Annotated in this window: 83 protein-coding genes, 7 tRNA genes and 2 pseudogenes (2 of these 92 cut by a window edge); 44 read left to right on the top strand and 48 right to left on the bottom strand. The window is 25.1% G+C overall.

Annotation, left to right across the window (positions count from 1 at the left end; translation table 4 throughout):
• From AACK86_RS00710 to AACK86_RS00655, 12 genes are all read right to left on the bottom strand, one after another.
• A protein-coding gene (locus tag AACK86_RS00710) for a formate/nitrite transporter family protein (protein ID WP_338982066.1) crosses the window boundary here: on the bottom strand, positions 1-573 show its 5' portion. 366 nt of this gene lie to the left of the window's left edge; 573 of the gene's 939 nt are visible here — the first part of the coding sequence; the start codon lies at positions 571-573; the stop codon falls past the left edge of the window.
• A gap of 135 nt (positions 574-708) precedes the next feature.
• A tRNA-Leu gene (locus AACK86_RS00705) sits at positions 709-797 on the bottom strand.
• A gap of 5 nt (positions 798-802) precedes the next feature.
• Positions 803-878 (bottom strand) — tRNA-Lys (locus AACK86_RS00700).
• A gap of 11 nt (positions 879-889) precedes the next feature.
• Positions 890-964 (bottom strand) — tRNA-Gln (locus tag AACK86_RS00695).
• Between the two features lie 6 nt (positions 965-970).
• Positions 971-1,054, bottom strand: a tRNA-Tyr gene (locus tag AACK86_RS00690).
• Positions 1,055-1,064: 10 nt separating this feature from the next.
• Positions 1,065-1,140: transfer RNA gene (locus AACK86_RS00685), tRNA-Thr, on the bottom strand.
• Positions 1,141-1,143: 3 nt separating this feature from the next.
• Positions 1,144-1,219: transfer RNA gene (locus AACK86_RS00680), tRNA-Val, on the bottom strand.
• A 132-nt stretch (positions 1,220-1,351) separates the two neighbouring features.
• On the bottom strand, positions 1,352-2,632 hold the full coding sequence (locus AACK86_RS00675) for a glucose-6-phosphate isomerase (protein WP_338982065.1): 1,281 nt from the start codon (positions 2,630-2,632) through the stop codon (positions 1,352-1,354).
• 3 nt (positions 2,633-2,635) lie between these two features.
• The gene (locus AACK86_RS00670; protein WP_338982064.1) at positions 2,636-3,040 is read right to left on the bottom strand and encodes a S1 RNA-binding domain-containing protein; all 405 of its coding nucleotides are present in this window, start codon (positions 3,038-3,040) and stop codon (positions 2,636-2,638) included.
• A gap of 135 nt (positions 3,041-3,175) precedes the next feature.
• Complete coding sequence (locus AACK86_RS00665; RefSeq protein ID WP_338982063.1) at positions 3,176-3,739, bottom strand: 5-formyltetrahydrofolate cyclo-ligase; 564 nt, start codon at positions 3,737-3,739, stop codon at positions 3,176-3,178.
• A 22-nt stretch (positions 3,740-3,761) separates the two neighbouring features.
• Entirely contained in the window at positions 3,762-4,175 is a 414-nt protein-coding gene (locus AACK86_RS00660; RefSeq protein ID WP_338982648.1) for an iron-sulfur cluster assembly scaffold protein, read from the bottom strand.
• Positions 4,162-5,382, bottom strand: coding sequence for an aminotransferase class V-fold PLP-dependent enzyme (locus AACK86_RS00655; RefSeq protein ID WP_338982062.1), 1,221 nt, complete (start codon positions 5,380-5,382; stop codon positions 4,162-4,164). Before AACK86_RS00655 ends, AACK86_RS00660 begins: the two co-directional genes overlap by 14 nt.
• A gap of 272 nt (positions 5,383-5,654) precedes the next feature.
• Here AACK86_RS00655 and AACK86_RS00650 point away from each other — a divergent pair, with 272 nt between their 5' ends.
• From AACK86_RS00650 to AACK86_RS00640, 3 genes are read left to right on the top strand one after another with little or no spacing between them, the layout of a single operon-like run.
• A complete protein-coding gene (locus AACK86_RS00650) occupies positions 5,655-7,652 on the top strand; it encodes a hypothetical protein (RefSeq protein WP_338982061.1) in 1,998 nt (665 codons plus the stop codon).
• Position 7,653: 1 nt separating this feature from the next.
• Positions 7,654-9,138, top strand: a complete 1,485-nt coding sequence (locus AACK86_RS00645) for a hypothetical protein (RefSeq protein WP_338982060.1) — start codon at positions 7,654-7,656, stop codon at positions 9,136-9,138.
• Positions 9,139-9,195: 57 nt separating this feature from the next.
• On the top strand, positions 9,196-9,612 hold the full coding sequence (locus tag AACK86_RS00640; RefSeq protein ID WP_338982058.1) for an HIT family protein: 417 nt from the start codon (positions 9,196-9,198) through the stop codon (positions 9,610-9,612).
• 50 nt (positions 9,613-9,662) lie between these two features.
• On the opposite strand, the gene AACK86_RS00635 is transcribed toward AACK86_RS00640, so the two are convergent.
• The gene (locus AACK86_RS00635; RefSeq protein ID WP_338982057.1) at positions 9,663-10,610 is read right to left on the bottom strand and encodes a 3'-5' exoribonuclease YhaM family protein; all 948 of its coding nucleotides are present in this window, start codon (positions 10,608-10,610) and stop codon (positions 9,663-9,665) included.
• Positions 10,603-12,297: a phospho-sugar mutase gene (locus AACK86_RS00630; RefSeq protein WP_338982056.1), complete on the bottom strand. Its 1,695-nt coding sequence runs from the start codon at positions 12,295-12,297 to the stop codon at positions 10,603-10,605. Before AACK86_RS00630 ends, AACK86_RS00635 begins: the two co-directional genes overlap by 8 nt.
• A gap of 146 nt (positions 12,298-12,443) precedes the next feature.
• On the opposite strand from AACK86_RS00630, the pseudogene AACK86_RS00625 reads away from it, so the two are divergent.
• Positions 12,444-13,281: pseudogene (locus AACK86_RS00625) on the top strand (IS5 family transposase).
• A 255-nt stretch (positions 13,282-13,536) separates the two neighbouring features.
• Here AACK86_RS00625 and AACK86_RS00620 read toward each other — a convergent pair.
• The 5 genes from AACK86_RS00620 to AACK86_RS00600 all read right to left on the bottom strand — a co-directional run bounded on the left by AACK86_RS00620 (position 13,537) and on the right by AACK86_RS00600 (position 16,555).
• Positions 13,537-13,701 carry a hypothetical protein gene (locus AACK86_RS00620; protein WP_338968912.1) on the bottom strand — a complete coding sequence of 55 codons (165 nt, stop codon included), beginning with the start codon at positions 13,699-13,701 and terminating at the stop codon, positions 13,537-13,539.
• Positions 13,695-14,639 carry an alkaline phosphatase gene (locus AACK86_RS00615; RefSeq protein ID WP_338982055.1) on the bottom strand — a complete coding sequence of 315 codons (945 nt, stop codon included), beginning with the start codon at positions 14,637-14,639 and terminating at the stop codon, positions 13,695-13,697. Before AACK86_RS00615 ends, AACK86_RS00620 begins: the two co-directional genes overlap by 7 nt.
• Entirely contained in the window at positions 14,629-14,997 is a 369-nt protein-coding gene (locus AACK86_RS00610) for a hypothetical protein (RefSeq protein WP_338982054.1), read from the bottom strand. The genes AACK86_RS00615 and AACK86_RS00610 overlap by 11 nt, the downstream gene beginning before the upstream one ends.
• The gene (locus AACK86_RS00605) at positions 14,978-15,466 is read right to left on the bottom strand and encodes a hypothetical protein (RefSeq protein ID WP_338982053.1); all 489 of its coding nucleotides are present in this window, start codon (positions 15,464-15,466) and stop codon (positions 14,978-14,980) included. The genes AACK86_RS00610 and AACK86_RS00605 overlap by 20 nt, the downstream gene beginning before the upstream one ends.
• A 150-nt stretch (positions 15,467-15,616) precedes the next feature.
• Positions 15,617-16,555 carry a hypothetical protein gene (locus AACK86_RS00600; protein ID WP_338981502.1) on the bottom strand — a complete coding sequence of 313 codons (939 nt, stop codon included), beginning with the start codon at positions 16,553-16,555 and terminating at the stop codon, positions 15,617-15,619.
• Positions 16,556-16,977: 422 nt separating this feature from the next.
• Here AACK86_RS00600 and AACK86_RS06690 point away from each other — a divergent pair, with 422 nt between their 5' ends.
• The 7 genes from AACK86_RS06690 (at position 16,978) to rlmB (ending at position 22,192) form a co-directional block, all read left to right on the top strand.
• Positions 16,978-17,430 carry a transposase family protein gene (locus AACK86_RS06690; protein ID WP_338982632.1) on the top strand — a complete coding sequence of 151 codons (453 nt, stop codon included), beginning with the start codon at positions 16,978-16,980 and terminating at the stop codon, positions 17,428-17,430.
• Positions 17,415-17,807 carry a transposase family protein gene (locus tag AACK86_RS06685; RefSeq protein WP_422398306.1) on the top strand — a complete coding sequence of 131 codons (393 nt, stop codon included), beginning with the start codon at positions 17,415-17,417 and terminating at the stop codon, positions 17,805-17,807. The genes AACK86_RS06690 and AACK86_RS06685 overlap by 16 nt, the downstream gene beginning before the upstream one ends.
• A gap of 94 nt (positions 17,808-17,901) precedes the next feature.
• Positions 17,902-18,282, top strand: a complete 381-nt coding sequence (locus tag AACK86_RS00590) for a transposase family protein (RefSeq protein WP_422398310.1) — start codon at positions 17,902-17,904, stop codon at positions 18,280-18,282.
• 94 nt (positions 18,283-18,376) lie between these two features.
• Positions 18,377-18,757: a transposase family protein gene (locus tag AACK86_RS00585; RefSeq protein ID WP_422398310.1), complete on the top strand. Its 381-nt coding sequence runs from the start codon at positions 18,377-18,379 to the stop codon at positions 18,755-18,757.
• 295 nt (positions 18,758-19,052) lie between these two features.
• Positions 19,053-19,882 (top strand): IS5 family transposase gene (locus AACK86_RS00580; protein WP_338982052.1). Its coding sequence is split into 2 segments (ribosomal slippage): positions 19,053-19,449 and positions 19,449-19,882, totalling 831 coding nucleotides; the frame shifts between segments, so codons are not numbered across the junction.
• A gap of 291 nt (positions 19,883-20,173) precedes the next feature.
• The gene (cysS, locus tag AACK86_RS00575; protein ID WP_338982051.1) at positions 20,174-21,430 is read left to right on the top strand and encodes a cysteine--tRNA ligase; all 1,257 of its coding nucleotides are present in this window, start codon (positions 20,174-20,176) and stop codon (positions 21,428-21,430) included.
• Between the two features lie 42 nt (positions 21,431-21,472).
• Complete coding sequence (gene rlmB, locus AACK86_RS00570) at positions 21,473-22,192, top strand: 23S rRNA (guanosine(2251)-2'-O)-methyltransferase RlmB (RefSeq protein ID WP_338982050.1); 720 nt, start codon at positions 21,473-21,475, stop codon at positions 22,190-22,192.
• A gap of 197 nt (positions 22,193-22,389) precedes the next feature.
• Here the strand turns inward: rlmB and AACK86_RS06680 are convergent, their stop codons facing one another.
• Both AACK86_RS06680 and AACK86_RS06675 read right to left on the bottom strand, forming a co-directional pair.
• Entirely contained in the window at positions 22,390-22,782 is a 393-nt protein-coding gene (locus tag AACK86_RS06680; protein ID WP_422398306.1) for a transposase family protein, read from the bottom strand.
• Entirely contained in the window at positions 22,767-23,219 is a 453-nt protein-coding gene (locus AACK86_RS06675) for a transposase family protein (RefSeq protein ID WP_338982632.1), read from the bottom strand. Before AACK86_RS06675 ends, AACK86_RS06680 begins: the two co-directional genes overlap by 16 nt.
• A gap of 236 nt (positions 23,220-23,455) precedes the next feature.
• Between AACK86_RS06675 and AACK86_RS00560 the strand changes: the two genes are divergently transcribed.
• The 6 genes from AACK86_RS00560 (at position 23,456) to AACK86_RS00545 (ending at position 26,254) form a co-directional block, all read left to right on the top strand.
• Complete coding sequence (locus tag AACK86_RS00560) at positions 23,456-23,773, top strand: hypothetical protein (protein ID WP_338982049.1); 318 nt, start codon at positions 23,456-23,458, stop codon at positions 23,771-23,773.
• A gap of 19 nt (positions 23,774-23,792) precedes the next feature.
• Entirely contained in the window at positions 23,793-24,029 is a 237-nt protein-coding gene (locus tag AACK86_RS06670) for a helix-turn-helix domain-containing protein (RefSeq protein ID WP_422398249.1), read from the top strand.
• A 200-nt stretch (positions 24,030-24,229) separates the two neighbouring features.
• Positions 24,230-24,622, top strand: coding sequence for a transposase family protein (locus AACK86_RS06665; RefSeq protein WP_422398306.1), 393 nt, complete (start codon positions 24,230-24,232; stop codon positions 24,620-24,622).
• A 240-nt stretch (positions 24,623-24,862) separates the two neighbouring features.
• Positions 24,863-25,234, top strand: coding sequence for a helix-turn-helix domain-containing protein (locus AACK86_RS06660; RefSeq protein ID WP_422398253.1), 372 nt, complete (start codon positions 24,863-24,865; stop codon positions 25,232-25,234).
• Positions 25,219-25,611 carry a transposase family protein gene (locus AACK86_RS06655; protein WP_338982644.1) on the top strand — a complete coding sequence of 131 codons (393 nt, stop codon included), beginning with the start codon at positions 25,219-25,221 and terminating at the stop codon, positions 25,609-25,611. Before AACK86_RS06660 ends, AACK86_RS06655 begins: the two co-directional genes overlap by 16 nt.
• 154 nt (positions 25,612-25,765) lie before the next feature.
• Complete coding sequence (locus AACK86_RS00545) at positions 25,766-26,254, top strand: transposase family protein (protein ID WP_422398222.1); 489 nt, start codon at positions 25,766-25,768, stop codon at positions 26,252-26,254.
• A gap of 153 nt (positions 26,255-26,407) precedes the next feature.
• Here AACK86_RS00545 and AACK86_RS00540 read toward each other — a convergent pair whose 3' ends face one another.
• The 12 genes from AACK86_RS00540 to AACK86_RS00490 form a co-directional block, all read right to left on the bottom strand.
• A complete protein-coding gene (locus tag AACK86_RS00540; RefSeq protein WP_338982048.1) occupies positions 26,408-27,661 on the bottom strand; it encodes a hypothetical protein in 1,254 nt (417 codons plus the stop codon).
• A 353-nt stretch (positions 27,662-28,014) separates the two neighbouring features.
• Complete coding sequence (locus AACK86_RS00535; RefSeq protein ID WP_338982047.1) at positions 28,015-28,326, bottom strand: hypothetical protein; 312 nt, start codon at positions 28,324-28,326, stop codon at positions 28,015-28,017.
• Positions 28,327-28,348: 22 nt separating this feature from the next.
• A complete protein-coding gene (locus tag AACK86_RS00530; RefSeq protein WP_338982046.1) occupies positions 28,349-28,597 on the bottom strand; it encodes a hypothetical protein in 249 nt (82 codons plus the stop codon).
• A gap of 2 nt (positions 28,598-28,599) precedes the next feature.
• Positions 28,600-28,743: a hypothetical protein gene (locus AACK86_RS00525; protein WP_338982044.1), complete on the bottom strand. Its 144-nt coding sequence runs from the start codon at positions 28,741-28,743 to the stop codon at positions 28,600-28,602.
• Positions 28,744-28,955: 212 nt separating this feature from the next.
• Positions 28,956-29,348, bottom strand: a complete 393-nt coding sequence (locus tag AACK86_RS06650; protein ID WP_338982644.1) for a transposase family protein — start codon at positions 29,346-29,348, stop codon at positions 28,956-28,958.
• A 53-nt stretch (positions 29,349-29,401) separates the two neighbouring features.
• On the bottom strand, positions 29,402-29,785 hold the full coding sequence (locus AACK86_RS06645; protein WP_422398252.1) for a helix-turn-helix domain-containing protein: 384 nt from the start codon (positions 29,783-29,785) through the stop codon (positions 29,402-29,404).
• A gap of 467 nt (positions 29,786-30,252) precedes the next feature.
• Positions 30,253-30,942: a hypothetical protein gene (locus tag AACK86_RS00515; protein WP_338982042.1), complete on the bottom strand. Its 690-nt coding sequence runs from the start codon at positions 30,940-30,942 to the stop codon at positions 30,253-30,255.
• A 23-nt stretch (positions 30,943-30,965) separates the two neighbouring features.
• The gene (locus AACK86_RS00510; RefSeq protein ID WP_338982041.1) at positions 30,966-31,202 is read right to left on the bottom strand and encodes a hypothetical protein; all 237 of its coding nucleotides are present in this window, start codon (positions 31,200-31,202) and stop codon (positions 30,966-30,968) included.
• A 41-nt stretch (positions 31,203-31,243) separates the two neighbouring features.
• Positions 31,244-31,474, bottom strand: coding sequence for a hypothetical protein (locus AACK86_RS00505; protein ID WP_338968739.1), 231 nt, complete (start codon positions 31,472-31,474; stop codon positions 31,244-31,246).
• Between the two features lie 3 nt (positions 31,475-31,477).
• Positions 31,478-31,639, bottom strand: coding sequence for a hypothetical protein (locus AACK86_RS00500; protein ID WP_338982040.1), 162 nt, complete (start codon positions 31,637-31,639; stop codon positions 31,478-31,480).
• Positions 31,639-31,860 carry a hypothetical protein gene (locus AACK86_RS00495; protein ID WP_338968741.1) on the bottom strand — a complete coding sequence of 74 codons (222 nt, stop codon included), beginning with the start codon at positions 31,858-31,860 and terminating at the stop codon, positions 31,639-31,641. Before AACK86_RS00495 ends, AACK86_RS00500 begins: the two co-directional genes overlap by 1 nt.
• Positions 31,861-31,862: 2 nt before the next feature.
• Complete coding sequence (locus tag AACK86_RS00490) at positions 31,863-32,189, bottom strand: hypothetical protein (RefSeq protein ID WP_338982039.1); 327 nt, start codon at positions 32,187-32,189, stop codon at positions 31,863-31,865.
• A gap of 579 nt (positions 32,190-32,768) precedes the next feature.
• On the opposite strand from AACK86_RS00490, the gene rpmG reads away from it, so the two are divergent.
• Genes rpmG through nusG form a run of 3 tightly spaced genes read left to right on the top strand, consistent with a single transcriptional unit; the run spans position 32,769 to position 33,924 of the window.
• The gene (gene rpmG / locus AACK86_RS00485) at positions 32,769-32,918 is read left to right on the top strand and encodes a 50S ribosomal protein L33 (RefSeq protein ID WP_215826970.1); all 150 of its coding nucleotides are present in this window, start codon (positions 32,769-32,771) and stop codon (positions 32,916-32,918) included.
• 24 nt (positions 32,919-32,942) lie between these two features.
• Entirely contained in the window at positions 32,943-33,308 is a 366-nt protein-coding gene (locus tag AACK86_RS00480; RefSeq protein WP_338982038.1) for a hypothetical protein, read from the top strand.
• A gap of 16 nt (positions 33,309-33,324) precedes the next feature.
• A complete protein-coding gene (nusG, locus tag AACK86_RS00475) occupies positions 33,325-33,924 on the top strand; it encodes a transcription termination/antitermination protein NusG (RefSeq protein WP_338982037.1) in 600 nt (199 codons plus the stop codon).
• A 313-nt stretch (positions 33,925-34,237) separates the two neighbouring features.
• On the opposite strand, the gene AACK86_RS06640 is transcribed toward nusG, so the two are convergent.
• The gene (locus AACK86_RS06640; protein WP_338982695.1) at positions 34,238-34,630 is read right to left on the bottom strand and encodes a transposase family protein; all 393 of its coding nucleotides are present in this window, start codon (positions 34,628-34,630) and stop codon (positions 34,238-34,240) included.
• Complete coding sequence (locus tag AACK86_RS06635; protein WP_338982632.1) at positions 34,615-35,067, bottom strand: transposase family protein; 453 nt, start codon at positions 35,065-35,067, stop codon at positions 34,615-34,617. Before AACK86_RS06635 ends, AACK86_RS06640 begins: the two co-directional genes overlap by 16 nt.
• A gap of 338 nt (positions 35,068-35,405) precedes the next feature.
• On the opposite strand from AACK86_RS06635, the gene AACK86_RS06630 reads away from it, so the two are divergent.
• The 8 genes and pseudogenes from AACK86_RS06630 to AACK86_RS00435 all read left to right on the top strand — a co-directional run bounded on the left by AACK86_RS06630 (position 35,406) and on the right by AACK86_RS00435 (position 42,076).
• Positions 35,406-35,858, top strand: coding sequence for a transposase family protein (locus tag AACK86_RS06630; protein ID WP_338982632.1), 453 nt, complete (start codon positions 35,406-35,408; stop codon positions 35,856-35,858).
• On the top strand, positions 35,843-36,235 hold the full coding sequence (locus AACK86_RS06625; RefSeq protein WP_422398309.1) for a transposase family protein: 393 nt from the start codon (positions 35,843-35,845) through the stop codon (positions 36,233-36,235). The genes AACK86_RS06630 and AACK86_RS06625 overlap by 16 nt, the downstream gene beginning before the upstream one ends.
• A 666-nt stretch (positions 36,236-36,901) precedes the next feature.
• Positions 36,902-37,336 carry a 50S ribosomal protein L11 gene (gene rplK / locus AACK86_RS00460; protein ID WP_338982034.1) on the top strand — a complete coding sequence of 145 codons (435 nt, stop codon included), beginning with the start codon at positions 36,902-36,904 and terminating at the stop codon, positions 37,334-37,336.
• Between the two features lie 2 nt (positions 37,337-37,338).
• Positions 37,339-38,040, top strand: coding sequence for a 50S ribosomal protein L1 (gene rplA, locus AACK86_RS00455; RefSeq protein ID WP_338982033.1), 702 nt, complete (start codon positions 37,339-37,341; stop codon positions 38,038-38,040).
• 76 nt (positions 38,041-38,116) lie between these two features.
• Positions 38,117-38,953, top strand: a pseudogene (locus AACK86_RS00450) (IS5 family transposase).
• 333 nt (positions 38,954-39,286) lie between these two features.
• Positions 39,287-40,675 (top strand): flavin monoamine oxidase family protein, encoded by a 1,389-nt coding sequence (locus AACK86_RS00445; protein ID WP_338982032.1) that lies wholly within the window; start codon positions 39,287-39,289, stop codon positions 40,673-40,675.
• Positions 40,676-41,165: 490 nt separating this feature from the next.
• A complete protein-coding gene (locus AACK86_RS00440; RefSeq protein WP_338982031.1) occupies positions 41,166-41,678 on the top strand; it encodes a hypothetical protein in 513 nt (170 codons plus the stop codon).
• The gene (locus AACK86_RS00435) at positions 41,678-42,076 is read left to right on the top strand and encodes a hypothetical protein (RefSeq protein ID WP_338982030.1); all 399 of its coding nucleotides are present in this window, start codon (positions 41,678-41,680) and stop codon (positions 42,074-42,076) included. Before AACK86_RS00440 ends, AACK86_RS00435 begins: the two co-directional genes overlap by 1 nt.
• Positions 42,077-42,242: 166 nt before the next feature.
• Here the strand turns inward: AACK86_RS00435 and AACK86_RS06620 are convergent, their stop codons facing one another.
• The 13 genes from AACK86_RS06620 to AACK86_RS00375 all read right to left on the bottom strand — a co-directional run bounded on the left by AACK86_RS06620 (position 42,243) and on the right by AACK86_RS00375 (position 49,531).
• Entirely contained in the window at positions 42,243-42,635 is a 393-nt protein-coding gene (locus AACK86_RS06620; protein WP_422398308.1) for a transposase, read from the bottom strand.
• Complete coding sequence (locus AACK86_RS06615; RefSeq protein WP_422398251.1) at positions 42,620-43,072, bottom strand: transposase family protein; 453 nt, start codon at positions 43,070-43,072, stop codon at positions 42,620-42,622. Before AACK86_RS06615 ends, AACK86_RS06620 begins: the two co-directional genes overlap by 16 nt.
• 19 nt (positions 43,073-43,091) lie before the next feature.
• On the bottom strand, positions 43,092-43,286 hold the full coding sequence (locus AACK86_RS00425; protein ID WP_338982028.1) for a hypothetical protein: 195 nt from the start codon (positions 43,284-43,286) through the stop codon (positions 43,092-43,094).
• 69 nt (positions 43,287-43,355) lie between these two features.
• Entirely contained in the window at positions 43,356-43,760 is a 405-nt protein-coding gene (locus AACK86_RS00420; RefSeq protein ID WP_338982027.1) for a hypothetical protein, read from the bottom strand.
• Between the two features lie 60 nt (positions 43,761-43,820).
• Entirely contained in the window at positions 43,821-45,680 is a 1,860-nt protein-coding gene (locus AACK86_RS00415) for a hypothetical protein (RefSeq protein WP_338982026.1), read from the bottom strand.
• Between the two features lie 24 nt (positions 45,681-45,704).
• Positions 45,705-45,950, bottom strand: a complete 246-nt coding sequence (locus AACK86_RS00410; protein WP_338982025.1) for a hypothetical protein — start codon at positions 45,948-45,950, stop codon at positions 45,705-45,707.
• Between the two features lie 9 nt (positions 45,951-45,959).
• Positions 45,960-46,286 carry a hypothetical protein gene (locus tag AACK86_RS00405; RefSeq protein ID WP_338982024.1) on the bottom strand — a complete coding sequence of 109 codons (327 nt, stop codon included), beginning with the start codon at positions 46,284-46,286 and terminating at the stop codon, positions 45,960-45,962.
• A gap of 13 nt (positions 46,287-46,299) precedes the next feature.
• Entirely contained in the window at positions 46,300-47,289 is a 990-nt protein-coding gene (locus AACK86_RS00400; RefSeq protein WP_338982023.1) for a hypothetical protein, read from the bottom strand.
• Positions 47,290-47,320: 31 nt separating this feature from the next.
• A complete protein-coding gene (locus tag AACK86_RS00395) occupies positions 47,321-47,563 on the bottom strand; it encodes a hypothetical protein (protein ID WP_338982022.1) in 243 nt (80 codons plus the stop codon).
• 15 nt (positions 47,564-47,578) lie between these two features.
• Entirely contained in the window at positions 47,579-47,809 is a 231-nt protein-coding gene (locus tag AACK86_RS00390) for a hypothetical protein (protein ID WP_338982021.1), read from the bottom strand.
• Between the two features lie 164 nt (positions 47,810-47,973).
• The gene (locus AACK86_RS00385; protein WP_338982020.1) at positions 47,974-48,186 is read right to left on the bottom strand and encodes a hypothetical protein; all 213 of its coding nucleotides are present in this window, start codon (positions 48,184-48,186) and stop codon (positions 47,974-47,976) included.
• A 70-nt stretch (positions 48,187-48,256) separates the two neighbouring features.
• Positions 48,257-49,099, bottom strand: a complete 843-nt coding sequence (locus AACK86_RS00380) for a rolling circle replication-associated protein (protein ID WP_338982019.1) — start codon at positions 49,097-49,099, stop codon at positions 48,257-48,259.
• A 132-nt stretch (positions 49,100-49,231) separates the two neighbouring features.
• Entirely contained in the window at positions 49,232-49,531 is a 300-nt protein-coding gene (locus AACK86_RS00375; protein WP_338982018.1) for a hypothetical protein, read from the bottom strand.
• Between the two features lie 384 nt (positions 49,532-49,915).
• On the opposite strand from AACK86_RS00375, the gene AACK86_RS00370 reads away from it, so the two are divergent.
• From AACK86_RS00370 to AACK86_RS00300, 16 genes are all read left to right on the top strand, one after another.
• A tRNA-Leu gene (locus AACK86_RS00370) sits at positions 49,916-50,000 on the top strand.
• A gap of 96 nt (positions 50,001-50,096) precedes the next feature.
• Positions 50,097-50,909, top strand: a complete 813-nt coding sequence (locus AACK86_RS00365; protein ID WP_338982017.1) for a Cof-type HAD-IIB family hydrolase — start codon at positions 50,097-50,099, stop codon at positions 50,907-50,909.
• A 55-nt stretch (positions 50,910-50,964) separates the two neighbouring features.
• The gene (gene trxA, locus AACK86_RS00360; protein ID WP_338982016.1) at positions 50,965-51,264 is read left to right on the top strand and encodes a thioredoxin; all 300 of its coding nucleotides are present in this window, start codon (positions 50,965-50,967) and stop codon (positions 51,262-51,264) included.
• A gap of 80 nt (positions 51,265-51,344) precedes the next feature.
• On the top strand, positions 51,345-51,647 hold the full coding sequence (locus AACK86_RS00355; RefSeq protein WP_215825698.1) for an HU family DNA-binding protein: 303 nt from the start codon (positions 51,345-51,347) through the stop codon (positions 51,645-51,647).
• 290 nt (positions 51,648-51,937) lie between these two features.
• Positions 51,938-52,102: a hypothetical protein gene (locus AACK86_RS00350; RefSeq protein ID WP_338982015.1), complete on the top strand. Its 165-nt coding sequence runs from the start codon at positions 51,938-51,940 to the stop codon at positions 52,100-52,102.
• A 273-nt stretch (positions 52,103-52,375) separates the two neighbouring features.
• The gene (locus AACK86_RS06610; protein ID WP_422398250.1) at positions 52,376-52,834 is read left to right on the top strand and encodes a helix-turn-helix domain-containing protein; all 459 of its coding nucleotides are present in this window, start codon (positions 52,376-52,378) and stop codon (positions 52,832-52,834) included.
• A complete protein-coding gene (locus AACK86_RS06605) occupies positions 52,819-53,211 on the top strand; it encodes a transposase family protein (RefSeq protein WP_422398306.1) in 393 nt (130 codons plus the stop codon). Before AACK86_RS06610 ends, AACK86_RS06605 begins: the two co-directional genes overlap by 16 nt.
• A gap of 251 nt (positions 53,212-53,462) precedes the next feature.
• Positions 53,463-53,660, top strand: coding sequence for a hypothetical protein (locus AACK86_RS00340; RefSeq protein ID WP_338982013.1), 198 nt, complete (start codon positions 53,463-53,465; stop codon positions 53,658-53,660).
• 73 nt (positions 53,661-53,733) lie between these two features.
• Entirely contained in the window at positions 53,734-53,946 is a 213-nt protein-coding gene (locus AACK86_RS00335; RefSeq protein WP_338982012.1) for a hypothetical protein, read from the top strand.
• A 164-nt stretch (positions 53,947-54,110) separates the two neighbouring features.
• Entirely contained in the window at positions 54,111-54,341 is a 231-nt protein-coding gene (locus AACK86_RS00330; protein ID WP_338982011.1) for a hypothetical protein, read from the top strand.
• A gap of 15 nt (positions 54,342-54,356) precedes the next feature.
• Positions 54,357-54,593: a hypothetical protein gene (locus AACK86_RS00325; RefSeq protein WP_338982010.1), complete on the top strand. Its 237-nt coding sequence runs from the start codon at positions 54,357-54,359 to the stop codon at positions 54,591-54,593.
• 155 nt (positions 54,594-54,748) lie between these two features.
• Entirely contained in the window at positions 54,749-55,294 is a 546-nt protein-coding gene (locus tag AACK86_RS00320) for a hypothetical protein (RefSeq protein WP_338982009.1), read from the top strand.
• Between the two features lie 333 nt (positions 55,295-55,627).
• Positions 55,628-55,954 carry a hypothetical protein gene (locus AACK86_RS00315; RefSeq protein ID WP_338982008.1) on the top strand — a complete coding sequence of 109 codons (327 nt, stop codon included), beginning with the start codon at positions 55,628-55,630 and terminating at the stop codon, positions 55,952-55,954.
• A 103-nt stretch (positions 55,955-56,057) separates the two neighbouring features.
• Positions 56,058-56,887, top strand: a protein-coding gene (locus AACK86_RS00310; protein ID WP_338981198.1) for an IS5 family transposase whose coding sequence is annotated in 2 segments (ribosomal slippage) — positions 56,058-56,454 and positions 56,454-56,887 — 831 coding nt in all. Because the reading frame shifts where the segments join, the coding sequence is not laid out codon by codon here.
• Between the two features lie 228 nt (positions 56,888-57,115).
• Positions 57,116-57,259, top strand: coding sequence for a hypothetical protein (locus AACK86_RS00305; protein ID WP_338982007.1), 144 nt, complete (start codon positions 57,116-57,118; stop codon positions 57,257-57,259).
• Positions 57,260-57,313: 54 nt separating this feature from the next.
• Positions 57,314-57,671: the 5' portion of a hypothetical protein gene (locus AACK86_RS00300; RefSeq protein WP_338982006.1), read on the top strand. The gene runs 146 nt beyond the window's last position; the window shows 358 of its 504 coding nt (coding positions 1-358); its start codon is at positions 57,314-57,316; its stop codon lies beyond the right edge, outside the window.

Raw genomic sequence — 57,671 nt, 5'->3', positions numbered from 1 at the left:
AATTGTCCAATTAAGACTACTCGGACTAGAACCGATTTTCTTATCATAAATATACTTAAAAGCATTATAAAACTCAGAATCAACTTTCATATGTCCCATTAAATAAGTTGATATCGCAACAATTAATGTTCCTAAACAATTACCAACTAATACTAAAGATAAATTTACAAGCATACGACGCAATTTTGCTTCTCTTTTAACTATTGGTAATAATGTCAATGAATTAGAAGTAAATAATGTTCCCCCAATAAAAATAACCATTAATATTGCTGGCGTAAAAGTTAGTCCTGTAATTAAAGCAATCATACCAGAAGGCATACCATTAGGTTTTAAATTTCCATTACTGTCTTTAATAATAAATCCTGATAAAGCAACAATAACAATAACATAAGCAATTGCTACAAAAAAACCTGCCATAATACCAAATAGAAATGTCTTATATCACGGGTCTCGTAATTTTTGAAAAGCATATTCAAATACTTCTACAAATGTCTCTTCATGTGAAATATGATCTTTAATAAGGACAACATTACTATCATCAAAACTATGTAATGGTTTTTCTTTTGAACTCATTTATTAATCTCCTTTGAAACTCATATTAAAAAATAAATAAATATTTTCAATTATTTATAATTATGTAATAAAAGATTAAAAATTACAAGAAAAACAAAATAAAAAAAGCAGAATATTCTGCTTTAAATTTCTTTATGGTACCTAAGGTCGGACTCGAACCGACACAAACTTTAACATTTACTGGAGCTTAAATCCAGCGTGTCTACCAATTCCACCACTTAGGCATTAATGGTACCCCGTGCAAGGCTCGAACTTGCGACCCTCTGGTTAAAAGCCAGATGCTCTACCAACTGAGCTAACGGAGCATAATTAAATTTGGCTGGGGAGGGTGGATTTGAACCACCGCATCAAGGAGTCAAAGTCCTTTGCCTTACCACTTGGCTACACCCCAACATTATGGTGGAGGGAGAGGGATTCGAACCCCCGAACCCGAAGGAGTTGGTTTACAGCCAACCGTGTTTAGCCACTTCACTATCCCTCCAAATAATTTATGGTGCTGGCTATAGGAATTGAACCTACGACCTACCGCTTACAAGGCGGTTGCTCTGCCTGCTGAGCTAAGCCAGCAAATGGTGGGTTGTGACGGGATTGAACCGCCGACCGCTCGCTTGTAAGGCGAGTGCTCTCCCAGCTGAGCTAACAACCCATTTAATTTAGGACTTTATAATAATATAAAAAAAAATTCTCATTGTCAATTATTTTATCTTTAAAAATCCTAAATATAATAATATTAATTTTAAAGTATTAATTATTTAAAAATTAAATAATCCTTTAATTATTAACTCTTACCTAATAACTTAAACATTTTTTTCTTATATACTTCAACACCTGGTTGATTAAAAGGATTAACTTCTAGTAAATAAGCACTCATTGCACAAGCTTTAAAGAAAAAGTACACTAAGTAACCAAACATTATTTCATCCATTGTTTCTAACTCTAAAATAATATTAGGAACTTTCCCCTCATTACTATGCGCATCAATTGTTCCTTCTAAAGCTAAAGCATTAATTTGATGTAAAGAATAATTAGTTAAATAATTCAATTGATCTACATCATCACTATTAGTAGCAATTTTAACATCCAAAGAGGGCTTTTTAACTTGTAAAACTGTTTCAAATAAAACTTTACTTCCCTCTTGAATAAATTGTCCTAAAGAATGTAAATCAGTAGAAAAATTAACACTAGCAGGTAAAATTCCTTTACGATCTTTTCCTTCTGATTCACCAAATAACTGTTTTCATCATTCAGCCAAACTAGACATCTGACTTTCATAACTAACTAACATTTCTACAGGATATTGCTTTTCTTGATGTAATATTGTTCGCACAACAGCATATTTATATGCTTGATTTTCTAAAGTATCATTACTTAAATCTGTATATGCTTGATTAGCTCCCAGCATAACCTTATCAATATCAATTCCAGCCATTGCCATTACAAAAATACCAACAGGAGTTAATACTGAAAATCTACCACCAATATCATCAGGAATAACTAAAGTTTCATAACCTTCTTGATTTGCTAAGTTTTTTAAAATCCCATTTTTAGCATCAGTAGTAGCAATAATCCTTGTTTTAGCAATTGCTTTACCTTTTTGTTGCTCTAATAAATCTCTAAAAAGACGAAAAGCAATCGCTGGTTCGGTTGTACTTCCTGATTTAGAAATAACATTAATAGCAAATTCTTTATCCTTAACATATTCTAAAACTTGATTAGTATATGTTGATGATAATGTATTACCAACAAATATTATTTCTAATAAATCTTGGGAATACAATCCTTTAATCATATCAATAGCTGCTTTAGCGCCTAAATAAGAACCACCAATACCAATAACAATTAAAACTTGAATTTCAGGAATTAATCGTTTAGCAATGACTTTCATCGCTTCTCATTCAGTTTTATTATAATTTTTTGGCAAATCAACTCAACCTAAAAAATTACTGCCAAGACCTTTCCTTTCAGTAATCATTGTTTTATGAATTGAATGAATTTTATCTTGATATTTATTAAGTTCTTGATTTGTTAAGTGTGTATAACTAATATTTGTTTTAATCATCTATTATTCGTCACTTTCACTGATTTGTTCACTATTATCAATTCATTGCGATAAGTTATTAGATAAATCTTCAAATCCTGCTCCTGATTCTTTAATATGTACGGACCCACGATTTTGTTCTTCCTTATAAAGTGCTTTATGACTTAAACTTAGTTGCTTTTTATCAACATCAAAATTTAACACTTCTAAGCGATAGACTTTTTCAACTTCTGCAAATTCATTAATATCTTTAACATATCCATCAGAAAACTGACTAATATGACACATCCCAGTTACTCGCTCTGGCTTTGACTGTGAAGAAGTACTGTCTTCATTAATGTTATCAATGATGTTTTCAATAACATAAAATACACCTCATGGTAAAACAGCAGTACACTTTGCTTCAACAATGTCACCTTTTTTATACATAAAATCTCTCCTTTGATTTCAGTAAATATTTTCATATATTCACATGATAGTTAATTATAACATTGAGAAAAATAAATATTCATTTTTATTTGCAAAAAATTTACTTTTTATAAAAAATATAAATATCTTTAAAAATTAAAATTTTTCAATTCCAATTTCCGTTATTACTTGATGCATTAAAATATCATTTTTATCAACTGTTATTTCTTCTATAGTTTTTTGTCAACTATAACCAATTCCAATAATTGGATTTTTAAAATCTACTAAAGTTCGGTCATAATATCCTTTCCCATAACCAACTCTAGCGCCGGTACTATCATACGCTAAAAACGGTAAGAAACAAATATTAATTTCCGAAGTCATTAACATTTTACATTGCAAATTAGGTTGTAAAATATTGTAATTATTATCAATTTCTAAATCATCAAAACTAGTAATTTGATAAAATAATAAAGAATTATCATCTTGCATTCTTGGTAACCCAACAATCTTGTCATTATTAAAACAAAAACTAATTAAAAGATTAACATTAACTTCTCCCCTAATAGGTGAAAATAAACCAATTATTTTTGCTTTTTGAAAATCGTCATTATTAATAATAAAATTAATAATTTTTTGATCATATTGTTCTTTATCATATTTTACCATTGCTAATCTTACTTTTAAAGATGATTTTCGTAATAAATGTTTATCAAACATCTAAGCACCACCTTATAATTTATTATAACATCATTAAAAATCCACTACTTGCTAATAATGAACATTGCTTACGATTTGGTTGCTTTTTACTATGAGTAAATACAATTAAGTCTTCTAAAATATCACTATCATAATCTTTAACATTAATCATTAATGAATAATTATTTAAAATTGCTATTGCTTGATGTTTTGGTTTATTAGTAATGGTTTGACAAATCAAGTCAGCACTAGAAGTTGCAATTGCACAAGCATAACCCATAAACCGAGCTGAAACAATAACATCATTAATAACTACTAACTGTAAATTTAACTGATCAGCGCAACTTAAATTAGGTTGCAATCGTTCAATTGCTTGGTTATGTTTAATAAAACCTTGATACTGAGGATTTTGATAATGATTAATAATTATCTTTCTTCATTCATTATAAGAAATCATCAATGAAATTACCTCCTGTTTTTAATGCGATAATTAATTTATCAACATCTTCTTTAGTATTATAAATATAAAAACTAGCTCGTAATGAACTTTTAACACCAAGTAGTTGATCAATTAAACTGGCACAATGACTACCACTACGAAGACAAATATTGTGGTTATTAGCTAAATTAACTGATACATCGTGGGCAACAACATTATTAACATTAAAAACTAAAATGCCACTTTTAGCATTAGGATTATAAATTGATACATCTAAATTTTCCCTTCGCATTTCATTAACAGCATAATCTTTTAAACTAGTAATATGATTATGAATTGTTTCTAAACCAATATTTTGTAAATACTTAATAGCTTCTTGTAAACCAAAAATACCAGCAATATTTTGCGTTCCTGATTCAAAACTCATATATCCTTGTAGTAAAGAATACGTTCCGTTCTCATTAATAATAGCATTATTACCGCCACCTAATAACATTGGTGCTAATTTAGATAACATCATATTTTTTCCTCATAAAATACCAATACCCGTTGGCCCTAACATCTTATGACCAGAAAATACTAAAAAATCAATATCTCAATCTTGAACATCAGTTTTAATATGACCAACTGATTGAGCACCATCAATAATAACAATAATGTTAGGATTATACTGTTTAATTGCTTGACAAATCGCTTTAGTATCATTAACAGTTCCTAAAACATTACTTATATTTGCAAAACTAACAATTTTAGTTTTCGGTGTTAATAATTTTTTAATATTAGTAATAGTAATCGTTAAATCTTCCAAACCAATATATTTAATCTTTGCTTGTTTAGTTTTTGCTAAGCGATACCAAGGTAATAAATTAGAACTATGTTCAGCCATTGTTAATAAAATCTCATCATCCTTAGAAATTAATGCTTCTAATCCTAAAGCCAATTGATTTAATCCAAAAGTAGTTGAAGGAATAAAGATAATCTCACTATCCTTACCATTAATAAATTCAGCAACTAGTTTACGAATTTTTTGAATATTCTCATTACAATAATAGGCTAGTAAAAAATCAGTATTATGAGGATTAGTAGAATATTTTAAATAATAATTAATAATATTATCAATAACACATTGTGGTTTTAAACTAGTAGCACTATTATCTAAATAAACAATATTTTTATTTTTCTGAAAAAAGGGAAAATCTTTCTTAATATTTTTTATATCTGTCATTAATTAATTTCTTCCTTTCTATGTTTAACTATTTTAATAATTCATTTAATTATTGTATATCTACAAATATTAGATATAAGAATTTTTAATAACTTTAAGAAATTATTATTTAATTAACTACTAGTATATTTTACCTAATTTAGGCGATAATTGCTATCCTCAACATAAAGTACCCTTATTTTAGAAATTACATTTTTACTATATAGTGTATAATATGTATTGTAAAATTAAATGTTTTATGAAAACTAATATTTAAGGAGTGATTGAGATTAATGAAGAAAAAGATAGTTTTACCATTTGCTTTGGTGTTATCAATAAGTCCAATATTGACATCAGCAGCTTGCTCCAATAAATGAGAATTTATTGGTGATGATGGTTCGCAAGTACTTCTTGACCTTCCAACATTAAAATTTAAAGGATTAGATGATTTTTCAGGAAAATTAGATCGCATTACAATTGATCAACTTTTCAATAATTTCATTAACAATAATGAAATTAAAAAAGAACAATTTGTTGAGTTTACTAAACGCTTACAACTATCTGTTCTTAAAAGCAAAAAAAATGATCCGATATTTAAAAAAAGTTACGATAATATGATGACCAATTTAAATAGTTATATTGAAGGAACTTTACATAAACAATGAGGAAATAATAAAACCAAAGAAGAAGCTAAAGAATATAAAAAATGAGGCGGTGCAGAAGGATTTAAAGATCACTTATTATTAGATAATTCTACTCCCAATAATGTTTATGAAACTTTTCGAAAAAAATTTATTAATGACTTTCAAATTGATTATGATCGCTATAGTATGGAGCAAATTAAAAGAATTGCCAATGATTTAATAAAGAAAATCAACAGCGATGGTGATAATTTTAACATTGATTTATGATATGGTAGTAAAACAGAAACCAAAACTCGGAACCGAGCATTAAGAAAAGCATATGAACTTAATGATAATAATGAATTAAAAAAGAAAATTGAAACTCTTTTCAATACTTTTGCTATCAAGGTAGAAAATCTTGTTAAATTTGATGAGAACAATAAGGTAATAATGAACCCCAATGCTCAACAATCAAATAAATTAAGTAAAGAACAAAAATTTATTGCTGAACAATGATACTTTAATTTAAAACCTTTATTAGTTTCTCAAATTAATTTTAAATATGATGGTAAAGAAAAAAATGGTTCAGAAGATGGTATTGAAACAAAAGATTTTGATGAAAATAAGAATTTAAAAAATATTAATGATTTTTTAAATGATGCTAAAACTAAATCTTTTGAGCAATTGGCTGGTTTATATAGCGATGATAACAAAACAACCTTTGGTCAATTACCTAATTTATTAACTTTAGATAGTTCTAATGATAAATTTAGTCCAATGTTTAAAGCAGCGACTTACGATTTAGCATACGATGGTACTGATGGTGGAAGTATTCCAACTAACTTTGATACCCTTTTAAAGGATTTAAATGATGAACGAAAAGATAGCAACAAAAATATTATTTTTAAAAAAATTAAAATTGGTACTGATAAAGTTGTTTTTATTGCTGATACGAATGAAGTGCGATTTATTAAAATTAATGGTTATGATGACTTACGAAAAGGTTATGATGCTGATGGTGATATTGGCGAAAATCAAGAAAGTGACGGCAAATATCCGGCAATAACTTCAGATAAAAATATGCGTCTTGCTAAAACTCCCTATTTACAATATTTATTTGATGAATTTAAAAAACGCGTTGATGATAATCCTCAAAGTGAAAGTTCTGGTTTTAATCTTTTGAATGAAATTAAAACTTATACTGATTTTTCCCAAAATAATATTGATAATAATGAAAACTGATGATTTTGATTTTGAGATATGATGGCGTGATTAGAACGAGATGATGATAAACCAAATAATGAATGATATAAAGAATATATTGATTCTGACCAAGATAAATGAAGTGCTATTTTAGGTAAAATATTTAAAACTTCTCGTTCTTCACTGTTAGGAACTAAAATTAATATTTTAAGTAAAAATCTAAATGATGAAAATGATGCCATTAATAAGATTCCTTCCAATAAAAATAAAACTATTGGAGCATTAATTGATGTTAATACAGTTATTAATGATAACTTTATGAATAATAAAGATAACTTATGAACTATTAAAGGGAATACTCCCCCATCTATTAAACGTAAAAACAACGATCCTTTAAAAGGGAACCTTTATTCATCAACAGAAATTAATAATTATTGATTACAATTAGAAAAGGAGAAACATTAAGATGCACATACTAAAGAAATTAGTTAGTTTCACGAGTACAATTTTAATATCTTCATCTCCTATTGTAACTGTTATTGCTTGTAGTAAATCTAAAGACCGCATTGATACTAATATATCTGAAAAAACTCAAGAAGAACAATTTATTAAATTATTGGAAATAACCGATAAAAATAATATTACTGGAAAAGCATTATTTGATAAATTTAAAGGTAAGATTAGTGAATATGGTTTTAATGCTATTAAAGAGATTATTGCTCGCAATGAATTTGTTACGATATATGCGAAAATGCGAGGCAAAAAAATTGAAAACTTATCTGAGACAGAAATTAAAAATTATTTGCAACAATTTGATAACCTTTGAAATCAAATAGCAGGTGATAAATTATATCAAGAATACTTAAAAGCAAGATTAAATAATAGTTTCTTAGAACCAACAGTTACTAAACAAGGATACGACATTAAGCAATCAGCGGAATGGCATATTTTAGGAACTTGAAATGAAGAAAAAGATGAGGCCTATACTGATACAATTCAACCAAGCATTAATGACTTAATGACAGCCGAAATCACAAGCGCCAACAATGAAACCATAAATTATAAAGTTAAAGTTCGTGAACGATTTGCTGATTACTATAATGCACAAATTAAACCTACTATTCTTGATAATTTAATGACAATGACTTGATTACAAGATCGGATTTTTGAATTAAAAAAAGATGGTAATTATTCATTGCCTATAAGTTGAACTGTTCCTAAAAGTGTACAAACATTTGATTCAGGTAATGTTTGAGATAGTAAAATAAAAATGGTTTGAGAAGTAAAAGTTAAAAAGGAAAATGAAGAAAATTTACCTAGCGATGATATTATGTTAATTCCAGATACTGATTTCAAAAATAAATTTAAACCTGATAATAATGAAGTCAAAACAATTTTTGATCCAATATTTAATATGGCAGGTTTTCGTGGTTTTGTTGCTTATGGTAATGATAATAATCCTTATGGTGATAACACAATGGAAGATTTTTATAAAGAACAAGTGAAAGAGAGACAAATTGTTGGTTTTGCTAGTAGTAAAGCTCCTAACGATTCTGAAATAAATAAACTTTATACTGAAGCCCGTCGTTATGTATCTAAAATTTATGTTCTCCCAATTTTTGTCACTGATTTGTTTAAAGGTTATAAAATTGATGATGATAAGGAAATTCAAATTGATAAGGGAATAGAATTTGAGTGAAAAAATAATACTAATAAAACGGGAACTAAAAAAAATAGTGCCCGCAATAATACGGGAATACAAACTCTTCCTAATAATCAAAAAACATCATTAATTAATGAATTATTATTTACAATTTCCAAAGATGATAATTTAAAAAAGAATGCTAGTCAATATTTATATACAAAATACATTGTAACTAAGAAAAATATTTACGATAAAAAGATATGAGAAGATTTATCTACTTATTTCCAAGATGAAGAAGATGATTAATTTACAAAAAAAGAGAACAGTTAACTGTTCTCTTTTTTAAACAAGGAGGAATATTAAATGAATGAACAATCTTGTTTATTTTGCAAAATTATTTTACACAAAATTCCTAGTCATATAATTTATGAAGATGAGCATACAATTGCCTTTTTAGACATTATGCCCCTTGACAAAGGACACACCCTAGTTATCCCTAAAATTCATAGTACAAATTTTATTAATACTAATGATGACATCATTTCTTTTGTTAATATTACTGCTAAAAAAGTCGCTAGACAAATTGAAGTGCAACTTAATACTTCAGCATTTAATTTTATTTCTAATAATGGTATTCTTGCCGGACAAACTATTGAACATTATCATTTACATATTATCCCTAAATATTCTTCCCACAGTGGTTTACAATTACCGAAAAATCAAATCGTTGTTGACAGTAAAAATCTAACAGCATTACAAAAAAAACTTAAATTTAATTAAAAAAAGAATTCCTAGATTTGTTAGGAATTCTTTTTTTAATAATTAATTATTTAATTTTCACTGTTAAAATAATTGTGACGATAAAAACTACGATTTTCTAGTCCACCAATGCGTTGTGAAAAAGTTTCATTTTCAATTTGTTCTAAACCACTATCAATCGCATAAATTCTTGCATCTAAATTATCAATATGATGCAAAATTTCTGCTTCCATAATTTGTGGTAAAACTGGCGAACCATATTCATTTTTACCATGACTTGCTAAAACCATATGTTGTAATAAAATCACTTGTTGCATATCTAATTGTAATTTCTCGCCAATGGTAGCAATTTCACCAGCCATAATTGAAATATGCCCTATTAGTTTACCTTGCAAACTATATTCAACTGTTAAATCACCTTGTAATTCTTTAGTTTTTCCCATATCATGTAAAATAATTCCCGCATATAATAAACTTTTATTAATTTTACGATCATTATAAATTTTACAAATCGCTTTTGCTGTTTGTAACATAGTTAGTGTATGTCACATTAATCCCGAATGAATATTATGATGATGTCTAACCGCTGCTGGAGAAATTTTAAAACGATCTTGTTGCGTTTTTAAAATTTCTTCAACAATTTTTTTTCAAAAATTATTTTTAATCTCCCCAATAAACTCATTAATTTGTTCTCACATTAAACTTTCACTAACTGGAGCACTTTTAACAAACAAATTAAGATCTGCTTCTTGTAAAGGAATAATTTCATAATTATTAATTTTAACTTGTAAACTTCTTTGATATTCTGAAACTAAACCATTAATTTCAACAATTACTCCTGCTTGTAATCTAATTGCATCTTCGCGTTGTGAATTTCATAAGCGAGCTTCAATAAGTCCTGTTTTATCTTTTAAAGTTACTGTTAAATATGTTGCTCCATTACTTGCTGTTCCTTGATTAACTTTTTCAACTAAGAATTTATCAAGAACATTACTATTTGCTTTTAAATCTTTAATCATCTAATTTCCCTTTCTTTAAATGTAAATAATTTTTTTCTAAATCGGAAAACATTAATTCCATTTTTATTTTTGCTGCTTTCACTGATTTATCAACACAAACAAAATAAAATTTAATTTTTGGTTCAGTACCACTAGCTCTTATTGCCAACCACGAACCATCATTAAAATAAAATTTTAATAAATCTTGGGGAGGCATATTATATAAACCTTGCAAATAATCTTCTTTTTTTGCTAATTTAATATTATTTAAACTAACAATTGAATCTTTTCTTAACTTTGCTAAAATCGTCTTAATCGCTTTTTGCCCACTAGTACCTTTTAAAACAACATTAACTGTATTAAAGTAAAAATATCCATATTTTTGATAAATATCTTCTAAAACATCTACTAATGACTTATTTTGTTGGCGATAATAATTACAAGCCTCAGCAATAACCATTGCTGCGGCAATACCATCTTTATCACGAGTTAAATCTTTAACAACATAACCATATGCTTCTTCAAAACCAAAAACAAAATTTATATTCCGTGTCTTTTCTTTTGCCATTTCATTACCAATTCATTTAAAACCAGTTAATGTTTTAATAACTTCACAACCATAAGATTTTGCTAACAAATCACTTAAATGACCAGTAACAAAAGTATTATACATTACTGGATTAGATGGCATAATTTTTTGCTGTTTATAATGACTTAATAAGTATTCTAACAAAATTGGTGCTGTTTCATTACCATTTAATAAAATATACTCATTATGATGTAAAACTGCAATACCAATTCTGTCACTATCAGGGTCATTAATAATAATTAAGTCAGCATTATTTTTTTTAGCATATTTAATAGCTAATGTAAAAGATTCAGCAACTTCTGGATTAGGTGATGGTGTATTACTAAAATTAGGATCAAAATCTCATTGTTCTTTAACAGGAATAACTTGATAATTGCTACTTTGTAAAACATTCATTACTCAATCACGACTAGTGCCGTGCTGATTAGAAAAAACTATCTTAATATCCTTTTGTTCATTAGGATAAAATTGTAATGCTTTAACATCTTTAATATATTCTTCTTCAATAATAATCGGAACAGTTTTTATTAATTGTTTTTGAATTGGTTTTAGTAACTTAAAGACATCCTCAATAGCAATATTTTCCATATTATTACCAACTTCATCAGTAACAACTGGTAAAAATTGACAACCATTTTCATCATAAATTTTAAAACCATTATATTCTGGCGGATTATGACTAGCAGTAATTACTGCACCAGCTAAAGCATTTAATTTTCTCACACTATATGATAATAATGGTGTTGGTCGTAAATCATTATTAGTAAATAAGTATACGGGAATACTATAACTAGTAAAAATATTAGCTACTTCTTGACTAAATTCTAATGAATAATGACGATTATCATGAGCAATAACAATTCCTTTTTGTAATTCATCCATTTCATAATTTTTTTGTAAATATTGGATAAAAGCAATTGTTGCCTTCCTAATATTATAAATATTCATTCTGGCAATTCCAGGTCCCATAATCCCACGAATTCCTGCTGTACCAAAACTTAATGAATTACTAAAAGCATCAATAATTTCTTTTTCATTCATTACAATTAATTGTTCTCTTAATTGTGGTTCTAAATCATTATTATTTAATCATTTTTGGTATTCTTTTTGATACGTCATATTTTCCTCCTATTAATTGTTAATCCTTATTAATTTTACTATAAATTTAAAGTAATATCTTATTTTTAATTTATAAATTAGACTTCTTGCGATACCTTTTTTATTAAAATATTCTTATAAAATATAATTTATGAGGATATCAAAATATGAACAATAATAAATTTAATACTCTTAATGATAAAGAATGGTTAAGATTAACAGGAATAAAAAAATCCACTTTTAATAAAATGTTAGATATTTTACAAGTAGCTGAAATAGAAAAATTTAAAAAAGGTGGTAAAACTAATAAATTATCACTAGAAAATAGATTATTGATGACTTTATCATATTGACGAGAATATCAGACTTATTTTCATCTTGGTAAAAATTTCGGAATTAGTGAATCTAATTGTTATCGGAATATCAAGTGAATTGAAGATATTTTAATTAAAAACTCTGATTTTCAACAACTTGCTGGTAAAAAAGCACTAATAAATGATTATTTTAATGATAAAACTATTATTATTGATGCTACCGAAACTCCAATCCAACGCCCAAAAGCCCAAAAAAAGACAAAAACAATCTTATTCTGGTAAAAAGAAAAAACACACCATTAAAACACAAGTAATTATCGAACAAGAAACCAGAAAAATTATTGCAACAAGTTTTTCACTTGGGAAAAAACATGATTATGCTTTATTTAAAGAATCAAAAATCCCAATTTTAAAAAATACCAAATTAATAGTTGATAGTGGTTATCAAGGAATACAAAAAATTCACAATAATGTTCTAATACCTACAAAGAAAACAAAGAAAAACCATTTAAATAAAGCACAAAAACAACATAATAGACTAGTTTCAAAAATGAGAATTATTATTGAAAATATTTTTGCTATTCTTAAAAAATTTAAACTTATGACAGAAAAATATCGTAATCGTAGAAAAAGATTTGGTTTAAGATTTAATTTAATTGCCTCAATTTATAATTTGCAATTATTAATTTAACATAAAAGATTTATTTAAAATTAAAGAATTTAAATAATAAATTCGTTTTTTGTTGTGGCAAAATATTAATTTTTTAGATAAAAGACATAATTAATTAAAATTATATTTTTCTATTACTGTCTTTTTACAAATATTTGTAATTTTTTTAATAGGTTATGCAAGAAGTCTATTAATTAAAAGCAAATAAAATAGTACTCTTTACTAAGAGTACTATTACCAAAATTTTCTATCAGCTTTTAATCAGTTACTTGCTAATTATTGATTTTGTAAAATTATTTTAATTGTTAACGATTTATTAATTTTTTTTTGATATTCTTTAGCAATTTGCAATGCTTTGGGCAAAGAAAAAACCTTATACAATCATTTATCATTATGCATAATTCGAAATAAATTTAAGTCTTTTTGTTCAATAATTAACATTCCGATATCACATCCTCATAATATTCTTGATAACTAATAAATGGTGAATAAATAACTCTTCCTTGTCAATAATCAGGTCTATCCAACTCCATTAATCAAGCCAATGTGGCTGTAATATCATATTGAATAGTTTGCTCTAAAAACTGCCCTGTATTTTTAACACCAGCACCATAAAAGAACACTGGTACTTTAATCTCATAATCATTAAAATTACCGTGACAATCATCACCTTGACCTTTACCACCATGATCAGCAATAAAAACAAATAATGTATTATCTTTCATTTTTGGAATATGACTAATCGTTTCTAAAACCTGTTTAACTCACAAATCAACTTGCATCGCCATTGCTTTAATTTCTGTTGTTTGATGACCAATCTTATGTCCAACAGTATCTGGTTCATTAACATAAACAAAAGATAATTCTGGTTTTTTAGCAATTAAATATTGACAATAATCATCAATAATCATCTGATTAGGTTTAATGTTATCATTACTACTAATTCAAATAGTTTTCTTAGTTGGTTTTCAAGAATCAACATCTTTAACCATCACATTACTTCAATAATCTAATGAATTAACATCTAAAATATATTGGAATTGCGATCAACGAAAAAATGCTGCTGTTTTCAAATTAGTTTGCTTTTTAAATAATGTAAAAATACTAGGGACATTTTTATTATTCACATAATCATAAACACTTTTTGCATCACCTGTTTCAGAATCTCACTGCGTACGCCCATGAAAATTAGGTGCGGTCCCACATAATAATGATGTTCAGTTAACACTAGACATAATCGGAACAACACTCCGACTATTTAACGAATATGCGCCTTTTTCCATTAACATTTTAAAAGTACTTCCGACATTATCTTCTAGTAAATATGATCCATAAGCATCCGACCCAAAAATAACAATATACTTAATATTATTCAACATATTTTATTCCTACCTTATGCAAAACCTCATAAATATTAGTCGTTGAAGCTTGAACTAAATCAACACCAATTAAATAAGCAATTATTGATGCAATATCAACATTACTAGTTGGTCTAACAATTTTATGAGTTTTCCCTTGTAAATGACTATCAATTATATTTAAAGGAATAACTAATTCACGCGAATCTAATCCGCCTTGATTCTCAACTCCTTGATGATATCCCCCAGATGTTGAAGTAATAATAACTGTTGATTGGGGATTTTTCAAAATCATTTCATTAATAGCAATAACTTTTTCTTGCAATAATGAAGCATACTCATTAGTATTAAAACCTTGTTTAACACCAATATCATACATTTCATCATCATAAATAGTTAATAGTTGATAGTTGATATTCATTAATATTAACATCAAGATAATTAATGGTATCCTTAACAATAAAGTCATCTAACAAAAATTTTTCCAACATATTTTTAATCATATGAAAATTAGTAATTACACTTAATTTATAATCAGGCTTTTGCTTTTTAATACTATAAAAAAATGTTGGATACATATTATCCTTAGTATTCAAAACCCCCGTAACCAAACGATTGTTTTCTCAATTAGTAACCCCGTGAAACTCCAATGGCGCACCTGTTAAAATTGAAGCCATATTATATGGTGGTAAAGTTGGTAAAATGGCACGATGCTGTTGAAAATAAATCATATTTTCTTTTGGTAATGTTTGCTTTAAACTATTAATTTTAGTTGTTAACCCTGCAAGAACTATTAAAATAATATTTGTTCGTGGTTTAACAATCTTCTTAGTTTTTTGATAAAGCATTAAAAGTCTCCTTACTTCTATCTAGTTGCTATTATAACGCAAAAAAATGAAAGAAAATTCAAAATTAATAATATTATCCCACACCCAAATAAAAACTGCTTCTTAATAAAAATACGAAGCAGTTTTAAAAATTATTAAATAATAAATTACTTAAAACCGTTGGTGTTGTCTTTTAGTATCAACATTTGATAAATCAATGACTAGCGGTTGATCATCTTTTTGAAGTAATGCTTGAAATACTTGATAAACAATAGTATACATAAAAATTAAATTTATCGTTGCTCCAATATTACTAAAAAATCCACGATTTTCACGACTAAACATTTGACTTAAATAACCAATAGTATTAATTACAAGAACAATAAGCATTTTAACTAATATAAAAATAATACTAAAACCAATCATTAACTTAGCAAACTGATCATTAAACGACATTACTGGCACATTTTGTAAAGAATTACTATCTGGTAAATTAACATTTTTTAATTTACTAATTGACAATAAGCCCATCACCCCAAATAATAAGAATACCCCAGCAACACTTAAAGTAATAACAAAGGGTTGTTTTATATTGACAATTTCACTATTAAGATTTTTTGTCAATAGTAAAACAGCAGTAAACATTATTAACATCGCACCTGATAAAGCAAAAACACTTGATTCATGTAATGCCATTTTTCTTTTCGCTTTAATACCCGTCTCAATTCTTTTTTGATCTAATGAAAGCAACATAAATCCAGTAAAAAATGTCATATTAAAAAAACTATAAACTAAAATTAATCAACGATGTTTAATAAATTGCTCATCATTAAGTGATATTGCTCATTTAATAATTAAAGCACTATAAATTAATTGCATTGCTCCCATATAAATAATTAATGCTACAACTGGAAAATAACCCTTATTTATAATATCAGTAATTACCCTACGAAAATCATTATCATAAGCTGTTAACTCCGTAATCTGATTTCTTAATGCTGCAATTGTATAAAAAGCAATCATTGTTAACACAAAGAACGCGCCAATAAACACAAAAACATTAGCAAAAATTATAAAAAAACGGCGAAATGTAAAATTAGAATTTCTCATTATAAAAAACCTCCTTCATTTAATTATATCCTATCTTGTTTAAAAAAGAAAAACAAAATATCTAAACTAATTCTGACATTTTTTAAAGCATCTAATCAACTAGCAAGCAATATTATAAAATAATACCGTTCCTTGAAGATAAATAACAAAGTGAAAGATTTTTGCAACATTAGAAAAATTAACTACCACTTCAATATTAGAATCAATTTTTTTTAAATCATTATTAATTTTTTCTGTTAAATCATCAAGATTTTTAAGATTAAAAAATATTTGGTTATCTTCAAAATATTCATCAATTAATCTTCGCTCATTTTCAATATTATATTTAATATTTTTTAATCTTAACTTAAATATTAGACTTCTTGCGATACCTTTTTTATTAAAATATTCTTATAAAATATAATTTATGAGGATATCAAAATATGAACAATAATAAATTTAATACTCTTAATGATAAAGAATGGTTAAGATTAACAGGAATAAAAAAATCCACTTTTAATAAAATGTTAGATATTTTACAAGTAGCTGAAATAGAAAAATTTAAAAAAGGTGGTAAAACTAATAAATTATCACTAGAAAATAGATTATTGATGACTTTATCATATTGACGAGAATATCAGACTTATTTTCATCTTGGTAAAAATTTCGGAATTAGTGAAGCTAATTGTTATCGGAATATCAAGTGAATTGAAGATATTTTAATTAAAAACTCTGATTTTCAACAACTTGCTGGTAAAAAAGCACTAATAAATGATTATTTTAATGATAAAACTATTATTATTGATGCTACCGAAACTCCAATCCAACGCCCAAAAAAAGACAAAAACAATCTTATTCTGGTAAAAAGAAAAAACACACCATTAAAACACAAGTAATTATCGAACAAGAAACCAGAAAAATTATTGCAACAAGTTTTTCACTTGGGAAAAAACATGATTATGCTTTATTTAAAGAATCAAAAATCCCAATTTTAAAAAATACCAAATTAATAGTTGATAGTGGTTATCAAGGAATACAAAAAATTCACAATAATGTTCTAATACCTACAAAGAAAACAAAGAAAAACCATTTAAATAAAGCACAAAAACAACATAATAGACTAGTTTCAAAAATGAGAATTATTATTGAAAATATTTTTGCTATTCTTAAAAAATTTAAAATTATGACAGAAAAATATCGTAATCGTAGAAAAAGATTTGGTTTAAGATTTAATTTAATTGCCTCAATTTATAATTTGCAATTATTAATTTAACATAAAAGATTTATTTAAAATTAAAGAATTTAAATAATAAATTCATTTTTTGTTGTGGCAAAATATTAATTTTTTAGATAAAAGACATAATTAATTAAAATTATATTTTTCTATTACTGTCTTTTTACAAATATTTGTAATTTTTTTAATAGGTTATGCAAGAAGTCTATTTAAAGAATCAAAAATCCCAATTTTAAAAAATACCAAATTAATAGTTGATAGTGGTTATCAAGGAATACAAAAAATTCACAATAATGTTCTAATACCTACAAAGAAAACAAAGAAAAACCATTTAAATAAAGCACAAAAACAACATAATAGACTAGTTTCAAAAATGAGAATTATTATTGAAAATATTTTTGCTATTCTTAAAAAATTTAAAATTATGACAGAAAAATATCGTAATCGTAGAAAAAGATTTGGTTTAAGATTTAATTTAATTGCCTCAATTTATAATTTGCAATTATTAATTTAACATAAAAGATTTATTTAAAATTAAAGAATTTAAATAATAAATTCATTTTTTGTTGTGGCAAAATATTAATTTTTTAGATAAAAGACATAATTAATTAAAATTATATTTTTCTATTACTGTCTTTTTACAAATATTTGTAATTTTTTTAATAGGTTATGCAAGAAGTCTATTTAAAGAATCAAAAATCCCAATTTTAAAAAATACCAAATTAATAGTTGATAGTGGTTATCAAGGAATACAAAAAATTCACAATAATGTTCTAATACCTACAAAGAAAACAAAGAAAAACCATTTAAATAAAGCACAAAAACAACATAATAGACTAGTTTCAAAAATGAGAATTATTATTGAAAATATTTTTGCTATTCTTAAAAAATTTAAAATTATGACAGAAAAATATCGTAATCGTAGAAAAAGATTTGGTTTAAGATTTAATTTAATTGCCTCAATTTATAATTTGCAATTATTAATTTAACATAAAAGATTTATTTAAAATTAAAGAATTTAAATAATAAATTAATTTTTTGTTGTGGCAAAATATTAATTTTTTAGATAAAAGACATAATTAATTAAAATTATATTTTTCTATTACTGTCTTTTTACAAATATTTGTAATTTTTTTAATAGGTTATGCAAGAAGTCTATTAAATAAAACAAATAATTTTGAAATTGAAATTGAAAATCCATAATAACTAAATTCAATAGACTTCTTGCGATACCTTTTTTATTAAAATATTCTTATAAAATATAATTTATGAGGATATCAAAATATGAAAAATAATAAATTTAATACTCTTAATGATAAAGAATGGTTAAAATTAACAGGAATAAAAAAATCCACTTTTAATAAAATGTTAGATATTTTACAAGTAGCTGAAATAGAAAAATTTAAAAAAGGTGGTAAAACTAATAAATTATCACTAGAAAATAGATTATTGATGACTTTATCATATTGACGAGAATATCAGACTTATTTTCATCTTGGTAAAAATTTCGGAATTAGTGAAGCTAATTGTTATCGCAATATCAAGTGAATTGAAGATATTTTAATTAAAAACTCTGATTTTCAACAACTTGCTGGTAAAAAAGCACTAATAAATGATTATTTTAATGATAAAACTATTATTATTGATGCTACCGAAACTCCAATCCAACGCCCAAAAAAAGACAAAAACAATCTTATTCTGGTAAAAAGAAAAAACACACCATTAAAACACAAGTAATTATCGAACAAGAAACCAGAAAAATTATTGCAACAAGTTTTTCACTTGGGAAAAAACATGATTATGCTTTATTTAAAGAATCAAAAATCCCAATTTTAAAAAATACCAAATTAATAGTTGATAGTGGTTATCAAGGAATACAAAAAATTCACAATAATGTTCTAATACCTACAAAGAAAACAAAGAAAAACCATTTAAATAAAGCACAAAAACAACATAATAGACTAGTTTCAAAAATGAGAATTATTATTGAAAATATTTTTGCTATTCTTAAAAAATTTAAAATTATGACAGAAAAATATCGTAATCGTAGAAAAAGATTTGGTTTAAGATTTAATTTAATTGCCTCAATTTATAATTTGCAATTATTAATTTAACATAAAAGATTTATTTAAAATTAAAGAATTTAAATAATAAATTCATTTTTTGTTGTGGCAAAATATTAATTTTTTAGATAAAAGACATAATTAATTAAAATTATATTTTTCTATTACTGTCTTTTTACAAATATTTGTAATTTTTTTAATAGGTTATGCAAGAAGTCTAGTAATCTTACCATAATATTTTAACTATGTTATAATATTTTTTAGATTATATAGGTGAATTTAATGCAAATATGAGATAGTAAACAACAACAAAAAATTAAAATCAATGACTTGATAGTTACAATGTATGTTTGTGGACCGACAGTTTATGGTGATATTCATATTGGGAATATGCGACCAATTTTTATTTTTGATATTTTGCAGCGATTATTTATGGTTACTAAACAGAAAGTTTTTTATGTGCAAAATATTACTGATATTGATGATAAAATTATTCGTCAAGCTCATTTAGAAAAAATAACGGAAAAGGAATTAACAGAAAAGTATACTAAAAGTTATTTTGAGGTTTTAAAACAGTTAAATGTTTATGAACCAAATTTATTTGTCAAAGTAAGTGATAATATTGCTGATATTATTAAATTTATTGAACGGTTAGTTAAAATTGAAGCTGCTTATGTTAAGAATGGTAATGTTTATTTAGCAATAAAAAAATATTTTCAATCTTATGGACAATTATCAAAGAAAAATTTAAAGGATTTGCAAGTAGGAATTAGAGTTGCAATTGATAGTAATAAAAATTATGTTAATGATTTTGTTTTATGGAAAAAAACCGATCAGGGGCAAAAATGAACTTCGCCTTGAAGTGAAGGCAGACCGGGATGACATACTGAATGTGCGTTATTTATTAATAAATATTTTAAACAGCCGATTAATCTTCACGGGGGTGGTATTGATTTAATATTTCCTCATCACGAAAATGAAAGAATTCAATTGTTGGCATTAAATAAGCAAGAACCTGTTAAAATATGACTTCATAATGGTCATCTATTTTATGATGATGTCAAAATGTCAAAATCTCTTAAAAATACTATTGTTGTTAAAGAATTTTTGCGCCATTATGATGCTAATGTTTTACGATATTTATTAGCGCTAACCCATTATTCTAAGCCGTTAAATATTACTAAAAATTTTATTATTCAAGGAAAAGAAAAAGTTGCAAAAATTCATCAAATATTAAAAGAAAGTTTAGTAATCTCATTTTTAAATGGCGAGGTTAATACTAATGAAAAAAATGAACAACTTGTGATGCAAGTGGTAAATTATTTACAAGATGACCTTAACTTTGCTAATGCTTGAGTAATAATTGAACAAATTATTAAGGAAATTAATAATATTTTAAAATGAAAATCGGGAGCAATTTTACCATTATTTAATACTCTGCAACAATGTTTATTTCTTTTAGGTTTACAATTTTCATTAGTTTCGTTTGATGATGATGTGAAACAATTATTATTATCTTGACAAGATGCACGTAAACAAAAAAAATATAATTTAGCAGATAAAATTAGAGAACAATTACAAGCGAAGAATATTTTATAAAATATGTTCAAAAATAATTTTCTTTATTAAGGAGTAACAAAAATGGCAAATTATATTTATGGTAAAAATCCTTTAAAACAATTGTTAGCTGATGACCGCCAACGAATTGAAAAAGTTTTTATTTTACCACAAGAAAAAGCTATTATTGAACAATTAAAGCAGGCGAATATTTCTTATGTTATTAGTAATAAAGAACAATTATTATTTTTAGTTAAACATTCAAAACATCAAGGAATTGTGTGTTTAATTAAGGAATATGTGTATTCTTCTTTAGAAGTAGTTTTACAAAAAATAAAAACTAAGAAATACCCTTTAATTTTAATTTTAGATCAAATTGAAGATCCAAGAAATTTTGGAGCAATTTTGCGAAGTTGTGATGCAGTTAATGTTGATGCGGTTATTATTTTGAAGCAAAGACAAGTAGAATTAAATGCTACGGTTGCAAAAACTTCTGTTGGTGCGATTAACTATGTGCCAGTTGTGAAAGTGACTAATCTTAGTAATACTTTAACGACATTAAAAGATAATGGTTTTTGGATTGTTGCTAGTGCTTTAAATACCGAAATTAATTATTATAATGTTGACTATAAAAAACCGATTGCTTTAATTGTTGGTAATGAGGGTAAAGGTGTTAGTCAGAAACTTTTAAATAATTCTGATTATATTGTTAAAGTACCAATGCAAGGTCATATTAATTCTTTAAATGTTGCTGTTGCTAGTGCTTTGCTATTATATCAAGTTCGGAATAATCAAAATAATTAAGGAGTTTAAATGGAAGATAATTAATTAATAGACTTCTTGCATAACCTATTAAAAAAATTACAAATATTTGTAAAAAGACAGTAATAGAAAAATATAATTTTAATTAATTATGTCTTTTATCTAAAAAATTAATATTTTGCCACAACAAAAAACGAATTTATTATTTAAATTCTTTAATTTTAAATAAATCTTTTATGTTAAATTAATAATTGCAAATTATAAATTGAGGCAATTAAATTAAATCTTAAACCAAATCTTTTTCTACGATTACGATATTTTTCTGTCATAATTTTAAATTTTTTAAGAATAGCAAAAATATTTTCAATAATAATTCTCATTTTTGAAACTAGTCTATTATGTTGTTTTTGTGCTTTATTTAAATGGTTTTTCTTTGTTTTCTTTGTAGGTATTAGAACATTATTGTGAATTTTTTGTATTCCTTGATAACCACTATCAACTATTAATTTGGTATTTTTTAAAATTGGGATTTTTGATTCTTTAAATAAAGCATAATCATGTTTTTTCCCAAGTGAAAAACTTGTTGCAATAATTTTTCTGGTTTCTTGTTCGATAATTACTTGTGTTTTAATGGTGTGTTTTTTCTTTTTACCAGAATAAGATTGTTTTTGTCTTTTTTTGGGCGTTGGATTGGAGTTTCGGTAGCATCAATAATAATAGTTTTATCATTAAAATAATCATTTATTAGTGCTTTTTTACCAGCAAGTTGTTGAAAATCAGAGTTTTTAATTAAAATATCTTCAATTCATTTGATATTGCGATAACAATTAGCTTCACTAATTCCGAAATTTTTACCAAGATGAAAATAAGTCTGATATTCTCGTCAATATGATAAAGTCATCAATAATCTATTTTCTAGTGATAATTTATTAGTTTTACCACCTTTTTTAAATTTTTCTATTTCAGCTACTTGTAAAATATCTAACATTTTATTAAAAGTGGATTTTTTTATTCCTGTTAATCTTAACCATTCTTTATCATTAAGAGTATTAAATTTATTATTGTTCATATTTTGATATCCTCATAAATTATATTTTATAAGAATATTTTAATAAAAAAGGTATCGCAAGAAGTCTAATATATCAATACCAAATTGCCTATCAACAACCAGCGTTTATATTTTTATGAAAAAAATATTTTAATTTAATTGAAAAAATTACTTTTATAACTTTTCGAAAATTTTCATCAATTCCTCTAGAATTAAGTGATTTTAGTTCTTTACAATATTTTTCATTTTATAACAGTATGAAAACTTATCGGGAAACAGCAAATAAAAGTTTTTCTAATTATATGCAACAAAGATTAAAATGAAATTTATTGCAATATATTAGAAAATACATTAATAAGAAGCATGCCATAATGAATTATGCCATTAGTTATGATACGCAATATGAGAGAACAACGGTTGAACAATCATATTTAGTAGCTGAACCTAAATGGATTAATTATGGTTTGTCATTTTTAACTAAATTAGAAAATGAAGTTATTTTATTAAAGTCACAAGATTATTCTAATAGACTTCTTGCGATACCTTTTTTATTAAAATATTCTTATAAAATATAATTTATGAGGATATCAAAATATGAACAATAATAAATTTAATACTCTTAATGATAAAGAATGGTTAAGATTAACAGGAATAAAAAAATCCACTTTTAATAAAATGTTAGATATTTTACAAGTAGCTGAAATAGAAAAATTTAAAAAAGGTGGTAAAACTAATAAATTATCACTAGAAAATAGATTATTGATGACTTTATCATATTGACGAGAATATCAGACTTATTTTCATCTTGGTAAAAATTTCGGAATTAGTTAAGCTAATTGTTATCGCAATATCAAATGAATTGAAGATATTTTAATTAAAAACTCTGATTTTCAACAACTTGCTGGTAAAAAAGCACTAATAAATGATTATTTTAATGATAAAACTATTATTATTGATGCTACCGAAACTCCAATCCAACGCCCAAAAAAAGACAAAAACAATCTTATTCTGGTAAAAAGAAAAAACACACCATTAAAACACAAGTAATTATCGAACAAGAAACCAGAAAAATTATTGCAACAAGTTTTTCACTTGGGAAAAAACATGATTATGCTTTATTTAAAGAATCAAAAATCCCAATTTTAAAAAATACCAAATTAATAGTTGATAGTGGTTATCAAGGAATACAAAAAATTCACAATAATGTTCTAATACCTACAAAGAAAACAAAGAAAAACCATTTAAATAAAGCACAAAAACAACATAATAGACTAGTTTCAAAAATGAGAATTATTATTGAAAATATTTTTGCTATTCTTAAAAAATTTAAAATTATGACAGAAAAATATCGTAATCGTAGAAAAAGATTTGGTTTAAGATTTAATTTAATTGCCTCAATTTATAATTTGCAATTATTAATTTAACATAAAAGATTTATTTAAAATTAAAGAATTTAAATAATAAATTCGTTTTTTGTTGTGGCAAAATATTAATTTTTTAGATAAAAGACATAATTAATTAAAATTATATTTTTCTATTACTGTCTTTTTACAAATATTTGTAATTTTTTTAATAGGTTATGCAAGAAGTCTAATAAATTTAATACTCTTAATGATAAAGAATGGTTAAGATTAACAGGAATAAAAAAATCCACTTTTAATAAAATGTTAGATATTTTACAAGTAGCTGAAATAGAAAAATTTAAAAAAGGTGGTAAAACTAATAAATTATCACTAGAAAATAGATTATTGATGACTTTATCATATTGACGAGAATATCAGACTTATTTTCATCTTGGTAAAAATTTCGGAATTAGTGAAGCTAATTGTTATCGCAATATCAAGTGAATTGAAGATATTTTAATTAAAAACTCTGATTTTCAACAACTTGCTGGTAAAAAAGCACTAATAAATGATTATTTTAATGATAAAACTATTATTATTGATGCTACCAAAACTCCAATCCAACGCCCAAAAAAAGACAAAAACAATCTTATTCTGGTAAAAAGAAACAACACACCATTAAAACACAAGTAATTATCGAACAAGAAACCAGAAAAATTATTGCAACAAGTTTTTCACTTGGGAAAAAACATGATTATGCTTTATTTAAAGAATCAAAAATCTCAATTTTAAAAAATACCAAATTAATAGTTGATAGTGGTTATCAAGGAATACAAAAAATTCACAATAATGTTCTAATACCTACAAAGAAAACAAAGAAAAACCATTTAAATAAAGCACAAAAACAACATAATAGACTAGTTTCAAAAATGAGAATTATTATTGAAAATATTTTTGCTATTCTTAAAAAATTTAAAATTATGACAGAAAAATATCGTAATCGTAGAAAAAGATTTGGTTTAAGATTTAATTTAATTGCCTCAATTTATAATTTGCAATTATTAATTTAACATAAAAGATTTATTTAAAATTAAAGAATTTAAATAATAAATTCATTTTTTGTTGTGGCAAAATATTAATTTTTTAGATAAAAGACATAATTAATTAAAATTATATTTTTCTATTACTGTCTTTTTACAAATATTTGTAATTTTTTAATAGGTTATGCAAGAAGTCTATTATTGATGCTACCGAAACTCCAATCCAACGCCCAAAAAAAGACAAAAACAATCTTATTCTGGTAAAAAGAAAAAACACACCATTAAAACACAAGTAATTATCGAACAAGAAACCAGAAAAATTATTGCAACAAGTTTTTCACTTGGGAAAAAACATGATTATGCTTTATTTAAAGAATCAAAAATCCCAATTTTAAAAAATACCAAATTAATAGTTGATAGTGGTTATCAAGGAATACAAAAAATTCACAATAATGTTCTAATACCTACAAAGAAAACAAAGAAAAACCATTTAAATAAAGCACAAAAACAACATAATAGACTAGTTTCAAAAATGAGAATTATTATTGAAAATATTTTTGCTATTCTTAAAAAATTTAAAATTATGACAGAAAAATATCGTAATCGTAGAAAAAGATTTGGTTTAAGATTTAATTTAATTGCCTCAATTTATAATTTGCAATTATTAATTTAACATAAAAGATTTATTTAAAATTAAAGAATTTAAATAATAAATTCATTTTTTGTTGTGGCAAAATATTAATTTTTTAGATAAAAGACATAATTAATTAAAATTATATTTTTCTATTACTGTCTTTTTACAAATATTTGTAATTTTTTTAATAGGTTATGCAATAAGTCTAATATTTACTAAGTATTTTTTGGGATAAAAGGTAATTAACGAACGATAAAAGAAACCAATTTGAATAAAGTAATCTTTGTTATAGTTGTCTACTCCTTTAAAATCAATCTCGGTATGAGTTTTTTCGTCCATGTCAAAAGTCGCATAAAATAAGCTAGCAAAAAAGTTGCCAAGGATTTCATAGATTTCATCAAAAATATTTTTGTAATCGCTGTTATTAATACTAGGAATGTTGTTTTTAAAATAAAGGTAAATGTCATTTCGTAAATCAGGGTCATAGCGTAGAAAACTAAATTTAACATTAAGATAATTTAAGGTTCCAAAAAGGTACTTAATTAGATAATAATCATTAGTATTTTCGCTGTTATATTTTCAGATTTTACTTTCACCGTGTAATAATTGTAAATAGTTATTACCTGCGATTAAGGTTTTATTAAAAGCTTTAATTTTTAAAATATTTGTATTAATTTCGTCTTCACTAGTAGAAGTTTTGTGATAAAAATAGCTTTCGTTTTTAAAACCATGATTTTTAATGGCGAATTCTTTATAGTACCATTTTTCTAAAGTGTCAATGAAATTGAATACTGGCGTTCAATAGAGATAAGAATAATTAAATTTATCAAAATCACCACGATGAATCATTAAGTAATCAAGATTATCAACAACATCGTTATAGTTATGGTTGCCATCAAATTTGATGGTTGTTTCTGGCAAATCAATGTCCGTACTTGGTTTAGTTTCTAATTTTGCTAAAAATTTTTTAATATGAAATCTGTTTGACCTGGGATAACTATACTCTTGTATTGTTATTTTTACATCTTTAATTTTTTTAGCAGTATAAAAATATTCAATATTTGTTTTTTGAAAATCTTTATCAAAAAATTCTCTTTCTTCTGGAGTGCTGTTTTCTTTTTTATAATTATAAATTTCTTTAATTTCTTTAAATACTAGTTCACTGGTAAAGACAGCAAAACCCCTAGTTTTTTCTCCATAATTTTTTATTTCCAAAGGTAATTGCTCTTTTACTGAGTCAATATTAATATATAGTGGGTTACTGCCTTTTTTATACAATGATTGTAAATAACTGTTATTTATTTCTGAAAATTTTACGTCATATGTTTTATATTGAATTTCTCTTTTATTTCTAACTAGTTGCATTGCCGTTTTCTCATTGTTAATGTTTGGGGGGATGGTAAAAATGTTATTAAAACTAATAATTATCACGGTAAATATTTTCATAAACATTTTTATCACTCCTTTTTAAAATATTTTATTTTTCGTTGTTCTTTCAGTTTTGATTTTTTTAATAAGTCACTCAATGCTACAGTTCATAATTACTGCTATTGTAATGCATATATCTAAATATCCTAGTATCATAAGTGAAATTAATGCTTCAAATTTTTCATATAATAATTTCAAATCATTAATTTCCAATTTTAAAAATGGAATGAAAAAGATAATAATCATAAAAATGTAAGTCAAAATTCTCCATCAATATTTTTTTAAAGAATTAATTAGTTTGTTTGATTTCATTTTTCAAGGCTCTTGTTGCTTTAATTTTCTGAATAATAAAGCAGATTAATTTTTCAAATTTAATTGCAAAATATATTGCTCCACCTCATCAAAAAAACAAATATTCCCGCTAGCATAATACCACTATTGAACTTGCCAAAGAATTCAACCATCTGTTTATTCATAAAATCATTAAATTCGTTACTTGTTCCGGTTATTCATTTAGTATCACTTACTGTTAATGCACAAATTAATAAGCTTATAAAGATAAAAATAATACTTAATACTATTTTTAACCACTGTTTTTTAAAAGAATTTTTAATCTTTAATTTTAATGGTATTTTTTCTTTTGAATTATCTTTTTTAAATAATTTTACTAAAAGTTTTTTCATTTTAACTCTCCTTTCATATTTTTTATCGTCCTTTAATCACAATAAATAAAGCAATAAGTACACAAGTGACACCAAGAATGGTAAAGATTGGATGTTGAGAAAATGTCCGGGCCATTGGTTTAAATAGTTCTAAAATTGTTAAATTGCTAGTAATAAACTTTTGGAAATTGGCAAGTCCTTCGCTAATATAGTTTGTTAAATTTTCAAAATGACTACCAGCTAATAACCCAAGAACAGTTATTAAGATAAAAATAATAATTAGTTTAAACATTTTTAGTTACCTTGTTTTGTTTTTATTGGTTTTATTTGTTTTTTAGCTTTTCCTCACGCACTTAAACGACCTTTATTTTTAACAGCATATTGGCGTTGTTTTTCTAAATTAACTTGTTGACTACCAAATCCAAGAATAATTGCCATAAGAAATTCTACAGCCAGCGTTAAAAATAAAGGAAATATTAATTAGACTTCTTGCATAACCTATTAAAAAAATTACAAATATTTGTAAAAAGACAGTAATAGAAAAATATAATTTTAATTAATTATGTCTTTTATCTAAAAAATTAATATTTTGCCACAACAAAAAATGAATTTATTATTTAAATTCTTTAATTTTAAATAAATCTTTTATGTTAAATTAATAATTGCAAATTATAAATTGAGGCAATTAAATTAAATCTTAAACCAAATCTTTTTCTACGATTACGATATTTTTCTGTCATAATTTTAAATTTTTTAAGAATAGCAAAAATATTTTCAATAATAATTCTCATTTTTGAAACTAGTCTATTATGTTGTTTTTGTGCTTTATTTAAATGGTTTTTCTTTGTTTTCTTTGTAGGTATTAGAACATTATTGTGAATTTTTTGTATTCCTTGATAACCACTATCAACTATTAATTTGGTATTTTTTAAAATTGAGATTTTTGATTCTTTAAATAAAGCATAATCATGTTTTTTCCCAAGTGAAAAACTTGTTGCAATAATTTTTCTGGTTTCTTGTTCGATAATTACTTGTGTTTTAATGGTGTGTTTTTTCTTTTTACCAGAATAAGATTGTTTTTGTCTTTTTTTGGGCGTTAGATTGGAGTTTCGGTAGCATCAATAATAATAGTTTTATCATTAAAATAATCATTTATTAGTGCTTTTTTACCAGCAAGTTGTTGAAAATCAGAGTTTTTAATTAAAATATCTTCAATTCACTTGATATTGCGATAACAATTAGCTTCACTAATTCCGAAATTTTTACCAAGATGAAAATAAGTCTGATATTCTCGTCAATATGATAAAGTCATCAATAATCTATTTTCTAGTGATAATTTATTAGTTTTACCACCTTTTTTAAATTTTTCTATTTCAGCTACTTGTAAAATATCTAACATTTTATTAAAAGTGGATTTTTTTATTCCTGTTAATCTTAACCATTCTTTATCATTAAGAGTATTAAATTTATTATTGTTCATATTTTGATATCCTCATAAATTATATTTTATAAGAATATTTTAATAAAAAAGGTATCGCAAGAAGTCTATTGAATATTCGTTCCCGGTACTTCAAGACTTCAAATTAAATCAAAAACCTTATAAAGCATTTGGGCGAGAAATTCCGCCATTTTTGCGAGATTTTCCATTTTTTATTGTTCCTTTTCTTTCATTTTTCTTAAAAATTTGCTAAATTTATCCATTTTTAAATATTCCAAGTCTTCTAAATCAATTGCTGTGTCAGTATAGTATTTGTCTTCATAGTCGGGATTTACTTTTGAATTTGAGTAATCTCTTAAAAACGCTAGGTAAAAAGAATTGTAAGTGTTTAATATTGGCAGAGGAATTTTTAGTTTAAAAAAATAGATATCAAGTTCAGGAATATCACGGTATTTAATGCGACGACCCTTTTTACTATTTTTAGCATCAATTAAGGTATTTCGTCAGCGTTAATATTCTTCAATGCTCGTAAACGTACCATAAATGACTTTTAAGTAGGGACGAAAAATATTAACGGGTTTTTTACGAATGCCCACAATCACATTATTGGCAATATCACGAACTTTAACTCAAATATGTTTATCTCTTTGATCGCTAGCGAGAACAATATGACCAAAATGGCGTGCCAAAGCGAAATATTCTTGAATACCCGTTTCTTCATTTTTGGTATTATTTTTTTCTCAATCAGTTCCTTCTAAAAATAAATTGGTTTCATCTCATAACAGTAAGGTTTTGTCTGGTAATACCGGATAATCAAAGTCTAACAATCCCATATGGCCTAAACTTAATTTTTGGGTTTCTAGTAATGGAAATGTTGCGGCGAGGTGATATTTTTTCTTTTTTAGTAATTTTGATGCGTATACTAGAAAGGCGGTTTTTCCAGTTCCTAATGAACCAATCACAATATTTAATGGTGAGTTTTTTAAGAAGTTAATCACTTTGTTAATTTGTGTTAAATTGCTGATTTTAAAAATGAAAATTAAAATACAACCCGCTAAAAATAAATAACTCACAATGTTTTTAAAATAACCGTTGTAAATGTATCAAATTGCTCCTCAATGTCATAAAATTAAAAATGAGGTGCGATTTAATTCAATAAAATGGTTATTTTTTTCTATTATTCATTTGCAAAATTTCATCTTGCACCTCACTTTATTTTTTGTTAGCGGACTGCGCCAAGTAATTTTTCAAACATTTTAAAGCAAATAAAGAATATTGCCAAAATAAATGGAAAAATGAAGATTCAGTAGTCAGTAAAGAAGTTACCGAATTGCGGCATATTAACCGCAATAATTTCTCACATTTTAGTAAACGCTGTTATAATTGAATTTCACAATTTAGTCATCGCATCACTAGCTGTTATTTTTGCTGGTGCATCGGCCAAAAAAGTTCCAATCATATAATCACCCCCTTTCTTCTTAAGGGATTCTTCATTTGTCTTTATCTAAATACTGATATGGTTTTTCAAAGTAACATTAGAATAAATCACGCCATAATCGCTGTTAATAATCAAAAAGCAATGTTTGCTATTAAAAGCCAAAGTGGCGCTTCGGTTAAATCAATTTCTTTATCACCAGTAATATGGGCCGGAATGGTTGTAATTTGAATAAATAAATCTCAGAAAGTTTGTTTAATTTGTTCTCAATTAAATTCTTTTAAGTTTATTGTCATTTTTTATCTCCCAAAAATCATTTTTATTGGTAAATACATAATTGAAATTAATGCGAAAAGAAAAGTAATGATAATAATTAATCCGGCAATAAACGCAACTTGTGCAGGCATTTTTTCTATCGGAACAAACAGTTTTAAAAACTCCATAATAATTTCTCAAAACATTATTTTCTATTCTCATTATTTTCTTTTGAATTAGGCGCTTTAACTCATTCTTCAAAACGAGCAATAAATACTTTCTCGTCTTTTGTGAAATTACCAGTATTATTTTTAATGGCATTTTTATATTTAATTCGCATTTTTATTTTGGCATAAATTTTATAAGCAAAATATGCAGATAGCATGATGCTGATAATAATAAATATTAGTCCAATTGCAATATTCATTTTTAAACTCCTTTAAAATATTTATAATTCATATCTTTTTTGTTGTTTTCTTTTTCAGTAATGAAGAAACTTAATAATTCTTGGCCTTTAATTAACTTGGTTTCTTGCTCTTGTTGATTAATTGAAATTACTTGATATTTACTATCTTTTATTATTCCAATACAAATAGAATTTTCGTATTTTCCTTTATAAACAAATCGCTTTGGAAACCAAATGCCGATTTGTTCATTAAATCACGGAATTTTTGGTGCTTTAATAAGCATTGCGTTTTGTGTTTCTTTTAAGAGATATTTTTTAGTATTTAAGAAAATGTTTTCAATGTTTTTCATAGTAAATTACCTTTCTTATGAATAAACTAAGTTATATTAACTAAGTTGTTAGTTAACTTAGTTTATTAAACACTTATATATCGCAGATTTAAGTGTTTAACAAGCTTTGTTAGTAAATTTTTTTTAATTAGATAAAGATTTTAATAATTTTAAACTTAGTATATCCCCTATATAGAAATTTCTACACTTTAACATCCGCATCCTACCCTTGGAACTAACTTAATAGCGTGTATATTTTTAGGAAATCCACCCATTAATTTTTTTATTGCAAAACGAAATAAATTGCTATAGCTAATAGGGTTATTATCTATCAACTGGTAAACTTCTTTCGGTTATGGCGACCACCCACAATTTATCGTGCTTTAATACATACCAACATTATTAATTCACTTGTATTTAATTTTCAAAGAACAAATTTTTAACACCTTATAAAATAAAAAGACAATCATTGCTAACTGCCTTAATACTTATTCAAATCTTTACCGACCTAACAAAACTTTATGCGTCCCTAATATATTTGTTATTTGACAGCATATTTTTGTTATTATATAATGTATATAGATAAAAGGGAGAAAGATAATGCAACAAAAAATTATTTTAGTTTGCGATCAATGTCTGTCAAGAAACTATAATACTTTTACTAATAGTTCTAATCAAACTGTTAGATTATCTTTAAAAAAGTTTTGTAAGCACTGTAATCAACATACAATTCATAAGGAAACAAGATAATATTTAGAGAGGAAATAAATATTGATGGCTAAAGAAAAGCACAAAGAAAAAAAGATAAAATCGGAACATAAGGTATTAAAAGTTAAAAGAACTAAACCGATTTTAGGACAAAGAAAAGTTAGTTCACAAACTAAAGAGGCGATTATTAAAAAAAGTGTTTTAGATTCAAAAATAAATGGAAATCGTGGTCAGAGATTTAAAAAATCTTTACTGGATTTACCATTATTAATGACTAGAGAAATGCGCCGTGTTCGTTGAGCAAAAAGTTTGCAGTTAAATAAAAAATTTTGATTAACTGTTGGATTTATTACTTTCTTTGCAATTTTCTTTGCAATTGTTCAAACATTATTACAATTAATTTTAGAAGTTAGTAAAATTTTAGTCATTTAATAAGGAGTAGAAAAAGATGATAAAAGAAGATATTAAACAAGAAAAGGATTCTAGTGATTTATTAGGTAAGTGATATACAATTAATTGCTATAGTGGTCATGAAGAAAAAGTTAAAGAAGATTTATTACAACGAGTTGAAACTTTAAATATGAAAGACTTTATTTTTGATGTGCGGATTGTGAAACAGCAAGAAATGTCAAAAAAAACAAAATCAATGATTGGGAAAAATCCATATCCGGGTTATTTGTTTGTTAATATGATTATGAATGATGATGCTTGATTTATTGTTAGAAATACCCCTGGTGTTACTGGTTTTATTGGGTCTAGTGGAAATTGATCCAAACCGTTTCCATTATCGCGTACTGAAGCTAGAGATATGTTAAGACGCAATGAAGAAAAAAGTAATATTAGTAGTAAAAAAGTTCAACAAGTATTTGTTGCTGATTTTAAAGAAAGAGACTTAGTTAAAATATTATCAGGAGCTTTTGAGAATAAAGAAGGTGAAGTTATTGGTATGGACTATAGTAAAGGCGTAGCAACAATTAATATTGAAGTTTTTGGGGGAAGATATGTTCCTGTGGAAGCTGAATTTAGTTATTGTGAGAAAGTTAATTAAAATAATCTTATTAAGAAATTAATTTTTTATAATTAGTTTCTTTTTTAAAATTTTTAGATGAGAAGGTTAATCGGTAATGAAAAAGGTAGTTATTATGACTGATTCATCAGCAGGATTTAGTATCTTAGAGCAAAAAAAATATAATAGACTTCTTGCATAACCTATTAAAAAAATTACAAATATTTGTAAAAAGACAGTAATAGAAAAATATAATTTTAATTAATTATGTCTTTTATCTAAAAAATTAATATTTTGCCACAACAAAAAATGAATTTATTATTTAAATTCTTTAATTTTAAATAAATCTTTTATGTTAAATTAATAATTGCAAATTATAAATTGAGGCAATTAAATTAAATCTTAAACCAAATCTTTTTCTACGATTACGATATTTTTCTGTCATAATTTTAAATTTTTTAAGAATAGCAAAAATATTTTCAATAATAATTCTCATTTTTGAAACTAGTCTATTATGTTGTTTTTGTGCTTTATTTAAATGGTTTTTCTTTGTTTTCTTTGTAGGTATTAGAACATTATTGTGAATTTTTTGTATTCCTTGATAACCACTATCAACTATTAATTTGGTATTTTTTAAAATTGAGATTTTTGATTCTTTAAATAAAGCATAATCATGTTTTTCCCCAAGTGAAAAACTTGTTGCAATAATTTTTCTGGTTTCTTGTTCGATAATTACTTGTGTTTTAATGGTGTGTTTTTTCTTTTTACCAGAATAAGATTGTTTTTGTCTTTTTTTGGGCGTTGGATTGGAGTTTCGGTAGCATCAATAATAATAGTTTTATCATTAAAATAATCATTTATTAGTGCTTTTTTACCAGCAAGTTGTTGAAAATCAGAGTTTTTAATTAAAATATCTTCAATTCACTTGATATTGCGATAACAATTAGCTTCACTAATTCCGAAATTTTTACCAAGATGAAAATAAGTCTGATATTCTCGTCAATATGATAAAGTCATCAATAATCTATTTTCTAGTGATAATTTATTAGTTTTACCACCTTTTTTAAATTTTTCTATTTCAGCTACTTGTAAAATATCTAACATTTTATTAAAAGTGGATTTTTTTATTCCTGTTAATCTTAACCATTCTTTATCATTAAGAGTATTAAATTTATTATTGTTCATATTTTGATATCCTCATAAATTATATTTTATAAGAATATTTTAATAAAAAAGGTATCGCAAGAAGTCTAATAAATAAAATATTATGCAATAATACCTGTTGATTAATTACATTGTATCAAATAAATATCAAGAAACACTATAATTTTTTAAATTTAAAATAAAAAAAGTAGTTAGTATTTTAAATACTAACTACTTACTTACAAAACTAATTAACTTTCTCACAATAACTAAATTCAAATTAATAAAAAATAGAAAAAAATTTTATTTTAATAGACTTCTTGCGATACCTTTTTTATTAAAATATTCTTATAAAATATAATTTATGAGGATATCAAAATATGAACAATAATAAATTTAATACTCTTAATGATAAAGAATGGTTAAGATTAACAGGAATAAAAAAATCCACTTTTAATAAAATGTTAGATATTTTACAAGTAGCTGAAATAGAAAAATTTAAAAAAGGTGGTAAAACTAATAAATTATCACTAGAAAATAGATTATTGATGACTTTATCATATTGACGAGAATATCAGACTTATTTTCATCTTGGTAAAAATTTCGGAATTAGTGAAGCTAATTGTTATCGCAATATCAAGTGAATTGAAGATATTTTAATTAAAAACTCTGATTTTCAACAACTTGCTGGTAAAAAAGCACTAATAAATGATTATTTTAATGATAAAACTATTATTATTGATGCTACCGAAACTCCAATCCAACGCCCAAAAAAAGACAAAAACAATCTTATTCTGGTAAAAAGAAAAAACACACCATTAAAACACAAGTAATTATCGAACAAGAAACCAGAAAAATTATTGCAACAAGTTTTTCACTTGGGAAAAAACATGATTATGCTTTATTTAAAGAATCAAAAATCCCAATTTTAAAAAATACCAAATTAATAGTTGATAGTGATCATCAAGGAATACAAAAAATTCACAATAATGTTCTAATACCTACAAAGAAAACAAAGAAAAACCATTTAAATAAAGCACAAAAACAACATAATAGACTAGTTTCAAAAATGAGAATTATTATTGAAAATATTTTTGCTATTCTTAAAAAATTTAAAATTATGACAGAAAAATATCGTAATCGTAGAAAAAGATTTGGTTTAAGATTTAATTTAATTGCCTCAATTTATAATTTGCAATTATTAATTTAACATAAAAGATTTATTTAAAATTAAAGAATTTAAATAATAAATTCATTTTTTGTTGTGGCAAAATATTAATTTTTTAGATAAAAGACATAATTAATTAAAATTATATTTTTCTATTACTGTCTTTTTACAAATATTTGTAATTTTTTTAATAGGTTATGCAAGAAGTCTAATGTAGAAATGAATGTCTTATAACTTCTAAACAAATAGAATGTGATTGTTTTTATATTAAGAAGGATAAAGAGCGAATAAATAAGTGTAAAATCATTAAAAAAGATTGTTGTGAAGACCGATATCATTCTTGTGAATTAGTTTGTAAAGAACGCGAATGTGAAAGAAATAATAACTATTCTAACTGTTAGTAAATAGAAGAAAGTATTAAATAATGTTAATTAAAATAATAGTTGTTCGTAATCAAACAACTATTATTTTTTTAAATCAATAACTTACTGTTAAAATTAATTGAGAAATAAACTAATTTACTGGTGAGGAGATTATTTAATTGTTGGATAATTATAACTGAATAAATTGGTTTATTTTCTAATAGTAGTTATGTTGAATTGTGACAGTAATAATGTTATTATGTATAAGCCTGAAAAAAAATAGGTTAATGTGGGAGAATATATCGTTGACCACAGCGAGAACAATTATGTATAGGAGGTGTTGCTCGTGGCTAAAAAAATTAAAAGAATTGCTAAATTACAGTTTAAAGCGGTACAAGCTAAGCCAGGTCCGGAATTGGCTTCATTAGGAATTAATATGCCACAATTTTGTATTGCTTTTAATGATGCAACAAAAACAAGAATGGGTGATGTTGTCCCTGTTGTTATTACTGCTTATGATGATAAGTCATTTGATTTTGTTTTAAAAACAACGCCAGCAGCTGTTTTATTAAAAAGAACAGCTAATATTGAAAAAGGTTCAAGTAGTAGTAAAAAAGAAAAAGTAGCGACGATTACTGAAGATAAAATCAGAGAAATTGCTGAATATAAAATGGTTGATTTAAATGCTAATGATATTGAAAAGGCAATGAAAATTATTGAAGGAACAGCAAGAAATATGGGAATTGTTGTTGAAAAGCTATCAAAAGGGGAACAAAAATAGTTATGGTAATTGTTAAAAAGAGTCGTTATTCTAAAAATTATCAAAAAGTATCCCAAATCTTTGATAAAACTAAAATATATTCAATTGATGAAGCTGTTTCGTTAGTTAAAAAAACTTCAATAACAAAATTTGATGCTACGGTTGAGTTAGTTTTTCTTTTAAATGTTGATCCAAGACATGCTGATCAACAACTTCGTGGAGCATTAGTGTTACCCGCAGGAACTGGTAAAAAACAAAGAATTTTAGTATTAACTAATAGTATGAATCAAGTGGCGATTGATAATAAAGCTGATTTTGTTGGTGGTAAGGATTTAATTGAAAAAATTCAAAAAGAAAATTGATTTGATTTTGATGTTATTATTGCAACACCAGATATTATGGCAGAATTAGGAAAGATTGGTAAAATATTAGGACCTAAGGGTTTAATGCCAAATCCAAAAACAGGAACGGTAACTACTGATGTGCAAAAAGCAATTGCAGAAATTCGTAAGGGTAAGATTGAATATCGTGTTGATAAGCAAGGTAATGTTCATGTAATTATTGGTAAGGTTTCTTTTAGTGAAGAGCAGTTAAAGGAAAATTATCACGCGATTTATGAAACGCTTAGAAAAGTTCGTCCCACAGCCGTTAAAGGTGCTTATGTAAAAAATATTAGTATTAGCACTACTATGGGACCAGCGATTAAAGTTGCTATTGAGCATTAAAAATATAATAGACTTCTTGCGATACCTTTTTTATTAAAATATTCTTATAAAATATAATTTATGAGGATATCAAAATATGAACAATAATAAATTTAATACTCTTAATGATAAAGAATGGTTAAGATTAACAGGAATAAAAAAATCCACTTTTAATAAAATGTTAGATATTTTACAAGTAGCTGAAATAGAAAAATTTAAAAAAGGTGGTAAAACTAATAAATTATCACTAGAAAATAGATTATTGATGACTTTATCATATTGACGAGAATATCAAACTTATTTTCATCTTAATAAAAATTTCGGAATTAGTGAATCTAATTGTTATCGGAATATCAAGTGAATTGAAGATATTTTAATTAAAAACTCTGATTTTCAACAACTTGCTGGTAAAAAAGCACTAATAAATGATTATTTTAATGATAAAACTATTATTATTGATGCTACCGAAACTCCAATCCAACGCCCAAAAGCCCAAAAAAAGACAAAAACAATCTTATTCTGGTAAAAAGAAAAAACACACCATTAAAACACAAGTAATTATCGAACAAGAAACCAGAAAAATTATTGCAACAAGTTTTTCACTTGGGAAAAAACATGATTATGCTTTATTTAAAGAATCAAAAATCCCAATTTTAAAAAATACCAAATTAATAGTTGATAGTGGTTATCAAGGAATACAAAAAATTCACAATAATGTTCTAATACCTACAAAGAAAACAAAGAAAAACCATTTAAATAAAGCACAAAAAAACATAATAGACTAGTTTCAAAAATGAGAATTATTATTGAAAATATTTTTGCTATTCTTAAAAAATTTAAAATTATGACAGAAAAATATCGTAATCGTAGAAAAAGATTTGGTTTAAGATTTAATTTAATTGCCTCAATTTATAATTTGCAATTATTAATTTAACATAAAAGATTTATTTAAAATTAAAGAATTTAAATAATAAATTCGTTTTTTGTTGTGGCAAAATATTAATTTTTTAGATAAAAGACATAATTAATTAAAATTATATTTTTCTATTACTGTCTTTTTACAAATATTTGTAATTTTTTTAATAGGTTATGCAAGAAGTCTAATATAATGTTTTAAAGTGGTAGAGAATATTTTTCTCTGCTATTTTTTTTATATTATTTTTACAATCTTTGCGATTAGTTAGGAGTATTGCTAATAACTGGTAATTTTGATATAACTATAATAAGTAATTATTTTAAGGTAATGCTATTGAGGTGTACATTCGTAATGAAAAATAATCAAACGAAGTATGATGTTATTATTATTGGAGCTGGATTTTCTGGTTTAGCGGCAGCATTACGATTAAAACCTTATAAGTTAAAAGTATTAATTTTAGAAGCTGATGATGATATTGGTGGTCGTAGTTGAAATAAAGTTTTAGATGATGGAACAATAGTTGAATTAGGTGGTCAATGAGTTGGATGACAACATCAAAGGATGTTATCTTTTATTAATAAATATAAGTTACAAAAATATACAACACCGCCTTTTCCAGAAGGTAAAACATTGTTTCAATATAATGGTCAAATTATTGATGAGTTTCCTGAAGAGGCAATGTTGTTAGTTAATAATTTTGATAACTTAACAAAAGAAATTGATTTAGAAAAACCGTGAATGCATCCTAATGCTAAATTATGAGATAATATTACTTTTGAACATTGATTAGAAATGCAAGATGCAACAGTAGATGCTAAAAAAATGGTAGGAAGAATTATTGCTGGGGGATTATTATCTCGTGATACTAGTCATATTTCAATGTTGCAAGCATTATTTTATGTTGCTAGTAATGCTGGGTTTGATGTTGCTACCAGTTCTGAAAAAGGTGCTCAGCATTATCGTGTTATTGGTGGTAGTTATAAAATTGCTAGAAAAATGGTTAGTGATTTAAAAGGAACAGATATTATTTTAAATGAACCAGTAACAGTTATTAATTATGATCAAGAATGTTCTACTGTTTTATCAATGAATAATAATATTTATCAGGGAAAGTATTTAATTATTGCAATTCCCCCTGTGCTTGCTAGTAAAATTCATTATCATCCAAGTTTAGGTTCACAATACTATGGTTTATTACAAAATTTTCCTGGTGGTGATGCTCTTAAAGTTCATTTTATTTATGAAAGACCTTTTTGAATTGAAGATAATAATTCTGGCAATGTTTATTTACAAGAAGGATGACTTACCGAAGTAACAGATAATACCACACCAAGTGATTCGCATGCTATTTTGACAGGATTTATTTATGGTAATAAAAAACGAGAATTAATTCAAAAGGATTTAGAAGAAAGAAAAAAGTTATTACTGAATGAGTTAGCATTATTTTTTGGTGAAGAGGTTAAAAATATTTTACAATATATTGAATATGATTGATTAAATTCGCCTTGAACAGGTGGATGTTTTTCAGGTAGTTTAAGAATTGGTTGTTGAACTAGTTATGGACCATATTTAAGGCGACCAATTGGTGCAATTCATTGAGCAAGTACAGAGTTAAGTATTCATTTTAATGGTTATTTTGAAGGAGCAGTGTTATCTGGTGAAAGAGCTGCTGATGAAATTATTAAGGAATTAAAAATTAAAAAACCTAAAATTAAAAGAAAAATTATTAAAAAGAAATAAATAATGATTATATCAAACATTTGTATTGATATTTTTGTAATTTTATTTCACAATTAAAGTATTAATTTATAATAAAATAGCAGTTTGGGTACGTGTTCTGCAATAAAAAAGGTTAATAAAGCAAAGTTTAATACTTAAACGGCGTTATTTTTATTTGGGAAGGATAGTTTTTATTATTATGAATAGTGATTTAAGTTTAGTAAAATCTAGTAGTATTTTAGAACCAATGTAATGAGAGGAGCCAGAAATTATCCAGATAGAAGAGGTTGCGACTAAAGCTTTAGAGTGAACATATCGATTAAGTAATTTATGTCATTTTAACTTATTTGAGAAAGTATTAGATCTTGATATTAGTAATTTAAAATATGTTAGTAATACAATTATTCAAATAGAAGTTATTGAAAGTAAGCGAGATAAAGAGCAATTATTAGTAAATGATGGGTATCAACCGTTAATTAATGATGATAGTTATGTTGAAAAGATATTTACATTGTCAAATTATAATTATTTTTTTAAAAAAAGAAATACATATCAAATAATTCAAGGAATTAATCTTGAAAGTCCAGTAGAATGAACTAATCTTGATGCTAAATTTAATTTTATTTTAGAAATTAAAAATCCATTGTTAATGACTGATATTAAAGTAATTGAAAAACCAGAAACGATAATAGCATTAGGAAAATATTTTAATGTGCCACCGCATAGTACTGTTTATGCCCATTATTTTTTGTGACAAACAAAGGCAACATATAACTGTAATTTAAAAAATATGATTAGTGGTAATATTTCTGGAAAAATTCATCTTAAAACAGGAGAAATAATTGATTATATTATTCCCATTGGTTTTGGAATATATCTTTTACAAAAAATGGAGCAAACGACAGTTAATATTTTAAAGATTGAAAATGACAATTTAATTGAATTTAATACTGAAGCAATAATAACGACTATTGAAGATGTAAGTTTAAGTACTGAATTTTATAATCAGAAGGTGGGATTTTAATGTTAGATTTAAGTTCACTATTTTCAGATTCGACAATTTATCAATTTGAAAAGCATAATAATTTAAAATCAATAGTTAAACAGATTTCTAAGAAATATAAGAGTATGGCTATTAATCCTAATGATATAAATTTTAAAAATATTATTTTAGATATTGCTAGTCTTCATCTTTGAGAACAATTATATGTTGATTTAAATATTAATTGAAAAGTAGAAAATGTGCCATTAAAATTTTTCTTATATAAAGAGCATTGGACAGCAACACTTAAAAATCATTATGAAAATCTTTTTAAAAAGTCACAAGTAGAGTTAATTTATTATCCATTTATTTTGTCAGTTATTAGTGATATTGTTTGTTATTATGGCGATATTTACCATTTTAAAGGTAGTAAACAATAGACTTCTTGCATAACCTATTAAAAAAATTACAAATATTTGTAAAAAGACAGTAATAGAAAAATATAATTTTAATTAATTATGTCTTTTATCTAAAAAATTAATATTTTGCCACAACAAAAAATGAATTTATTATTTAAATTCTTTAATTTTAAATAAATCTTTTATGTTAAATTAATAATTGCAAATTATAAATTGAGGCAATTAAATTAAATCTTAAACCAAATGTTTTTCTACGATTACGATATTTTTCTGTCATAATTTTAAATTTTTTAAGAATAGCAAAAATATTTTCAATAATAATTCTCATTTTTGAAACTAGTCTATTATGTTGTTTTTGTGCTTTATTTAAATGGTTTTTCTTTGTTTTCTTTGTAGGTATTAGAACATTATTGTGAATTTTTTGTATTCCTTGATAACCACTATCAACTATTAATTTGGTATTTTTTAAAATTGGAATTTTTGATTCTTTAAATAAAGCATAATCATGTTTTTTCCCAAGTGAAAAACTTGTTGCAATAATTTTTCTGGTTTCTTGTTCGATAATTACTTGTGTTTTAATGGTGTGTTTTTTCTTTTTACCAGAATAAGATTGTTTTTGTCTTTTTTTGGGCGTTGGATTGGAGTTTCGGTAGCATCAATAATAATAGTTTTATCATTAAAATAATCATTTATTAGTGCTTTTTTACCAGCAAGTTGTTGAAAATCAGAGTTTTTAATTAAAATATCTTTAATTCACTTGATATTCCGATAACAATTAGCTTCACTAATTCCGAAATTTTTACAAAGATGAAAATAAGTCTGATATTCTCGTCAATATGATAAAGTCATCAATAATCTATTTTCTAGTGATAATTTATTAGTTTTACCACCTTTTTTAAATTTTTCTATTTCAGCTACTTGTAAAATATCTAACATTTTATTAAAAGTGGATTTTTTTATTCCTGTTAATCTTAACCATTCTTTATCATTAAGAGTATTAAATTTATTATTGTTCATATTTTGATATCCTCATAAATTATATTTTATAAGAATATTTTAATAAAAAAGGTATCTCAAGAAGTCTAATATAAAAATAAGTACATAAATTTAAATAGGCAGTAATGCGTTTTTTAGTTTTATAGTAATAAGGATTACGGCAATTGGCACTTAATCAACTTTGTGCTTTTGCTTTTAAATCTGCTAAATCGGCTTGAGAAATAATATATTTCATTTTTAAACTCCTTAAATTAAGAAAATCGTATTACAAAAAACACGATTTTCAAAAATATTTATTAAATTACTAATTTTTATTAGGCATTTCAGCAAAAAAGGAAATTATACAATAAACACCTGAAACTTTTTTAAATGAAATTTTAACATTAACAATTTCGTCAAGCCAATAACTACGGACATCGTAAGTAGAACTATCAACCTGGTAACCATTTATTTTTTTAAAAACACCATTTTTGTTATAAAGATTAGTAAATTCTGAATTATAAACATAAAATTGTTTTTGTAGTGCTGGAAAATTAGGTAATAAAATATTACTTTTAGTAAAATCAAGCATATCATAATTTTTAGGAATTAAAATTAAACCACTATTCTTAACACTAGAAAACTGCAAATTATATTCTTTAAAATTATTACTACACGCAGAGATAAATATTACCCCAACTAAATTTAAAAGTGATAAAATTTTTCGCATAACAAAAAACCTCCTTTCTTTAAGAAGAAATTATACATTTAATAAGTTATTCTAGCAAATTTAAGAGAACTTTTTTAATATCATTAATAAGATTGCTAATCGCACTACAAATTCAAATAACATCTGAAATGCTGGAATAACTTCAAACACCGGAAGGGCGGTTTTGGTAAAATTAATCGTTGTTTTGGCAATATCCGCAAGGGGATGAATTAAAAGATTAATCCCTGAAATACCAAGTAGTCAATTCAACATACTAACAGAAGCGTGCTGAATACCACAAGATATGGCACTAAATAAACCTCAATAAGAACAATTAGGCGTCGGAATTAAGTCATGCATATTACCACTTATTCCACCGCCAATAAAAGCCGTTGAATTCAAAATGTTAAAATCGTATAAAGAATAATGATATTTGGTGCTTTCACTTTTCTTTTTATATAGTGGAAAAGTTAGTGTAAAAATATTAACCCCTCACATTGCATCGACTTTAGTATTATAGAAATGCAGTTTATTACTAGTAACGTTTCATAATTGGTTATCATATGCTTTTAAAACATTAAAATCTATTTGATAAGAATTTTTACCGGTGTTAAAACCATTGGCAATTTGTTTATCTTTCACAAAAAAATAGGAACGAAAAATCATATTCTTACTATTTTGTAGTGTTGACCCAAAGTTAATTAAATACTGTTTAGGATAAAAAGTAATTAATGAACGATAGAAAAAACCCATTTGTAAAACATTTTTAGGAATTTGTTGCATTCCTTTGTAATCTAATTCTACATAAGTAGAAGCATCCATATCAAAACTGGCATAAAAGAACTGGACAAAAAATTCACCTAAAACTTTATAAATTTTATTAAATAAACCATTAATAAAATCGATAGTTAAATTTTTTTGATAATAAAGGATAAAATCTTTAAAATCTGATTTTAATTTGTCATCATAGCGTAAAAAATGGAAAGTATTACCATAATAATTAATTTGTCCAAAAAAAGTATTAATAAAATCTTCTCCAAAACTTTTTTGCGAGCCAGATTTTCAAAGTGATTTACCATTTTCTAAAAACTCATTATAACCCACAATGCTACCATACTCAGTTTTTATAGTAATAACATCACTAAAACTAGAAAAGGAAAGTTCTCTAAAAATAACTTTTTCCATCATATCAGGTTTAGGATATGAATTTTCACGACTTAAATTAAATTTACTATTTTGTTTAAAACCATTTAATTTAATTGACATTTCACTCATATATTTAAAATTATCATCAAAGAAATTAAAAATTGGCACTCAATATAAATAGCTATAATTAAATTTATCAAAATCTCTGCGTTGTATCATCAAATAGTCTAACTTATCTTGAAACTGAGTATATTGATATTCACCATCATTTTTATTTATTTCTTTAGGTAATGGCTGTTCGTTATCTTTTTCAGGTAAAGATGGCATTTCAGCAAAAAAGGAAATTATACGATAAACACTTGAAACTTTTTTAAATGAAATTTTAACATTAACAATTTCGTCAAGCCAATAACTACGGACATCGTAAGTAGAACTATCAACCCGATAACCATTTATTTTTTTAAAAACACCATTTTTGTTATAAAGATTAGTAAATTCTGAATTATAAACATAAAATTGTTTTTGTAGTGCTGGAAAATTAGGTAATAAAATATTACTTTTAGTAAAATCAAGCATATCATAATTTTTAGGAATTAAAATTAAACCACTATTTTTAACACTAGTAAACTCTAATTCACAACTATCTTCACATTGACTAGAATTAGTAGTTCGTTTTTCTCACTTCATAAATGATTGTTCCATATTGGGTTTTGGTGATTGTTTTGTATCAAAGAAGGCACCTAGAGGGACTAAACCAATAAAAGTGATAACTAATCATGACATAAATTTATACATATCTATTTATCCTTTCTTTTGTGTTTAACTTCTTAAAATAAAGTATATTGTTGATAAAATACAAATCGTTCCTAAAATTTGGAAAATCGGATGTTGGGAAAATAACCTTATCATTGGTTTAAATAAATCTAAAATTTTAATATTACTTGATAGAACTTTATTAAAATATTCTAAACCTTCACGCACATAGAGTCATAAACCTAAAAAGTCGTTTAAAGCAAAAATAGAAAAAACAGCGATAAGAATAAATAAAATTATTAATTTAAACATTTTAAAAACCTACCTTTTTATTCGCCGTCCGTGTTGGTTAACTCACGGTCTGTTTTTAGGACTATTACCACTAAATTTCTTAATTGGACCACTAGATGATTTTTTCTTAGCTCCTCAATTAGCGACTGATTTTCGATATTTTTTACGAAAACCAACTTTTGGTCGTTCAATATGAATACCTAAAATGCCACCAATTACAAGATTTATCACAAACATAATTAGCGGAAAAATAATAATACGAATATCTGTTCCGGGAATGGTTAAAGTTCAAATTAAATCAAAAACTTTATAAAACATATCGCCAATCAAACTAGCCATTTTTTCTAAGTTTTCCATTTTTTAAACTCCTTTACTTGTTTTTCTTATTCAGATTATTTTTTAACTTAGTAAGTATCTTTCTGAATTTTTCCATTTTTAAATATTCTAATGCTTCAATATCCATTACAGTATCATTTCAAAATTTATGTTGATAATTATCATTCAAAGCACGATTGCTTAATTCACGCAAGAATGATAAATATTTATTATCGTAAAGATTTAAGATTGACATCGGAATTTTCAATTTAAAGAAATAAATGTCTAATTCCGGAATGCTACGATATTTGATTTTGCGACCTTTTTTATCATTTTTTGCATTAATTAGCGTTAATCGTCATTTTTCGTATTCGCTTACCGATTTAAAAGTGCCATAAATAACTTGTAAATAGGGTCGGAAAATACTAACTGGTTTTTTTCTAATGCCAACAATTATTGAATTCGCAATATCACGAACTTTAACTCAAATATGTTCGGCTCGTTGTCCACTTGCTAATACGATATGGGTAAATTGGCGAGCTGAAGCAAAATATTCTTGTAAACCTTGGGTTACTCTATCGTTTTCTTTATAGTCAGTACCTTCAAGAAATAAATTAGTTTCATCTCAAAGTAATAATGATTTTTCATCTAAAATTGGATAATTATAATCTAATAAAGACATATGCCCTAATGAAAGCATTTGTTTATTGGTAATCGGAAAAGTAGAAATCGTTTTTCAACCACTCAATAAGTAAGAAGCTAAAACCATTAAAGCGGTTTTTCCAGTCCCTAAGGCACCAATTACTAAATTTAAGGGTGAATTTAATAAGAAATTAATAAAACTTCGTCGAGCAAAGAAGTGAGAAATTTTAGTATACAAAATATAAAAAGCAATTAATAAATAAGTAATATCAAATAACATTCGTCAACTTTGGGGATTATAATAATGCAAAATTGCACCATAGAATCACTCAATAATAAATAAAGTACGATTTAAAGCGAAAAAATCATGTAATCTTAAATTTATTTTTTTAAACAATAGCATCACTTAAATCACACTTTCTTTATTTTTATTATTATCTGCCGGGCATTAATTTTTCAAACATTTTGAAAGCGATTAAAAATAAACCAATAATCACACCAAGCAAGAAAACTCAATATGTAGCAAAGAAATTAACGACATTTGGCATATTACCACCAATAATATTAGTTCAAATATTACCGAACGCTTTAATTAATGCTTTTCATAAGTTAGTGACCGCTTGTTCACCAGTAATTGCTACCGGTGTTATTGCTCCATCAAGAAAAGTTCTAAACATATAATCACCCCCTTTCTAAACAAAATATGATTTAACCTTATAAAATAAAATAACCATAAATAAGACAATGACTACTAACACTATTCAAAAGGCAATATTTGCTATTAAAAGTCAAAGTGGTTCTTTGATTAAATCAATTTCCTTACCAGTAACCCACGCCGGAATGGTTGTAATTTGGATAAATAAATCTCAAAAATACAATTTTGTCATTTCTCAGTCTAAATCTTTTCAAGCAATTAAAAACATAATAATTACCGCTTAAAAGGTCAAAAGAGTAGAAAAATAATTGCGGAGAAGAGCATTACAATTATCAAAATTGAAAACAAAAATACAACTTGGGGTGGTAAATCGGCAGTTGGATAAATTAATTCAATTAACTCAATAATTATTTTTTTAAACATTTTCTAAACCTACTTTTTAATTTCTTTTTCATCTTGTTCTAATAAATTTCGCTTAAACTTTGCAATAAATATTCGTTGTGCATAAGTAAAATCTTTTGGCAACTGCTTTGCTTCACTACCATATTTCTTTTTATTTTTAAAAAAACGATAAATATTAACCGCAATATAGTATGCTAGTAATAATGTTAAAATCGTAAAGAACACTAGCCCAAATATACTCATCTTTCTTTTCTCCTTAATTTTTTAATTTTTAATTCTTATTTTAAATTGCAATTTTTTCATTTTTAAACTCCTAATGTTTCATTTTTCTTAGTTGATTTCTAAATATTAAACTTTCTAATGAAGCATAATTTGCACTTTCAAAGTTAATATAATCAATATTTTTAAATTCATAGATTGCTCCGCACATTTTGGTTTTAAATTTATTAACTTTTGATTTTAAGTATTTTACAAATTCAGAATTTACAGTTCGATTAACAATATTATTCAAAGTATCGGTAAATACTTGTTTTCTAGTAATGGGATTTTGACAGTTATATGAGAATTGATAAGCCTTGATATTTAAGTCATACTGGTTTAATGACTTTTCGTTCAGGACATTTTTAGTTATATATTTGGAGCAATATTTTACAACCATTTCATTAGTGTTTTCACGAACTCTAATATTTTTGTTAATTCCATAAGGTCAAAATTGTAAAATAATTTTATGTGGTATTTTTTCGGTAATTAAAATATGAAAATGAATAACTCCTCGTTTCTTATATTCATAGGTATACAAGTAATTAATATTTTTATTTTTAACTTTAAATCAGTATTTTAATTTTTTAAAAAATTTATTTAAATCACGCTTACATTTTCTAATATCAAATTCATTAACATCAGCATAAGTAAGAGTTAAGAATGTAAGTTTTTTACAGTCTCAAAAACTATGATATGCTTTTCGAATAACATTAGATTTTGCACGAATATTGCTATTAAGCAGTTTTGTACAACAATTACCCTTATTTTTTAAACCGCTAGCATTGCGGTTATTTGCTTTGATGCGTTCTAAAGGTATAACAATATTGCGAATATATTGACCGTAATAAATGGTTTTCATATAAAAATCAGTCGGATTTTGAGGTTGTAAATTCATATTTTATGCTCCAGTTTTAGATTTTCGCCAGTTGTGTTATTTAATCAAGTAATAGTCGGCTTCGCCGACTAACCCGCTAGCGGGCGGGGCATACGCCTTCCGCACCGCTTCGCAGACCGAAGTGATTATCAATTAACTGGACAAGTTTTTTTGATTTTTTGATAATTCAATTTTTTTCAAGTTAACTATTTTGGGGGTTTTTTCAAAAGTTAATTCGCAACTAAAAAATGATTTAACGTTTTCTTTTAACAGTTTATAAATTTCTTTTTGTTCTAGATTGTTATCATCAATTCATAAAGCCTTTTGTTCTCCGGCAGGCTCAAATAAGTCATTTTCATAACGCAAAAATTCGGCAGAATAACCTGACATCATAGAGCCATCTTTATTTTTAAATATTTTTCTTTTTATACTAACTAATTTAACTTTAAACATTATTATCTAAATTCCTTTTACTTTTATTTTTTAAAATTTTTTTAATATGATTAATAAATTTTTTCTCACAAGCAACATGCAAATATCGTTTATCACTAAATAGATGTAAACACCAGCGACATATTTTATAATTTATCTTTCCTTTCAAAATTTAAAAACCCTTTTCATCGCAAGAATTACAGATTCCAACTGTATTTTTATTACCAATGACATAGCTTTCGCTGTCGCATTCAATACAAAATATTACTGCCAAAAGAAAACACCCCCTAAAAGTTTGTAGAAAACAAAATCTTGTCATATGTATATGGTTTCTACACAAATATAGTTGTTAGTCTATTGATAATTGTGGTGATTTTGTATTATAATGTTAAAGTAATTTGTAATGCGGGTTTGGCGGAATTGGCAGACGCACCAGACTTAGGATCTGGCGTTTTACGACGTGGGGGTTCAAGTCCCTTAACCCGCACCATTTACTATAAAATGTGCACTTAATAGTGCATTATTTTTTTAATTAATTAGTATTATTTAATAAATAGATATTTAAAAAATGAAAAAGGTGGGTTTAATGAAAATAAAAATTATTTTTATTGATATTGATGGGACTTTGTTTAATGATAATCATTGTCTAACTGAATTTAATAAGGAAATGTGTATTGCAGCTCAAAAGCAAGGTGTTATTGTTGTTATTAATACAGGAAGAATTACTACTAATGCTATTAGTATTGCTAAACAAATTAATGCTCATAAGTTTAAAAGTTTTGTTGTCGCTAATAATGGTGTTCATATTTATTCATTTAAAGATAAAAAATTAATTTTTAATGGAAATATTAATAATGATTTTGCTAAAACGGTTTATCGTTGAGTTGATAATAAAGGTTTTAAATGTCAATTGTATACTGAAGATGGTTCTTTTGTTAATCGCCTTGGAGAAAATTCTAGTTATTGAGCTGATGTTATGCAAGCAAAATATACAGTATTGAATGATATTGATGATTTAAATAGTGATATCGCTCGGATTGTTATTATTGCTAAAACTATTACTAGTCAAGTTGCTTCTCAGGAATTAATTAATGAATTTAATGAAAAATTTTCGCATTTAGATATTAAAGAATATCATCCAGAAATATATGAAATAACATTGCCAAAAATGAGTAAAGGTTATGGTGTTACATATATTTGTGACTTATTAGGAATTAGTGCTAGTGAAGCAATGGCTTTTGGTGATTCATATAATGATCAATGATTAATGCAAGCAGTGGGTCATCCAGTGGCAATGGATAATTCAGTTGAGATTATTAAAGAATTATCTAATTATATTTGTCAAAGTAATAATGAAAATGGTGTTGGTAATATGATTCGTAAACACATTTTGAAGTAAAAATATTATTATTTTAATTATGTTAAAATAATAAAGAATGAAAGGAGAGTTTAAAATGGTTATTAAAACAGATGTAAGTAAGTTTGATGAAGTTATTAAAAATGGTAAAGTTATTATTGATTTTTATGCGGATTGATGTGGACCTTGTAAAATGTTAGCACCAATTTTTGAACAATTATCTGATGAAATAAAAGAAGTTTCTTTTGTTAAAGTTGATATTGATGAATCGCAAGAATTGGCACAAAGATTTAATATCAGTTCAATTCCTACATTATTAATTTTTGATGATGGTCAATTAAAAAGAACTTTAAATGGTTATAAGTCCAAAGAAGAATTAAAAACGGCTTTAAGTTAAAATTAGTAATTTTTTTCTTGCCAAATTTAATTTTTTATATTATTCTTAAACTATAATTTCATAAGAAGGGAAGTTTAAAAATGAAAAAACCATCAATTAAAGACAAAGTAGCTGATTTCATCGTCGAAGAGTATAAAAAATATGGGATTACAAAAAGCAAAGCTAACGATATTTTTGATAGTATTATTAATATTTTAACCGAAGAAATTCAGAGTGCTGAGAGAACGCCTATTTCAGGTTTTGGTATTTTTAAAACTAAAGAAAGAAAAGCTCGTGAAGGAAGAAATCCGCAAACAGGAGAAAAAATCGCTATTCCTGCAAGAACTGTTGTCAGTTTTAGTCCTTCAACAACTTTAAAAGAAAAAGTTAATACAAATAGTTAATAATTAATAATAATTAACAAATATTAAAAATATTTGAAAAATTACAGTAATTACTGTAATTTTTTTTATTTAACTTTATCCTTTAGTAAATAATAAAAAATTAAAATATTTTACTATTGTTATTGTAATTGTGCTAGAAAATAGTAATATTAGTTTATTAAGAATGTGCTTAGTTATTTATTTAATAGAATAAGCAATTATACAAATTAATATTAATGTCATTAATAATCATTAAATAAATGATAAGTAATCCTTATTTTTACTATATTTATAAAAGGAGGAATAAATTAATGAATAAATTACTTAAAAAATTATGTACTTTAACATTGATCATATCACCAGTTTTACCTATTATTTGTTGTTCTAGTAGTAGTGAATCGTTAGATGAGCAAAATGATTATACATATAGTTTAGAAGAAATTAAGAACCATTTAAAAGGCGGGTATTGATGCTAGTAATTTAAGCGTTCGCGATGCTTATGTTAAAGGTTTAGACTATATTTCTAGTTATATTAAAAAACAACAATCATTAGCTAGGGTTAGTTTAGCAGATCGTTCCCAACGAGAAGAAAAGCTTGTTTTTACTGACGACAGTGTTATTGTTAAAATTGAAGTTATGTTGGGATGGGAACCCAAAATATTTTGATTAATGCTAAATTATTAGACTTCTTGCGATACCTTTTTTATTAAAATATTCTTATAAAATATAATTTATGAGGATATCAAAATATGAACAATAATAAATTTAATACTCTTAATGATAAAGAATGGTTAAGATTAACAGGAATAAAAAAATCCACTTTTAATAAAATGTTAGATATTTTACAAGTAGCTGAAATAGAAAAATTTAAAAAAGGTGGTAAAACTAATAAATTATCACTAGAAAATAGATTATTGATGACTTTATCATATTGACGAGAATATCAGACTTATTTTCATCTTGGTAAAAATTTCGGAATTAGTGAAGCTAATTGTTATCGCAATATCAAGTGAATTGAAGATATTTTAATTAAAAACTCTGATTTTCAACAACTTGCTGGTAAAAAAGCACTAATAAATGATTATTTTAATGATAAAACTATTATTATTATTATTGATGCTACCGAAACTCCAATCCAACGCCTAAAAAAAGACAAAAACAATCTTATTCTGGTAAAAAGAAAAAATACACCATTAAAACACAAGTAATTATCGAACAAGAAACCAGAAAAATTATTGCAACAAGTTTTTCACTTGGGAAAAAACATGATTATGCTTTATTTAAAGAATCAAAAATCCCAATTTTAAAAAATACCAAATTAATAGTTGATAGTGGTTATCAAGGAATACAAAAAATTCACAATAATGTTCTAATACCTACAAAGAAAACAAAGAAAAACCATTTAAATAAAGCACAAAAACAACATAATAGACTAGTTTCAAAAATGAGAATTATTATTGAAAATATTTTTGCTATTCTTAAAAAATTTAAAATTATGACAGAAAAATATCGTAATCGTAGAAAAAGATTTGGTTTAAGATTTAATTTAATTGCCTCAATTTATAATTTGCAATTATTAATTTAACATAAAAGATTTATTTAAAATTAAAGAATTTAAATAATAAATTCATTTTTTGTTGTGGCAAAATATTAATTTTTTAGATAAAAGACATAATTAATTAAAATTATATTTTTCTATTACTGTCTTTTTACAAATATTTGTAATTTTTTTAATAGGTTATGCAAGAAGTCTAATATGATTTAAATATCAAGGCTTATCAATTCTCATATAACTGTCAAAATCCCATTACTAGAAAACAAGTATTTACCGATACTTTGAATAATATTGTTAATCGAACTGTAAATTCTGAATTTGTAAAATACTTAAAATCAACAGTTAATAAATTTAAAACCAAAATGTGCGGAGCAATCTATGAATTTAAAAATATTAATTATATAGACTTTGAAAGTGCAAATTATGTTTCATTAGAAAGTTTAAGGTTTAGAAATCAACTAAGAAAAATGAAAAATTAGGAGTTAAAAAATAAAAGAAAAATTGCAATTTAAAATAACAATTAAAAATTAGAAAATTAAGGAGACAAGAAAGATGAGTATATTTGGGCTAGTATTCTTTACAATTTTAACATTATTACTAGCCTACTATATTGCGGTTAATATTTATCGTTTTTTTAAAGATAAAAAGAAATATGGCGGTGAAGCAAAACAGTTGCCAAAAGATTTTACTTATTCACAACGAATATTTATTGCAAAGTTTAAACGAAATTTGTTAGAACAAGATGAAAAAGAAATTAAAAAGTAGGTTTAGAAAATGTTTAAAAAAATAATTATTGAATTAATTGAATTAATTTATCCAACTGCTGATTTACCACCCCAAGTTGTATTTTTGTTTTCAATTTTAATAATTGTAATGCTCTTCTCAGCAATTATTTTTCTACTCTTTTGACCTTTTAAGCTGTAATTATTATGTTTTTAGTTGCTTGAAAAGATTTAAATTGAGAAATGACAAAATTGTATTTTTGAGATTTATTTATTCAAATTAAAATTATTCCGGCGTGAGTTTCTGGTAAAGAAATTGATTTAACCAAAGAACTACTTTGACTTTTAATAGCGAATATTGCCTTTTGAATGGTATTAGTATTCATTATCTTATTTATGGTTATTTTATTTTATAAGGTTAAATCATATTTCGTTTAGAAGGGGGGTGATTATATGATTGGAGTTTTCTTGGCCGATGCACCAGCAAAAATTACTGGCGAACAAGCGGTTACTAACTTATGAAAAGCATTAATTACAGCGTTCGGTAATATTTGAACTGATATTATTGGTGGTAATATGCCAAATGTCGTTAATTTCTTTGCTACATATTGAGTTTTCTTGCTTGGTGTGATTATTGGTTTATTTTTAATCGCTTTCAAAATGTTTGAAAAATTAATGCCCGGCAGATAGTAATAAAAATAAAGAAAGTGTGATTTAAGTGATGCTATTGTTTAAAAAAATAAATTTAAGATTATATGATTTTGTGACTTTAAATCGCACTTTATTTATTATTGCGTGATTTTATGGTGCGATTTTGCATTATTATAATCCCCCAAAGTTGACGAATGTTATTTGATATTATTTATTTATTAATTGCTTTGTATATTTTATATACTAAAATTTCTCATTTCTTTGCTCGTCGAAGTTTTATTAATTTCTTATTAAATTCACCTTTAAATTTAGTAATTGGTGCTTTAGGAACTGGAAAAACCGCTTTAATGGTTTTAGCTTCTTACTTATTAAGTGGTTGAAAAACGATTTCTACTTTTCCGATTACAGATAAACAAATGCTTTCATTAGGGCATATGTCACTTTTAGATTATAATTATCCAATTTTAGATGAAAATCATTTACTGTTACGAGATGAAACTAACTTATTTTTAGAAGGAACTGATTATAAAGAAAATGATAGAGTAACCCAAGGTTTACAAGAATATTTCGCTTCGGCTCGACAATTTGCCCATATCATATTAGCAAGCGGACAACGAGCTGAACATATATGACTTAAAGTTCGTGATATTGCGAATTCAATAATTGTTGGTATTAGAAAAAACCAGTTAGTATTTTCCGGCCCTATTTACAAGTTATTTACGGCACTTTTAAATCAGTAAGCGAATACGAACAATGACGATTAACTCTTATTAATGCTAAAAATGATAAAAAAGGTCGCAAAATCAAGTATCGTAGCATTCCGGAATTAGACATTTATTTCTTTAAATTGAAAATTCCGATGTCAATTTTAAACCTTTATGATAATAAATATTTATCATTCTTGCGTGAATTAAGTAATCGTGCTTTGAATGATAATTATTAACATAAATTTTGAAATTATAATGTAATGGATATTGAAGCATTAGAATATTTAAAAATGGAAAAATTCAGTAAGATACTTACTAAGTTAAAAAACAATCTGAATAAGAAAAACAAGTAAAGGAGTTTAAAAAATGGAAAACTTAGAAAAAATGGCTAGTTTGATTGGCGATATGTTTTATAAAGTTTTTGATTTAATTTGAACTTTAACTATTCCCGGGACAGGTATTCGCATTATTATTTTTCCGCTAATTATGCTTGTGATAAATCTTGTAATTGGTGGCATTTTAGGTATTCATATCGAACGACCAAAAGTTGGTTTTCGTAAAAAATATCGAAAATCAGTTGCTAATTGAGGAACTAAGAAGCAATCATCTAGTGGTCCAATTAAGAAATTTAGTGGTAATAGTTCTAAAAACAGACCGTGAGTTAACCAACACGGACGGCGAATAAAAAGGTAGGTTTTTAAAATGTTTAAATTAATAATTTTATTTATTAGACTTCTTGCGATACCTTTTTTATTAAAATATTCTTATAAAATATAATTTATGAGGATATCAAAATATGAACAATAATAAATTTAATACTCTTAATGATAAAGAATGGTTAAGATTAACAGGAATAAAAAAATCCACTTTTAATAAAATGTTAGATATTTTACAAGTAGCTGAAACAGAAAAATTTAAAAAAGGTGGTAAAACTAATAAATTATCACTAGAAAATAGATTATTGATGACTTTATCATATTGACGAGAATATCAGACTTATTTTCATCTTGGTAAAAATTTCGGAATTAGTGAAGCTAATTGTTATCGCAATATCAAGTGAATTGAAGATATTTTAATTAAAAACTCTGATTTTCAACAACTTGCTGGTAAAAAAGCACTAATAAATGATTATTTTAATGATAAAACTATTATTATTGATGCTACCGAAACTCCAATCCAACGCCCAAAAAAAGACAAAAACAATCTTATTCTGGTAAAAAGAAAAAACACACCATTAAAACACAAGTAATTATCGAACAAGAAACCAGAAAAATTATTGCAACAAGTTTTTCACTTGGGAAAAAACATGATTATGCTTTATTTAAAGAATCAAAAATCCCAATTTTAAAAAATACCAAATTAATAGTTGATAGTGGTTATCAAGGAATACAAAAAATTCACAATAATGTTCTAATACCTACAAAGAAAACAAAGAAAAACCATTTAAATAAAGCACAAAAACAACATAATAGACTAGTTTCAAAAATGAGAATTATTATTGAAAATATTTTTGCTATTCTTAAAAAATTTAAAATTATGACAGAAAAATATCGTAATCGTAGAAAAAGATTTGGTTTAAGATTTAATTTAATTGCCTCAATTTATAATTTGCAATTATTAATTTAACATAAAAGATTTATTTAAAATTAAAGAATTTAAATAATAAATTCATTTTTTGTTGTGGCAAAATATTAATTTTTTAGATAAAAGACATAATTAATTAAAATTATATTTTTCTATTACTGTCTTTTTACAAATATTTGTAATTTTTTTAATAGGTTATGCAAGAAGTCTATTCTTGTTGCTGTTTTTTCTATTTTTGCTTTAAACGACTTTTTAGGTTTATGAGCCTATGTGAGTGAAGGTTTAGAATATTTTAATAAAGTTTTATCAAATAATATTAAAATTTTAGATTTGTTTAAACCAATGATAAGGTTATTTTCTCAACATCCAATTTTCCAAATTTTAGGAACGATTTGTATTTTATCAACAATATAATTTATTTTAAGAAGTTAAACGCAAAAGAAAGGACAAATAGATATGTATAAATTTATGTCGTGGTTAGTTATCGTTTTTATTGGTTTAGTCCCTCTAGGTGCCTTCTTTGATACAAAACAACCACCAAAACCTAATATGGAACAATTCTTTATGAAACGGCAAAAACGAGCCACCAATCCTAGTCAATGTGTCGATAATTGTAAATTAGAGTTTTCCGAAATTTCAAATAGTTATTTAACTATAGTTCCTAGTTTTAATTCAACCGCTATAAATATTAGCAATGTTAAAAATCAATTGCCCTCTAATATTGTTGTCCCTAATTCCGGTTTTGAAGGTTTTGAATATGGTTTTAGATATGATGATTCTTCAACTAAAAAAGCGGTTCAAGACTTTTATAAATCTAATGCAACAA

This window comes from Spiroplasma endosymbiont of Eupeodes luniger, from assembly GCF_964019525.1.
Taxonomy (GTDB): Bacteria; Bacillota_I; Bacilli_A; order Mycoplasmatales; family Nriv7; genus Nriv7.
This window is presented reverse-complemented; position numbering and strand designations above follow the sequence as displayed.